Annotated in this window: 59 protein-coding genes (2 of these 59 only partly in view); 26 read left to right on the plus strand and 33 right to left on the minus strand. The window is 71.3% G+C overall.

Translation table 11 applies throughout. The annotated features are described in order from the left end of the window. Nucleotides 1-205, plus strand: the end of a protein-coding gene (locus ACFY8U_RS33310; protein WP_361438282.1) for a TetR family transcriptional regulator. Its footprint begins 443 nt before the window's first position; only the last 205 of its 648 coding nucleotides appear in the window; the start codon falls outside the window, past its left edge; it ends in the stop codon at nt 203-205. 159 nt (nt 206-364) lie between these two features. Here the strand turns inward: ACFY8U_RS33310 and ACFY8U_RS33315 are convergent, their stop codons facing one another. The 3 genes from ACFY8U_RS33315 to ACFY8U_RS33325 form a co-directional block, all read right to left on the minus strand. Then, entirely contained in the window at nt 365-835 is a 471-nt protein-coding gene (locus ACFY8U_RS33315; protein ID WP_389575910.1) for a nitroreductase family deazaflavin-dependent oxidoreductase, read from the minus strand. Then, the gene (locus ACFY8U_RS33320; RefSeq protein WP_389575911.1) at nt 835-2,001 is read right to left on the minus strand and encodes an acyl-CoA dehydrogenase family protein; all 1,167 of its coding nucleotides are present in this window, start codon (nt 1,999-2,001) and stop codon (nt 835-837) included. Before ACFY8U_RS33320 ends, ACFY8U_RS33315 begins: the two co-directional genes overlap by 1 nt. Nucleotides 2,002-2,228: 227 nt before the next feature. Continuing rightward, nucleotides 2,229-2,600, minus strand: a complete 372-nt coding sequence (locus tag ACFY8U_RS33325) for an iron chaperone (protein WP_389575912.1) — start codon at nt 2,598-2,600, stop codon at nt 2,229-2,231. A gap of 33 nt (nt 2,601-2,633) precedes the next feature. Between ACFY8U_RS33325 and ACFY8U_RS33330 the strand changes: the two genes are divergently transcribed. The 5 genes from ACFY8U_RS33330 (at nt 2,634) to ACFY8U_RS33350 (ending at nt 8,579) form a co-directional block, all read left to right on the plus strand. Continuing rightward, a complete protein-coding gene (locus tag ACFY8U_RS33330) occupies nt 2,634-3,809 on the plus strand; it encodes an acetyl-CoA acetyltransferase (RefSeq protein ID WP_361607043.1) in 1,176 nt (391 codons plus the stop codon). A 137-nt stretch (nt 3,810-3,946) separates the two neighbouring features. After that, nucleotides 3,947-5,194: an FAD-dependent monooxygenase gene (locus ACFY8U_RS33335; RefSeq protein WP_389575913.1), complete on the plus strand. Its 1,248-nt coding sequence runs from the start codon at nt 3,947-3,949 to the stop codon at nt 5,192-5,194. 98 nt (nt 5,195-5,292) lie between these two features. After that, entirely contained in the window at nt 5,293-7,581 is a 2,289-nt protein-coding gene (locus tag ACFY8U_RS33340) for an FG-GAP-like repeat-containing protein (protein ID WP_389575914.1), read from the plus strand. 52 nt (nt 7,582-7,633) lie between these two features. Further along, the gene (locus tag ACFY8U_RS33345) at nt 7,634-8,287 is read left to right on the plus strand and encodes a pyridoxal 5'-phosphate synthase (protein ID WP_389575915.1); all 654 of its coding nucleotides are present in this window, start codon (nt 7,634-7,636) and stop codon (nt 8,285-8,287) included. 43 nt (nt 8,288-8,330) lie between these two features. Further along, on the plus strand, nt 8,331-8,579 hold the full coding sequence (locus ACFY8U_RS33350; protein ID WP_389575916.1) for an SCO4226 family nickel-binding protein: 249 nt from the start codon (nt 8,331-8,333) through the stop codon (nt 8,577-8,579). Here ACFY8U_RS33350 and ACFY8U_RS33355 read toward each other — a convergent pair. Further along, on the minus strand, nt 8,569-10,461 hold the full coding sequence (locus ACFY8U_RS33355) for an AMP-dependent synthetase/ligase (RefSeq protein WP_389575917.1): 1,893 nt from the start codon (nt 10,459-10,461) through the stop codon (nt 8,569-8,571). The genes ACFY8U_RS33350 and ACFY8U_RS33355 overlap by 11 nt on opposite strands. A gap of 95 nt (nt 10,462-10,556) precedes the next feature. On the opposite strand from ACFY8U_RS33355, the gene ACFY8U_RS33360 reads away from it, so the two are divergent. Continuing rightward, complete coding sequence (locus tag ACFY8U_RS33360) at nt 10,557-11,438, plus strand: MaoC/PaaZ C-terminal domain-containing protein (RefSeq protein WP_389575918.1); 882 nt, start codon at nt 10,557-10,559, stop codon at nt 11,436-11,438. On the opposite strand, the gene ACFY8U_RS33365 is transcribed toward ACFY8U_RS33360, so the two are convergent. The 4 genes from ACFY8U_RS33365 to ACFY8U_RS33380 all read right to left on the minus strand — a co-directional run bounded on the left by ACFY8U_RS33365 (nt 11,398) and on the right by ACFY8U_RS33380 (nt 14,661). Next, nucleotides 11,398-12,033: a TetR/AcrR family transcriptional regulator gene (locus ACFY8U_RS33365; RefSeq protein WP_389575987.1), complete on the minus strand. Its 636-nt coding sequence runs from the start codon at nt 12,031-12,033 to the stop codon at nt 11,398-11,400. The two genes, ACFY8U_RS33360 and ACFY8U_RS33365, sit on opposite strands and share 41 nt — an antisense overlap. 83 nt (nt 12,034-12,116) lie before the next feature. After that, a complete protein-coding gene (locus ACFY8U_RS33370; RefSeq protein WP_389575919.1) occupies nt 12,117-12,986 on the minus strand; it encodes a hypothetical protein in 870 nt (289 codons plus the stop codon). A gap of 362 nt (nt 12,987-13,348) precedes the next feature. Beyond that, entirely contained in the window at nt 13,349-14,116 is a 768-nt protein-coding gene (locus ACFY8U_RS33375) for a GntR family transcriptional regulator (RefSeq protein ID WP_389575920.1), read from the minus strand. Further along, on the minus strand, nt 14,116-14,661 hold the full coding sequence (locus ACFY8U_RS33380) for a GntR family transcriptional regulator (protein ID WP_389575921.1): 546 nt from the start codon (nt 14,659-14,661) through the stop codon (nt 14,116-14,118). The genes ACFY8U_RS33375 and ACFY8U_RS33380 overlap by 1 nt, the downstream gene beginning before the upstream one ends. Before the next feature lie 253 nt (nt 14,662-14,914). On the opposite strand from ACFY8U_RS33380, the gene ACFY8U_RS33385 reads away from it, so the two are divergent. Continuing rightward, complete coding sequence (locus ACFY8U_RS33385) at nt 14,915-15,157, plus strand: hypothetical protein (RefSeq protein WP_389575922.1); 243 nt, start codon at nt 14,915-14,917, stop codon at nt 15,155-15,157. Nucleotides 15,158-15,196: 39 nt separating this feature from the next. Here ACFY8U_RS33385 and ACFY8U_RS33390 read toward each other — a convergent pair whose 3' ends face one another. From ACFY8U_RS33390 to ACFY8U_RS33410, 5 genes are all read right to left on the minus strand, one after another. Further along, a complete protein-coding gene (locus tag ACFY8U_RS33390) occupies nt 15,197-16,513 on the minus strand; it encodes a dicarboxylate/amino acid:cation symporter (RefSeq protein WP_389575923.1) in 1,317 nt (438 codons plus the stop codon). Between the two features lie 352 nt (nt 16,514-16,865). Next, entirely contained in the window at nt 16,866-17,111 is a 246-nt protein-coding gene (locus ACFY8U_RS33395; RefSeq protein ID WP_389575988.1) for a DUF4229 domain-containing protein, read from the minus strand. 105 nt (nt 17,112-17,216) lie between these two features. Then, entirely contained in the window at nt 17,217-17,741 is a 525-nt protein-coding gene (locus ACFY8U_RS33400) for a GNAT family N-acetyltransferase (protein WP_389575924.1), read from the minus strand. A gap of 4 nt (nt 17,742-17,745) precedes the next feature. Next, a complete protein-coding gene (gene mqnE, locus ACFY8U_RS33405; RefSeq protein WP_352187094.1) occupies nt 17,746-18,909 on the minus strand; it encodes an aminofutalosine synthase MqnE in 1,164 nt (387 codons plus the stop codon). Between the two features lie 48 nt (nt 18,910-18,957). Continuing rightward, a complete protein-coding gene (locus ACFY8U_RS33410) occupies nt 18,958-19,413 on the minus strand; it encodes an Lrp/AsnC family transcriptional regulator (RefSeq protein ID WP_361438252.1) in 456 nt (151 codons plus the stop codon). 114 nt (nt 19,414-19,527) lie between these two features. Between ACFY8U_RS33410 and ACFY8U_RS33415 the strand changes: the two genes are divergently transcribed. Next, the gene (locus ACFY8U_RS33415) at nt 19,528-19,668 is read left to right on the plus strand and encodes a hypothetical protein (protein ID WP_361607080.1); all 141 of its coding nucleotides are present in this window, start codon (nt 19,528-19,530) and stop codon (nt 19,666-19,668) included. Here ACFY8U_RS33415 and ACFY8U_RS33420 read toward each other — a convergent pair. Continuing rightward, nucleotides 19,665-20,345, minus strand: coding sequence for a UbiX family flavin prenyltransferase (locus ACFY8U_RS33420; protein ID WP_361438248.1), 681 nt, complete (start codon nt 20,343-20,345; stop codon nt 19,665-19,667). The two genes, ACFY8U_RS33415 and ACFY8U_RS33420, sit on opposite strands and share 4 nt — an antisense overlap. A 95-nt stretch (nt 20,346-20,440) precedes the next feature. Between ACFY8U_RS33420 and ACFY8U_RS33425 the strand changes: the two genes are divergently transcribed. Further along, nucleotides 20,441-21,046 carry a rhomboid family intramembrane serine protease gene (locus ACFY8U_RS33425; protein ID WP_389575925.1) on the plus strand — a complete coding sequence of 202 codons (606 nt, stop codon included), beginning with the start codon at nt 20,441-20,443 and terminating at the stop codon, nt 21,044-21,046. On the opposite strand, the gene mqnP is transcribed toward ACFY8U_RS33425, so the two are convergent. Both mqnP and ACFY8U_RS33435 read right to left on the minus strand, forming a co-directional pair. Further along, nucleotides 21,036-21,938: a menaquinone biosynthesis prenyltransferase MqnP gene (gene mqnP / locus ACFY8U_RS33430; RefSeq protein WP_361438244.1), complete on the minus strand. Its 903-nt coding sequence runs from the start codon at nt 21,936-21,938 to the stop codon at nt 21,036-21,038. The two genes, ACFY8U_RS33425 and mqnP, sit on opposite strands and share 11 nt — an antisense overlap. Then, complete coding sequence (locus ACFY8U_RS33435) at nt 21,935-23,386, minus strand: menaquinone biosynthesis decarboxylase (RefSeq protein WP_389575926.1); 1,452 nt, start codon at nt 23,384-23,386, stop codon at nt 21,935-21,937. The genes mqnP and ACFY8U_RS33435 overlap by 4 nt, the downstream gene beginning before the upstream one ends. 89 nt (nt 23,387-23,475) lie before the next feature. Between ACFY8U_RS33435 and ACFY8U_RS33440 the strand changes: the two genes are divergently transcribed. Beyond that, nucleotides 23,476-23,886 carry a PLD nuclease N-terminal domain-containing protein gene (locus ACFY8U_RS33440; RefSeq protein ID WP_361607089.1) on the plus strand — a complete coding sequence of 137 codons (411 nt, stop codon included), beginning with the start codon at nt 23,476-23,478 and terminating at the stop codon, nt 23,884-23,886. Then, the gene (locus ACFY8U_RS33445) at nt 23,886-24,773 is read left to right on the plus strand and encodes a LysR family transcriptional regulator (protein ID WP_389575927.1); all 888 of its coding nucleotides are present in this window, start codon (nt 23,886-23,888) and stop codon (nt 24,771-24,773) included. Before ACFY8U_RS33440 ends, ACFY8U_RS33445 begins: the two co-directional genes overlap by 1 nt. On the opposite strand, the gene ACFY8U_RS33450 is transcribed toward ACFY8U_RS33445, so the two are convergent. The 3 genes from ACFY8U_RS33450 to ACFY8U_RS33460 form a co-directional block, all read right to left on the minus strand. Continuing rightward, nucleotides 24,667-25,605 carry a DMT family transporter gene (locus tag ACFY8U_RS33450; RefSeq protein WP_389575928.1) on the minus strand — a complete coding sequence of 313 codons (939 nt, stop codon included), beginning with the start codon at nt 25,603-25,605 and terminating at the stop codon, nt 24,667-24,669. The two genes, ACFY8U_RS33445 and ACFY8U_RS33450, sit on opposite strands and share 107 nt — an antisense overlap. A gap of 96 nt (nt 25,606-25,701) precedes the next feature. Further along, nucleotides 25,702-26,289, minus strand: coding sequence for a hypothetical protein (locus tag ACFY8U_RS33455; RefSeq protein ID WP_389575929.1), 588 nt, complete (start codon nt 26,287-26,289; stop codon nt 25,702-25,704). A 107-nt stretch (nt 26,290-26,396) separates the two neighbouring features. Beyond that, a complete protein-coding gene (locus tag ACFY8U_RS33460; protein WP_389575930.1) occupies nt 26,397-26,975 on the minus strand; it encodes a TetR/AcrR family transcriptional regulator in 579 nt (192 codons plus the stop codon). 91 nt (nt 26,976-27,066) lie between these two features. On the opposite strand from ACFY8U_RS33460, the gene ACFY8U_RS33465 reads away from it, so the two are divergent. After that, nucleotides 27,067-27,513, plus strand: a complete 447-nt coding sequence (locus ACFY8U_RS33465) for an anthrone oxygenase family protein (RefSeq protein WP_389575931.1) — start codon at nt 27,067-27,069, stop codon at nt 27,511-27,513. Between the two features lie 366 nt (nt 27,514-27,879). Here ACFY8U_RS33465 and ACFY8U_RS33470 read toward each other — a convergent pair whose 3' ends face one another. Then, on the minus strand, nt 27,880-28,224 hold the full coding sequence (locus ACFY8U_RS33470; RefSeq protein ID WP_389575932.1) for a hypothetical protein: 345 nt from the start codon (nt 28,222-28,224) through the stop codon (nt 27,880-27,882). 162 nt (nt 28,225-28,386) lie between these two features. On the opposite strand from ACFY8U_RS33470, the gene ACFY8U_RS33475 reads away from it, so the two are divergent. From ACFY8U_RS33475 to ACFY8U_RS33495, 5 genes are all read left to right on the plus strand, one after another. Further along, entirely contained in the window at nt 28,387-28,647 is a 261-nt protein-coding gene (locus ACFY8U_RS33475) for a GntR family transcriptional regulator (protein WP_389575933.1), read from the plus strand. 30 nt (nt 28,648-28,677) lie between these two features. Next, nucleotides 28,678-29,130: a nucleoside deaminase gene (locus ACFY8U_RS33480; protein ID WP_389575934.1), complete on the plus strand. Its 453-nt coding sequence runs from the start codon at nt 28,678-28,680 to the stop codon at nt 29,128-29,130. Further along, the gene (locus ACFY8U_RS33485; protein ID WP_389575935.1) at nt 29,123-30,031 is read left to right on the plus strand and encodes an isopenicillin N synthase family dioxygenase; all 909 of its coding nucleotides are present in this window, start codon (nt 29,123-29,125) and stop codon (nt 30,029-30,031) included. Before ACFY8U_RS33480 ends, ACFY8U_RS33485 begins: the two co-directional genes overlap by 8 nt. 89 nt (nt 30,032-30,120) lie before the next feature. Continuing rightward, a complete protein-coding gene (locus ACFY8U_RS33490; protein WP_389575936.1) occupies nt 30,121-32,178 on the plus strand; it encodes a hypothetical protein in 2,058 nt (685 codons plus the stop codon). A 4-nt stretch (nt 32,179-32,182) separates the two neighbouring features. Beyond that, on the plus strand, nt 32,183-33,721 hold the full coding sequence (locus tag ACFY8U_RS33495) for an ABC transporter substrate-binding protein (protein WP_389575937.1): 1,539 nt from the start codon (nt 32,183-32,185) through the stop codon (nt 33,719-33,721). A 95-nt stretch (nt 33,722-33,816) separates the two neighbouring features. Here ACFY8U_RS33495 and ACFY8U_RS33500 read toward each other — a convergent pair whose 3' ends face one another. After that, complete coding sequence (locus tag ACFY8U_RS33500; RefSeq protein ID WP_361671561.1) at nt 33,817-34,395, minus strand: RICIN domain-containing protein; 579 nt, start codon at nt 34,393-34,395, stop codon at nt 33,817-33,819. A 122-nt stretch (nt 34,396-34,517) separates the two neighbouring features. On the opposite strand from ACFY8U_RS33500, the gene ACFY8U_RS33505 reads away from it, so the two are divergent. Then, nucleotides 34,518-35,645 carry a sensor histidine kinase gene (locus ACFY8U_RS33505; RefSeq protein WP_389575938.1) on the plus strand — a complete coding sequence of 376 codons (1,128 nt, stop codon included), beginning with the start codon at nt 34,518-34,520 and terminating at the stop codon, nt 35,643-35,645. Nucleotides 35,646-35,764: 119 nt separating this feature from the next. Next, nucleotides 35,765-36,397 (plus strand): response regulator, encoded by a 633-nt coding sequence (locus ACFY8U_RS33510; protein WP_389575939.1) that lies wholly within the window; start codon nt 35,765-35,767, stop codon nt 36,395-36,397. Nucleotides 36,398-36,410: 13 nt separating this feature from the next. On the opposite strand, the gene ACFY8U_RS33515 is transcribed toward ACFY8U_RS33510, so the two are convergent. The 8 genes from ACFY8U_RS33515 to hemL form a co-directional block, all read right to left on the minus strand. Then, entirely contained in the window at nt 36,411-36,938 is a 528-nt protein-coding gene (locus ACFY8U_RS33515; protein WP_389575940.1) for an SRPBCC domain-containing protein, read from the minus strand. Between the two features lie 37 nt (nt 36,939-36,975). Further along, entirely contained in the window at nt 36,976-38,058 is a 1,083-nt protein-coding gene (gene ccsB / locus ACFY8U_RS33520; protein WP_361766538.1) for a c-type cytochrome biogenesis protein CcsB, read from the minus strand. 11 nt (nt 38,059-38,069) lie between these two features. Next, complete coding sequence (locus ACFY8U_RS33525; protein WP_389575941.1) at nt 38,070-39,995, minus strand: cytochrome c biogenesis protein ResB; 1,926 nt, start codon at nt 39,993-39,995, stop codon at nt 38,070-38,072. 4 nt (nt 39,996-39,999) lie between these two features. Then, nucleotides 40,000-40,737: a cytochrome c biogenesis CcdA family protein gene (locus ACFY8U_RS33530; protein ID WP_389575942.1), complete on the minus strand. Its 738-nt coding sequence runs from the start codon at nt 40,735-40,737 to the stop codon at nt 40,000-40,002. Between the two features lie 4 nt (nt 40,738-40,741). Then, on the minus strand, nt 40,742-41,347 hold the full coding sequence (locus tag ACFY8U_RS33535) for a TlpA family protein disulfide reductase (protein ID WP_389575943.1): 606 nt from the start codon (nt 41,345-41,347) through the stop codon (nt 40,742-40,744). A gap of 113 nt (nt 41,348-41,460) precedes the next feature. Next, entirely contained in the window at nt 41,461-42,714 is a 1,254-nt protein-coding gene (locus ACFY8U_RS33540; RefSeq protein WP_389575944.1) for a hypothetical protein, read from the minus strand. Between the two features lie 330 nt (nt 42,715-43,044). After that, nucleotides 43,045-43,746, minus strand: a complete 702-nt coding sequence (locus ACFY8U_RS33545) for a histidine phosphatase family protein (RefSeq protein WP_361607152.1) — start codon at nt 43,744-43,746, stop codon at nt 43,045-43,047. Beyond that, nucleotides 43,743-45,050, minus strand: a complete 1,308-nt coding sequence (gene hemL / locus ACFY8U_RS33550; RefSeq protein ID WP_389575945.1) for a glutamate-1-semialdehyde 2,1-aminomutase — start codon at nt 45,048-45,050, stop codon at nt 43,743-43,745. The genes ACFY8U_RS33545 and hemL overlap by 4 nt, the downstream gene beginning before the upstream one ends. Nucleotides 45,051-45,306: 256 nt before the next feature. On the opposite strand from hemL, the gene ACFY8U_RS33555 reads away from it, so the two are divergent. Next, nucleotides 45,307-45,897 (plus strand): hypothetical protein, encoded by a 591-nt coding sequence (locus tag ACFY8U_RS33555; RefSeq protein ID WP_361438199.1) that lies wholly within the window; start codon nt 45,307-45,309, stop codon nt 45,895-45,897. Nucleotides 45,898-46,007: 110 nt separating this feature from the next. Here the strand turns inward: ACFY8U_RS33555 and ACFY8U_RS33560 are convergent, their stop codons facing one another. Further along, nucleotides 46,008-47,975 (minus strand): APC family permease, encoded by a 1,968-nt coding sequence (locus ACFY8U_RS33560; protein WP_389575946.1) that lies wholly within the window; start codon nt 47,973-47,975, stop codon nt 46,008-46,010. A gap of 95 nt (nt 47,976-48,070) precedes the next feature. Here ACFY8U_RS33560 and ACFY8U_RS33565 point away from each other — a divergent pair, with 95 nt between their 5' ends. Next, entirely contained in the window at nt 48,071-48,451 is a 381-nt protein-coding gene (locus ACFY8U_RS33565) for a MerR family transcriptional regulator (RefSeq protein ID WP_389575989.1), read from the plus strand. 12 nt (nt 48,452-48,463) lie between these two features. On the opposite strand, the gene ACFY8U_RS33570 is transcribed toward ACFY8U_RS33565, so the two are convergent. Then, entirely contained in the window at nt 48,464-49,300 is an 837-nt protein-coding gene (locus ACFY8U_RS33570; protein ID WP_389575947.1) for an ABC transporter substrate-binding protein, read from the minus strand. A 294-nt stretch (nt 49,301-49,594) separates the two neighbouring features. Between ACFY8U_RS33570 and ACFY8U_RS33575 the strand changes: the two genes are divergently transcribed. Then, on the plus strand, nt 49,595-49,840 hold the full coding sequence (locus tag ACFY8U_RS33575; RefSeq protein WP_389575948.1) for a hypothetical protein: 246 nt from the start codon (nt 49,595-49,597) through the stop codon (nt 49,838-49,840). Nucleotides 49,841-49,851: 11 nt separating this feature from the next. Here ACFY8U_RS33575 and ACFY8U_RS33580 read toward each other — a convergent pair whose 3' ends face one another. Beyond that, nucleotides 49,852-50,436, minus strand: a complete 585-nt coding sequence (locus ACFY8U_RS33580; protein ID WP_389575949.1) for a TIGR03086 family metal-binding protein — start codon at nt 50,434-50,436, stop codon at nt 49,852-49,854. Nucleotides 50,437-50,515: 79 nt separating this feature from the next. Here ACFY8U_RS33580 and ACFY8U_RS33585 point away from each other — a divergent pair, with 79 nt between their 5' ends. Together ACFY8U_RS33585 and ACFY8U_RS33590 are read left to right on the plus strand one after the other, a co-directional pair. After that, a complete protein-coding gene (locus tag ACFY8U_RS33585) occupies nt 50,516-51,373 on the plus strand; it encodes a DUF6597 domain-containing transcriptional factor (RefSeq protein ID WP_389575950.1) in 858 nt (285 codons plus the stop codon). Nucleotides 51,374-51,387: 14 nt separating this feature from the next. Continuing rightward, nucleotides 51,388-51,972 carry a GNAT family N-acetyltransferase gene (locus tag ACFY8U_RS33590; RefSeq protein WP_389575951.1) on the plus strand — a complete coding sequence of 195 codons (585 nt, stop codon included), beginning with the start codon at nt 51,388-51,390 and terminating at the stop codon, nt 51,970-51,972. On the opposite strand, the gene ACFY8U_RS33595 is transcribed toward ACFY8U_RS33590, so the two are convergent. Continuing rightward, nucleotides 51,969-52,418 (minus strand): GNAT family N-acetyltransferase, encoded by a 450-nt coding sequence (locus tag ACFY8U_RS33595; RefSeq protein ID WP_389575952.1) that lies wholly within the window; start codon nt 52,416-52,418, stop codon nt 51,969-51,971. The two genes, ACFY8U_RS33590 and ACFY8U_RS33595, sit on opposite strands and share 4 nt — an antisense overlap. A 350-nt stretch (nt 52,419-52,768) precedes the next feature. On the opposite strand from ACFY8U_RS33595, the gene ACFY8U_RS33600 reads away from it, so the two are divergent. Further along, nucleotides 52,769-53,374, plus strand: partial view of a Mut7-C RNAse domain-containing protein gene (locus ACFY8U_RS33600; protein WP_389575953.1) — the 5' portion only. Its footprint extends 132 nt past the window's final position; the window shows 606 of its 738 coding nt (coding positions 1-606); it begins with the start codon at nt 52,769-52,771; the stop codon falls past the right edge of the window.

Here is a 53,374-nt window from a genome sequence, read left to right on the forward strand (position 1 = left end):
CAGCGTGAAGGAGCTCCAGGCGAAGGGCAAGGTCGACAAGGACGTCAGCCCCGCGGCGATGGCGGGCTCCCTGGTGGCGATGCTGGCCTCGGTGGCCGGCCACCAGAAGGGCTTCCAGACCTGGGGCGTGAAGCAGGCCGAACTGAAGCCGAATCTGGCGCTGTTGGTGCATCTGGGCATCACCGGCAAGAAGCCGACGAAGTAGCTTCCGCGCCCGCACGCCCGGCACACCCCGCACGCCCGCCCCGCGGGCATGCCCACCGCTCCCGCCCGCCCGTTCCTCGTCCGTCCTGTCGCGCCGGCGGCGGTCCCCTTCGTGAGACCGCCGTCGGCGTTCCTCTGTCCGGCGGCGGTCGCGGTGGGCTCACCGCCTCGTCAGGCGGAAGAGCCTGATCTCCCGCTCCACCCGCCGCTGGTACGTCGCGTACGGCGGCCAGAAGGCGAGCGCCGCGCGCCACGCCTCCGCGCGCTCCTCCCCCGCCAGCAGCTCCGCCCGTACCGGGATCGTCTCGCCGCGCCAACTCACCTCCGCGTCGGGGTGCTTCAGCAGGTTCGCCGTCCAGGCCGGGTGTCCCTCCCGCCCGAAGTTCGACCCGATCAGGAGCCAGGTCCCTGCGGGCTCCGGCATGCACGCGAGCGGGGTGACCCGGGGCTGCCCGGACTTCGCACCCTTCGCCGTCAGGATCACCCCGGGCAGCATCTGAGCGCTCAGCAGCACCTTGCCGCGCGTCAGCCGGTGCACGGCCCGGTCCATCGCCGGGATGAAGTGCGGGGCGACCTTCGCGAACGTCCTCGTGGACGACACCTTCTGCATCAGACGCACTCCCACGGGCATCAGGCCGCCACCTCTCCGAAGAGGCCCGTCATCTGGGCCGCCCGTTCGCGCAGCCGGCGCGCGGGCCCGAAGAGCAGCTCGTCGGCCGTCGCCCGTTTGATGTACAGATGCGCTTCGTGTTCCCAGGTGAAGCCGATGCCGCCGTGCAGCTGGATCGTCTCGCCGGCGACCGTCCGCAGCGCTTCCAGGGCGGCCGCGAGGGCGAGCGCCCCGATGGCCGGTTCGCGGGCCGCGCCGTACGTCAGCGAGCGCGCCGCCTCCACCTGGACATACAGGTCGGCGACCCGGTGCTTGACAGCCTGGAAGGAGCCGACGGGCCGCCCGAACTGTTCGCGGGAGCCGACGTACTCGACCGTGCGGTCCAGGGCTGCCTGCGCCGCGCCGATCGCCTCGGCCGCGAGCGCCGCGGCGGCCGTCCGTCCGGTCGCGGCGAGCGTCCCGAGCACGTCGACCGGCTCTTCGCCGAGCAACTCGGCGTCCACATCGCGCAGTTGGATCGAGGCCTGGGTGCGGGTCGTATCCAGGGTCGGCTGCCGTACGCGGACGAGTCCGGCCGCCTCCCCGCGGACGAGGAAGAGCAGGGTCCGGCTCCGCGCGAAGCCGCCGGCATGGGCGGCGACCACGAGCAGACCGGCGCTGTGCCCGTCGAGGACCTGCGTCACCTCCCCGTACAGCTGCCATCCCTCGTCCGTGGCCCGCGCCTGGACGCCGCCGGCCCGTCCGCCGCCCGCGACCCAGGACTGGTTGTCGCCCGTCAGGCCGAGGGCGAGCGCCAGCGAGGTGCCGGGGACGGCGAGTGCGCAGGTCAGGGAGCCGTCGGCGATGCGTGGCAGCAGGTCGGCGCGCTGCCGCTCGGCGCCGAGGGCGCAGATCGCCGGGGCGGCGAGGAGAGCGGTGGCGAGGAGGGGGGAGGGGGCGAGGGCCCGGCCGGTCTCCTCGCAGGCGAGGGCGAGTTCGGCGGGGCCGCAGCCGACGCCGCCGTACTCCTCGGGCAGGGCGAGTCCGGGCAGTCCGAGGGTGCCGGACATCCGGTTCCACAGGTCGGTGTCGTACCCCTCGGGGGTGGCGACGGCGGCGCGGACCTCGGCGGGTCCGGAGCGTTTGGCGAGCAGTTCGCGCAGGGTGCGGCGGATCTCGTCCTGCTCCGCGGTGAAGGCGGCGTCCATGGAGCTCCCCTCCGTATCTGACGGCCCGTCATGCTAGGGCGGGCGGAGGAAGAAACCCAGAGTCTGGAGGGGCGGATCTCGCAGGAACGCGGGTGGCCGGTGGCGACGCCGCCCGGTGACCGTGCCGCCCGGTGACCGTGCCGCCCGGAGACGACGCCGTCCGGAGACCACGCCACCCAAAGACGACACCGTCCGCCGATGACGCCGGCCGCGGCGCCCCCACCCGCTCAGCAGATGTCGCCCGGCGTTTTCGCGGTGGCGCGCAGCAGATCCCGTACGAGGGTGAAGTCGACGCGCTCCGGGCGCCGGAAGCGCAGACACCCCTTGCCCATGTCCTGGTCGGCGAGCCGCTCCTCGAAGCCCTCCCGGACGTCCGGCCGCATCAGATAGAAGGAGATGTACTGCTTCTGCGAGGCGAAGGCGATCTCCGGCTCGCCGCCCGGACGCCGGTATGTCGGCATCCCGTAGGCCATGGCCTCCTCGAAGCCGTGCAGCTCGGTGCGGCAGAGCTCGCGCAGCCGCACGAGTGCCGTCAGCCGGTCCGGCTCCACGATCTCGGCGAGGTACGAGTCGACGTCTTCGGCCGTGCTTCTCGCCATCCGATTCTCCATATCTGATGTACCGTCAGATTCATGCCCACCACTTCACGGAACCGCGACCGCGCCGGGCGCCGCGTCGCCGTCGTCGGCATATCCCTCTCCGACTGCGGCCGGGTCGACGAGGCCACTCCCTACACTCTGCACGCCCAGGCCGCGCGCCGCGCCCTCGCGGACAGCGGACTCGACCGCTCGGTGATCGACGGGCTCGCCTCGGCGGGACTCGGCACCCTGGCACCCGTCGAGGTCGCCGAGTATCTGGGCCTGCGCCCCCGCTGGGTGGACTCGACCGCCGTCGGCGGCGCCACCTGGGAAGTCATGGCCGCGCACGCGGCCGACGCCATCGCCGCGGGCCACGCCAACGCCGTCCTGCTCGTCTACGGCTCGACCGCCCGCGCCGACATCAAGGCCCGGCGGCGCACCTCGAACCTCTCGTTCGGGGCGCGCGGGCCTCTGCAGTTCGAGGTCCCCTACGGCCACACCCTGATCGCCAAGTACGCGATGGCCGCCCGCCGCCATATGCACCAGTACGGGACGACCCTGGAGCAGCTCGCCGGGGTCGCCGTCCAGGCGCGGGCGAACGCCGCGCTCAACCCGGAGGCGATGTTCCGCGAGCCGATCACGGTCGACGAGGTGCTCGGCGGCCCGATGATCGCCGACCCGTTCACCAAGCTCCACTGCTGCATCCGCAGCGACGGCGGCTGCGCGGTGCTGCTCGCCGCCGAGGAGTACGTACCGGACACGGCGAAGGCGCCGGTGTGGATCCTCGGCACGGGTGAGCACGTCTCGCACACCACGATGTCGGAGTGGGAGGACTTCACGGTCTCCCCGGCGGCGGTCAGCGGCCGGCTCGCGTTCGAGCGGGCGGGGGTGCGGCCGGAGGACATCGACCTCGCGGAGATCTACGACGCCTTCACGTACATGACGCTGGTGACGCTGGAGGACCTGGGCTTCTGCGCGAAGGGCGAGGGCGGGCCGTTCGTCGAGGAGAAGGACCGCCTGCCGGTGAACACGGACGGCGGCGGGCTCTCGGCCTGCCACCCGGGGATGCGGGGGCTGTTCCTGCTGGTGGAGGCGGTACGGCAACTACGCGGGGAGGCGCCGGGACTCCAGGTGCGCCGGCCGGACGGCAGCCTGCCGGAGCTGGCGGTGGCGTCGGGGACGGGGGGCTGGTTCTGCTCCTCGGGAACGGTGGTGCTCGGCCGGGACTGAACCGGTGGCGCTGGGCCGGGGCTGAGCCCTCACCACCGGGATCTATACAGCCGTAATAGACAAGCGTGTAGGACATCCGTATAGTCATGGGCGCGGGGCCGGCGCGGCTCCGCACCCACCCGACGAGGAGTCCCGCCATGACGCACACGCCCGCGAGCAGGACGGTCCTCATCTCCGGCGCCTCGGTCGCCGGACCGGCCCTCGCCCTCCAGCTCCACCGCCACGGCTTCACCCCGACCGTCGTCGAGCGCGCCCCCGGACTCCGCACCGGCGGCTACAAGGTCGATATCCGCGGCACCGCCGTCGAGGTCTGCCGCCGGATGGGGATCCTCGACGAGATCCGCGCCCGGTCCACCGACATGGAGGGCGGCTCGTACGTCGACGCCCGGGGCCGCACGGTCGGCCGGATGCCCGCGGAGATCTTCGGCGGCCGGGCCGAGCAGGACGACGAGATCATGCGCGGCGACCTCGCCCGGATCCTGTACGAGCGGACCCGCGAGGACGTCGAGTACGTCTTCGGTGACTCCGTCACCGCCCTGCACGACGACGGCGACGGCGTCGACGTCACCTTCGAGAGCGGACGGCGCCGGCGCTTCGACCTGGTCGTCGGTGCGGACGGCATGCACTCCTCCACCCGGCGCCTCGCCTTCGGCGACGAGCGGCGCTTCCGGCGGTACCTGGGCGCGTACATCTCGATCTTCACCGGCCCCAACCGCCTGGGCCTCACGCGCTGGGAGACCTACCACGCCCGCCCGGACAAGCTGGTCTCCGTCTACAGCACGGCGGGCGAGCAGGCGCACACGGCGAAGAACTGCTTCGTCTTCGCCGCGCCCGAGGAACTGCCTTACGACCAGCGGGACACGGACGCCCAGAAGCGGCTGCTCGCCGAAGCCTTCGCGGGCGACGACTGGGAGATCCCGCGGCTGATCGCCGACGCGGCCGGCGCCGGCGACTTCTACCTCGACGCGATCGCGCTCATCGAGATGGACCGCTGGTCGAGCGGCCGGGTCGTCCTCGTCGGCGACGCCGCCCACTGCGCCTCCCCCGCCTCGGGCCAGGGCACCGGCCTCGCCCTCACCGGCGCATACGTCCTCGCGGGCGAACTCGCCGCGGCACACGGCGACCACCGCACGGCCTTCGAGGCCTACGAGCGCGTGATGCGGCCGGGCGTGGAGCTGAACCAGCGGTTCGCGGCCGGCTTCGCGAAGGAGATGACGGTCTCCTCCCGCTGGAAGATCGCCCTGCGCATGCTGATGGTGCGCACCCTCCCCCGCACGCCCTGGAAGAAGCTGATCGCGAAGAAGATCCGCGACGAGATCCAGCGCGCGGCGAACGCCGTCCCGCTGAAGGAGTACGGGGACGGCCGACGGAGCGTCACGGCCTGACGGACGGGCAGCGGTGCGCGACGGGAAAGAACCCTCCCCCGACAGGAAGTCGGCCGAAAGTACCCGCTACTGTCCTGCGCTCTAGGGGAGGAAGAATCTTGAAGAACGCGCACAGACACGGCCGCCGCCTGACGGCCCTGGCCGTCACCGCCGTCCTCGCGGCCACCGCGGGGACCCTGGCCGCGCCTTCGGCCGTGGCCGCCGCTCCGGCCACCACCGCCGACACGACGCCGCAGGAGACCGCCGTACGGTTCCCGCTGAACGCGGAGATCGTCAGCGCCGGCACCACCGGCTTCCTGTCGAAGACCAACTCCGCCGCTCCCGAGTACCGCTGGACGCGGTACGCGGACGGCACCTCGGCCGTGCTGCCCGCCGCCGCGTTCGTGACCGGCGGGGTCTCGGACTTCGTGGTGACGGGCGACGAGGCCGACCCGATGGACAACCGGGTCCTGAGGATCCACGACATGGCCGCTCCTTCGGCCGCTCCGGTCGAGGTGGACCTCGACGAACTGGGCGACGGCTACTGGTTCGCAGGCGCGGTCGGCTCGACGCTGATCGTCCTCGTGGATTCCCCGGAGGGGGGCTGGCTCCCGCACCTCATCACCGTGGAGGGCGGCTCCGTCACCGACCGCCCGGTGACCGGCATGCCGCAGGGGGCCTGCGACCTCAACGGGACGGCGTACTCCAAGGACACCGCCGTGTTCGACTGCGGGCTCGGCCTGAACGAGATCCGTGGCAAGGCCGTCGTCGATCTCGCCACGGCCGCCGTCGTGTCCACCCACGTCCAGGCCGGCTCTCCCGCCCGCCTGTGGGAGGCAGCCGTCTCCGGAACGCATGTGGCATGGCACGAGTGGGTGGACGGGGAGCGGGTGATCGGCGCGGCACGGCGCGGCTCGACCGAGACCAGACGGATCCGGACGAAGGGCTACTACGAGGACGACTTCCGGCTGGTGGGCGGTTGGGTGACCCTCGGCGAACCGTCCCGGCTCGACCAGGGCGGAGGCTCGTACCAAGGAGGAACAGCCACGCCGCCACGGCCCCTCACCGCCGAGTCGGCCGAGACCGGTGAGACCGTCGAGCTGCTCACCCACCTCTCCTCCTCCGTCCCCGCCCCGGACGGCTCCCTGATGGTGCGGGGCGGCACCCTTGCCAAGGGCGACGGCCTCTACCGGGTGGCCCTGGGCGCGGACGGGAAGCCGGCCGCCACCCTGGTCGCGCCGACCGGTCAGGCGACCGCCGTGACCCTCCTCGGCAGCACCGTCCCGTCCGTGATCACCGGTGAACAGCTCGCCAAGGGCGTCGACCTGAGCTGGGACCTGTCCCGGAGCGACGCGTACGTGTGGGCGACGCTGGTCCACGTACGGACGGGCCAGCGCCGGCAGTGGCAGCTCGTCCAGACGACGACCTCCACCACGGCACCGCGCAAGGTCAGCCTCCACTGGAACGGCAAGGACCTGTCGTCCCCCGACTCCGCGAGCCCCGCCCTCAACGGTGAGTACACCTGGGAGCTCACCGCGCGGCCGGACGACGGCATCGGCCCGGAGCTGACGGCCACCGGACGGTTCACCGTGACCCGCCCCGTCGCCCCGCACGACCACGACGACAACGGGACGCCCGACGTCTTCGTCCGCGACACGTCGGGGGCCCTCATCCGCGTCGGGACGCACCTGTCCGAGGCGGGCGACAACCTCGTCCACACGGGTGCCTGGAACGTCGGCGGCGGCTGGCAGATCTACGACCGGATGGAGTCCGTCGGCAACGTGGCGGGCACGTCCGTGAGCGACGCGATCGCCCGGGACAGGAGCGGGGCACTCTGGCTCTACCAGGGCACCGGCGCGGGAACGAAGCCGCTCCTCACCCGGACGAAGATCGGCGGCGGCTGGCAGGTCTACGACCAGCTCGCGGGCGGCGGCGACCTGACCAACGACGGCAAGGCCGACCTGGTCGCCACCGACAAGGCGGGCGTCCTCTGGCTCTACCCCGGCACGGGCAACGCCGGCGCCCCGTTCTCCGCGCGGAAGAAGATCGGCACCGGATGGGGGATCTACAACCAGCTCACCGCCACCGGCAACCTCGCCGGCGGCGCCGCCGGCGACCTCGTCGCGCGGGACAAGGACGGTGTCCTCTGGCTGTACCTGGGCAAGGGTGACGGCACCTTCACCGCCCGGACGCGGATCGGCAGCGGCTGGAACACGTACAACGACATCATCGGGATCGGCGACGGCAACGGCGACGGCCGTCCCGACCTGCTCGCGCTGAAGCGGGGGGCCGCCACCGGCGCCGGGTCGTACTTCTACGCGGGCACCGGCGACCGGACCGCGCCCTTCAAGAGCAGGAAGTCCAACGGCGTGCTCCTGGACGACCTCTTCTACGAGGCCGGGTTCTGACGACCTGAGGCCGGGGCGTCGCGGCGCCGACGCTCCGGCCTAAGGTCTCCGCATGAGCGACTTCGACCGCGCCCTCCGTTCCCTGCGGGTCTGGGAGACCGAACTGCCCGTCTTCGATCCCGGGACCGCGCCCGACGAGCCCCTGCCCCTCTTCCACGACTGGTTCGTGTCGGCGGCCGGGGCCGGGCAGGCCGAGCCGCACACCATGTCCCTGGCGACCGTGGACGAGGACGGACGGCCCGACGTCCGTACGGTGATGCTCCACGGCGCCGACGAGCGCGGCTGGCACTTCGCCTCGCACGCCACCAGTGCGAAAGGCCGCCAGCTCGCCGCCCGCCCCGAGGCCGCGCTCGGCTTCTACTGGCCGCGCCAGGGCCGCCAGGTCCGGGTCCGCGGCCGGGTCTCGGCATCGCCGCGGGACGAGGCGTACGCCGACCTGCACGCCCGCACGACCGGGGCGCTGGCCTCGGCGCTCGTGGGCCGGCAGAGCGAGGTGCTGGGGTCGCTGGAGGAGCTGCGCCGGGTGAGCGAGGCGGCCTGGCGGCGGGCGGAGGCGGAGCCGGGCGCCCACGCCGAGAGCTGGACGCTCTACGTCCTGGAACCGGCCGAGGTCGAGTTCTTCCAGGGCGACGAGCGGCGGCGCCACGTCCGCCTGCGCTACCGCCGGGAGACAGGCGGCTGGATCACCGAGCTGCTCTGGCCGTGACGGGCGACCGGGGCGCACCATGAGAGGAGGAGGTGTGAGAACCATGGGTACGTACATGGATGTCCACCGGAACATGGTGGGGATCACCGCCGACCAGCTGCGGGAAGCGCACGCGGCCGACCTCGCGATCGAGAAGGACGAGGGCGTCCACTTCGAGAAGGCCTGGGCCGACCCGGAGTCCGGCACGGTCTACTGCCTCTCCCACGGGCCCTCGCCCGAGGCGGTCCAGCGCATTCACGCCCGCACCGGGCACGCCGCCGACGAGATCCACGAAGTGAGCCTCATGGTGTGACCGCCGCGCCCTCGCCCCCGTACATCTCCTCGATCTCTCGGGCGAAGTCACGCAGCACCGCGCCCCGCCTCAGCTTCAGCGAGGGCGTCAGATGACCGCTGGTCTCGGACCACTCGGCGGTCAGGACGCGGAATGCGCGGACCGCCTCGGCCCGTGACACCAGCCGGTTGGCGTCGTCCACGGCGCGCTGGAGCGCGGCGAGGAGCTCCTCGTCCCGCGCGAGCTCACGGAGCGCGATGTGGTCCTTCTTCCGCATCCGCCGCCAGTGGACGAGTCCTTCGTGGTCCAGGGTGAGCAGCGCGGTGACGTACGGACGGTTGTCGCCGAGGACCATGCACTGGCCGACCAGGGGATGGGCACGGATCCAGTCCTCCAGGGGTGCGGGGGCGACGTTCTTGCCCGCCGAGGTGATGAGGATGTCCTTCGTACGGCCGGTGATCCGCAGATAGCCGTCCTCGTCCAGCGCGCCCAGGTCCCCGGTCGGGAACCAGCCCTCGTCGGTGTAGGGCAGGGCGACCCCCCGCTGGGCGTCCCAGTAGCCGGCGAAGACATGGCCGCCCTTGAGCCAGACCTCACCGTCGTCGGCGATCCGCACCGCCGTGCCGGGCAGCGGCCGGCCGACGGTCCCGGTGCGCGGCAGGCGCGGCGGGGTGACCGTCGCGGCGGCGCAGGTCTCCGTCAGGCCGTACCCCTCGTAGACCTCGATGCCCGCGCCCGAGTAGAACTCCGAGAGCCGCGTCCCCAGCGGCGACCCGCCGCAGATCACGTGCCGGACCCGGCCGCCGAGCGCGTCCCTGATCCGCCGGTAGACCAGCGGGTCGTACAGCGCCCGTGCGGCGCGCAGCCCCAGCGAGGGTTCGTCCTCGTGCCCGTACCGACGGGCGACGCGGGCCGCGCGGTCGAAGGAGCCGGCCCGGCCGCTCCGCTCCGCCGTCGCCCGGGCGGAGTTGTACACCTTCTCCAGGACGTACGGGATGGCCAGCAGGAACGTGGGCCGGAAGCCGGCCAGGTCGGCGAGCAGGTCGCCGTTCTCGATGGACGGCGCGTGCCCGAGCCGTACCCGCGCCCGCACGCAGCCGATCGCGACCATCCGGCCGAAGACGTGCGCGAGGGGCAGGAAGAGCAGGGTCGCCGGGACCTCCTTGCTGACCTCCCGGAAGACGGGGTGGAGGAACGCGATGGCGTTGTCGACCTCGGCGAAGAAGTTGGCGTGGGTCAGGGCGCAGCCCTTGGGGCGGCCGGTGGTGCCCGAGGTGTAGACGAGGGTGGCGATGGTCTCGGGGGTGAGCAGGCCGCGGCGGGCGGTCACGGCCTCGTCGGGGACGTGCGCCCCGGCCTTGCGCAGCTGGTCGACGGCGCCGGCGTCGAGGACCCAGAGGTGGGCGAGGCCGGGCAGCCCGCGGCGCTCGGCGGAGACCATCCGGCCCAGGGCGGTGTCCTCCACGACACAGGCGGTCGCGCCGGAGTCCTGGAGGATCCAGCGGGTCTGGAAGGCGGAGGAGGTGGGGTAGACGGGGACGGTGATCAGCCCGGCGGCCCAGGCGGCGAAGTCGAGAAGGGTCCACTCGTAGGTGGTACGGGCCATCAGGGCGAGCCGGTCCCCGGGGCGCAGGCCCGCGGCGATCAACCCCTTGGCCACGGAGTGGACTTCGGCGGCGAAGGCGGAGGCGGTGACGTCCTCCCAGGTGCCGTCGGTCCCCTTGCGCCCGCCGCCGGACCGCTTGCGCCCGAAGACGACGGCACCCGGCTCGGCTCGGGCGTTGTCGTAGGGGATGTCGGCGAGCGAGCCGCGCCGGACCGGGGGAGCGAGCGGGGGCACGGAGGCCTCGCGCACCCTTCCGGCGACGACGGTGACGTACGGCTGCGGCTCGTTGTCGGGCACGTGCGGCTCCTCGGCCGTCGGGATGGACACCGGCTACTGACGTACGAGTAACCTTACTTTTCAGTAAATCTAAGACCGGGCAGGGAGTTGGGACAATGGCCACGCGTGACGCGCTGACGGACCTCCTCGCCCTGGCCGGCGCCGTGACCCGCGCCCCGTTCACCCGGGCCCGCCCGGACACCCCGCCGCCCCGGACCCGGATCACACGCGGCCCGCTGCGCGTCGACGAGGACCGCCTCGCCGCCTACGCCCGCCTCTGCGGCTTCCCGTACCGCACCGGCGGACCGCTCCCCCTGACCTACCCCCACGTCCTCGGCTTCCCGTCGGCGATGCGGCTGATGAGCCGCCGGGACTTCCCGCTCCCTCTGCTCGGGCTCGTCCACACCTGGATCACGATCACCCGGCACGCCCCGCTCACGGCGGCCGACCGCCCCGAACTCACCGTGTACGCACGGGAGACGAGGCCCCACCGCCGGGGCACCGAGGTCACGATGGTGACGGAGGCACGCCTCGACGGCCGCCTCGTGTGGGAGTCGGCGAGCGGCTACCTGGCGCGCCACGCACGCACGGGGGACACCCGGCCCCCGCAGACCCCGCTCCTGCCCCCGCCCCTGCCCACGACCACGGAGTGGCACCTCCCCCCGGACCTGGGCCGCCGCTACGCCGCCGTCTCCGGCGACCGGAACCCGATCCACCTCCACCCGCTCACCGCCCGGGCCTTCGGCTTCCCGAGGACGGTGGCGCACGGCATGTGGACGTTCGCACGCTGCCTGGCGGAACGGGACGGCGAGGGTGAATTCCCTTACGCACGAGGAGAGTTCAAGGCACCGGTCCTGCTACCGCGCACGGTCCGTCACGGCGCCGACGGCGAGGGCCACTTCCAGCTGAGCTCCGGCGACCGCCTGCACCTGGCGGGCTTCACCGGCTTCAGCGGCTTCAGTGGGGAGTACGAGGAGACCAGCGCTCGCTCTTCATGAGGTTGCCGAGCCCGGCCCAGGAGAAGTTCATCAGCGTCGCCGCCGACTCCCAGGCCGTCATCCCCGGCGTCTCGTTGGCCCAGCAGGCCAGCGACTCCGCCGCGCCGACCAGCGCCTGGGAGAGCCCGGCGACGTCCCGCTCGGCCAGCTCCGGATCCCGGTCCGTCTCGCGGTGCGTCTCCCGCGCGGCGGCCCCGATCAGCGTCCCCACGTACGCCACGATCTCGTCCCGCATCCGCGCCGCCTCGCCCGCGAACGGCTCCCCGTGCGTCCGCGCCTGCCGGCTCAGGACCGCCCACCCGTCGGGGTGCTCGGCGGTGTGCGTGAAGAAGGCCAGCAGCCCGGCCCACAGCTGCTCCTCGGCCGGCAGCCGCGCGTCGACCCCGGCGGCGACGGCGGCGAGCAGTGCCTGCGCCTCCCGCCGGATGCAGGCGGTGAAGAGCTCTTCCTTGGAGTTCAGATACAGATAGACCAGCGGCTTCGAGACACCGGCGAGCTCGGCGATCTCGTCCATGGACGCGGCCTGATACCCCCGCTGCCCGAAGGTCTGCACGGCGGCGTCCATCATCTGCCGCTCCCGCACCGCCCGCGGCATCCGCTTGACCTTCGCGCCAGCCACCTCGGCCACCCTTCCCACCCCACTCGCCTGCACCGGGGAAGAGCCTACGTGCGGTTGCCTCAGGCCGCGGCCCTGCAGTCGCCGCACCGCTCCTCGGGATCGTGGCTGCGGAAGGCGCGTTCACAGCCGTCGCAGGTGGTCAGGGGCGGCGGACCGGGCGGCGGCGCGGGTGCGACGGGGAGTGGCGGCGGCAGCAAGGTCGTGAGGCGGTACTCCAGGAAACGCGCCGGGTGATGGATGGGGACGGGCTCCGGCGGCAGGTTCGCGGTGAGGGTGCGGGCGATCTGGCCGGGGGACACGGAGCGGTCCAGCCAGGTCTCGACGGCGGGAGAGAGCCGCTCGACGTCCCCGGCGGAGAGCAGCAGACGGGGGTCCGAGAGCCGGAGCCGGACGAGGAGATCGGCGGCGGGGCCGCTGGGAGCGGGCCGGACAGGCGTGTGCGCCCGGGGCACCACCGGCCTCGGGCAGGCAGCCTTCGGCGAGGGACCGGGCTTCCGCCCGGCAACACGGTCCGGCTCGGGGTGGGGATCGGGCTCGGGCTCGGGCTCGCGGTCGGGTTCGGGATCCGGCTCGGGAGCGGAGTCCGCCTCGGGTGCGATGCCGGGCTTGTCGTACGAGAGCGTGCGGGTGGCGAACTTGCCGCCGCCGACGGGGAGTCGGGGGCGGGCCAGGTACCCGGTACTCTCCAGCTCGTTGAGCGCCCGGCGGACGGTCCTCTCGCCCTCCCGGAATCGCAGCGCGAGCGCCTTGGCGGTCACGGAGACCCCGTCCGGAAGCGACTGGATGTACACGGCGAGCCCGATCGCGGCGGCGGAGAGCTCCTCGTGCTGGGCGAGGTGGTTGCCGACGACCGTGAAGCGTTCGGTGTGGCGGTGCCGGATGTGGATCACACCGGACCGGGGCGCGCCCTCGGGAATCACGTGGGACACGGGATGCGCGGACACGGCCGCGTTAGACTGCGGTTCAGCCATTGGGAAGGTGTCGACTTCCTGATCGGTAGGCCCTCGGTCAGGATTGCCGTCCTGCCGGGGGCCGAGTTGCATATGCCGTTGTTGCGGCAGACCGTACCGCACCGATCCACGTTCCCGACACTGCGTCACCCGTTCGTGTGACGTGGGCAGTTGGGGGGTCGGGGGGGGCTGGTTGGAAGGGTTCTCTCCCGTTCCTTTTCCTGATGAACCCCGCGCGACCGGAGCGCGTAACGACGCGCCCCGGAGGCCTGGTTGAGATCCGCCACGATGCGGTCCTCGACGGCGGCGGCGAGGACCGGGCCGCACCGGCCGGCCTTCAGCTACTCCACGATCGACCTGTACCGCATCCTGTAGCGATGCGCCGCCTTCGTCATCAGCGTGACCTCGATCGGGCGCCGGTCGTCGGAATAGACCACCCGGAAGGCGAGCAGGACCGGCATGTCCTTCGGCAGCTCCAGCGCGACGACCTCCTCTTCCGTCGGGATCTCCGACGACAGCTCGTCGACGAACTCTCGTGGGGGAAATCCGAGGGAGTCGAGCAGCGCCGGCGTACCGCCACGGATGCGCCTCGTCTCCAGCACTGCCGTGCCCTCGACCAGGCTCAGCGGGTAGTACGACCTCGTGAGTTCCGTCGGCTCCTCGTCCAGGAACAGAACCTGTTTGCGGAGCACGGCTCGCTCGCCGTCCTCCAGCCCCAGGGCCTCGGCCACTTCCTGCGGCGGGACGACGACGTCGACGTCGAGAAGCTGTGACCGGCCGGCCTGTTGCCGTTTCGCGGCCTCGGACATCCACGGGTAGGGCTCGCCCGGGCCCGCCGACTTCATGTAGAGCATCGGCTCGATGGCCTGCTGTACGTGCTGCCGCACATAGACGCCCCGGCCGGCGAGCCCTTCCAGCAGACCCTCCGCCTTCAGCATCTGGAGAGCCTTCTGGACAGTGGTGTTGGCGACGCCGCCGTACTGTTCCATCAGCTCGGCCGTCGATCCCAGCTTGCTGCCCGGAGGGAGTTCTCCGCGGGCGATCTGCCGCCGGATCTCCGCAGCGATCTTCTGGTGCGGAGATCTCGCGTCCTTGAACTCTCTGGCCATCACGCTCCCTGCCTTCCGAGCCGGTACGTGAGGTGCCGGTCGGCCGGCATGGTCATCAGGGAGACCTCCATCGGGGTCCCGTCGGCGGTCCGCGTCAAGCGGAGCAGGTGCATGACGGCGCTCCCCGCGGGCAGGCCCAGGTGCTCGCACTCGTCGGCTGTGGCGAGGGCGGCACTGACGTCCTCCACGACCTCGGCGCCGGTGTACCCCAAGTCTCTGAGCAAGCTGACGGCACCACCGGGTACCTTCCGCTGTTCCGCGAGCGGCGTGCCGCCGGCGATGGCGAGGGGGTAGTAGGAGTCGGCCAACTCCACGGGCTGGTCATCGAGCAGGATCAGCCGGCGCCTGACGATCACATGCTCACCGGCAGCCAACTGCAGTGCGGCTCGGACAGCGTCTGGGGCATGCACTTCGCCCGCCTGGAGCAGCCGCTGACCGCCACGGCGCCCCCGGCGATCGGCCTCATCGGTCCATGCGTCACTCTGGCCAGGTTCGCGCGGGGCCAGGTACGGCGCGGTCTCACTGATCCACGCGTCGCCCGACATGCTCCTACCTCCAACTCGCTGGTGTGGTGCGACCTTACTTGCCCATTGGGTCGCACCAGCCAAGCCTTAAGCGCTTGCCGCTTAAGGCGGCTTACGCTTAAGGTACGGCCATGGAGACATCGGACACCGATGAACAGCAGCCGGGCACTCCTGCAACACTGACGGGCTTGAGCCCGGCCCTCCTTGCTCGCGCCGAGGCCGGATGGCAGAAGTTTCTCGAGCGGTGGCCCGACACCCACGAGGAGCCGGGGCAGTGAACCCGGTGGACGCCGAAGGCCGGGAGGACCACCCTCTCCTTCACCACATGGTCCGCGACATCGCGAGCCGGGGCGAAGGGGAGTTGACGGCCGTCGTCCACGAGATGCACGGCGGCCGACGCATCCGTATCGCCCACATCCAGAACGCGAACGGCATCACCTGGTCGACCGCAGCCGACAACATCGCGCCTGCCCCCGAAAAACAGGCCCCCCAACGCGCGATGCCCACACCCCCGTGACCGGGGGCATGGGCATCAAGCAGGCTGCGCGCCTGAGCGTTACGCGGCGAGGGCAGGCTCGCGGTCCTCGATCGGGGAGGACGACGCGGAGTTGTACGCGTCGACGTCCAGGATCTTCTCGCGGGCCGCGACGACGACCGGGACCAGCGCCTGACCGGCGACGTTCGTCGCCGTCCTGATCATGTCCAGGATCGGGTCGATCGCCATCAGCAGACCCACGCCCTCCAGCGGGAGGCCCAGCGTGGAGAGGGTCAGGGTCAGCATGACCGTCGCGCCGGTGAGGCCCGCGGTGGCCGCGGAGCCGACGACCGAGACGAAGGCGATCAGCAGGTAGTCCTGGATGCCCAGCTGCACGTCGAAGATCTGCGCGATGAAGATCGCGGCGAGCGCCGGGTAGATCGCGGCGCAGCCGTCCATCTTGGTCGTGGCGCCGAACGGGACCGCGAAGGAGGCGTACTCCTTCGGGACGCCGAGGCGCTCGGTGACCTTCTGGGTGACCGGCATCGTGCCGACGGAGGAGCGGGAGACGAAGGCCAGCTGGATGGCCGGCCAGGCGCCCTTGAAGAACTGGATCGGGTTGACCTTGGCGACCGTCGCGAGCAGCAGCGGGTAGACGCCGAAGAGGACCAGGGCGCAGCCGATGTAGACGTCGGCGGTGAAGGTCGCGTACTTGCCGATCAGCTCCCAGCCGTAGTCGGCGATGGCGAAGCCGATGAGGCCGACGGTGCCGATGGGAGCGAGGCGGATGACCCACCACAGGGCCTTCTGGAGCAGCTCCAGGACCGACTCGGAGAGGGCGAGGATCGGCTTGGCGCGGTCACCGAGCTTCAGCGCGGCGATGCCGGCGACGGCGGCCATGAAGACGATCTGGAGGACGTTCAGCTCGGTGAAGGGCGTGATGACGTCGGACGGGATGATCCCGGTCAGGAAGTCGATCCAGGTGCCCTCGCGCTTCGGCAGCTCGCCGTCCTGCGGGGTGAGGCCGGTGCCGGCGCCCGGGTTGGTGATCAGGCCGATCGCGAGGCCGATGCCGACCGCGATCAGCGAGGTGATCATGAACCAGACCAGGGTCTGGGCGGCCAGCCGGGCGGCGTTGTTGACCTTGCGCAGGTTGGTGATCGACACCAGGATCGCGAAGAAGACGAGGGGGGCGACGGCCAGCTTCAGGAGCTGGACGAAGATGTCGCCGACCTGGCCGAGAGTCTCCTTCAGCCAGCTGATGTCCTGGCTGCGGGCGAGCCAGCCGAGCAGGACACCGAGCACGAGACCGGCGACGATCTGGGCCCAGAAGGGGATCTTGGGTATTCGGGAGGAAGTCGGGGACTTCGCCTCGGGCGTGGACGCGGACGCGGACACAGACACACTCCAGCGGTGCGTATCGGGGTAATACGGGGACGGGGGTGCGGTACACACGCGTTCTTGCGGTACCGCCGCATGATGCCGGGGTCAGAGCTCGCGGCAACAGACCGCGGACATACAGCGGCACAGATCGACATGCAGGCGCGCCACGAGCGGGGTGCTCGCGGCATCGGGAAGGCGCAGTGCTGTCGTCATGGCAGGTACGTTAACACTTGAACTTTGAGAACCTCAAAGCCCTTCTTTGAGATGCCGAGAGCGTTCCCTGCCTCCGAAACGCAGAACACCCCGGTCAGGAGCCTTCGAAGCTCCTGACCGGGGTGTTTGTACTGTGATGAAACTTACCCGGACCTTACGCGTCCTCGCGCGACCGGTTCTCCGCCAGACGGTCCTTCGCCCGGTCCACCTTGGCCACGATCTGTTCGGACATCGCGTCCCGCTGCCCCCGCAGCAGCACGAAGCTGAGCGGCGCGGAGATCACGATGGCGAGGAGGAGCACCCAGAGCAGGTTCGAGTCGCCGAGGCCGCGGGGCAGCACGCCGACGTAGACCAGGCCCCAGAGGACGAAGAAGCAGCCGACGAAGACGCCGAGGCGCATGAGGGTGTAGCGGAGGGTCGCAGCACCCGTTCCGTTCGCGGCCACGACGGCCCCTTTCTCTGTCTGTTCGTTTCGCCCCACCAGTGAAGCATGGGACAAACGTGATCAATGCAGGGGGAGCAGCATGAAGATGTCGTCGCGGTCGTCACCCTCGGCCACCCGGATCGCGCCGGGCACCCGCCCGACCTCCTTGTAGCCGCAGGAGCCGTAGAAGCGGTCGACGCCGGTACCGCCGCGGCAGGTGAGCCGGATCGCCTCGATCCCGTCGAAGCCGCGGACCGCGTCCTCGACGGCGGCCATCAGGTCGCGGCCGTACCCCTTGCCCTGGTGGGAGGGGTGGACCATGACCGTGTAGAGCCAGACCCAGTGCGTCATCAGCCGGTGCGTGTTGTACGCGACGAAGGTGGTGGCGGCGACGGTGCCGTCCTCCTCGTACCCGACGACCAGCCGCATCCGGCCCTCGGCCATCGCGGCGAGGTGCTTGACGAGCTCGGGCCGGATCGTGTCCGCGTCGACCGGCGGGACGAAGCCGACGGCCCCGCCCGCGTTGGAGACGTCCGCCCACAGGCGCAGGACGCCGTCACGCAGCGCGGGGGTGACCGGCGGGTCGAGTGCGAAGGTGAGGCTCATGGGGTCAGACCCGCATCGGCTGGGGCGACTCGCGGCGGTCCGCGTCCGGTCCCGGGTACTCGCGGATGATCTCGTACCGGGTGTTGCGCTCCACCGGACGGAAGCCGGCGTCACGGATCAGCTCGAGGAGGTCCTCGCGGCCCAGCTTGTTCGGCGTGCCGTAGTTGTCGGCGTCGTGCGTGATCTTGTACTCGACGACCGAGCCGTCCATGTCGTCGGCGCCGTGCTGGAGCGCGAGCTGGGCGGTCTGGACGCCGTGCATGACCCAGAAGACCTTGACGTGCGGCACGTTGTCGAAGAGGAGGCGGGAGACGGCGAAGGTCTTCAGCGCCTCCGCGCCGGTCGCCATCGTCGTGCGCGCCTGGAGCTTGTTGCGGACCTTGCCGTCCTGCATGTCGACGAAGTCGTGCTGGTAGCGCAGCGGGATGAAGACCTGGAAGCCGCCGGTCTCGTCCTGGAGTTCACGCAGCCGCAGCACGTGGTCGACCCGGTGCCGGGGCTCCTCGATGTGCCCGTACAGCATCGTGCTCGGGGTCTTCAGACCCTTCGAGTGCGCCAGGCGGTGGATCCGGGACCAGTCCTCCCAGTGGGTGCGGTGGTCCACGATGTGCTGGCGGACCTCCCAGTCGAAGATCTCCGCGCCACCGCCGGTGAGGGACTCCAGGCCGGCCTCGATCAGCTCGTCGAGGATGTCGGAGGCCGACATGCCCGAGATGGTCTCGAAGTGGTGGATCTCGGTGGCGGTGAAGGCCTTGAGGGAGACGTTCGGCAGCGCCTTCTTCAGCTCGGAGAGCGAGCGCGGGTAGTAGCGCCAGGGCAGGTTGGGGTGGAGCCCGTTGACGATGTGCAGCTCGGTGAGGTTCTCGTTCTCCATCGCCTTGGCGAGGCGGACGGCCTCCTCGATGCGCATCGTGTACGCGTCCTTCTCGCCCGGCTTGCGCTGGAACGAGCAGTACGCACAGGACGCGGTGCACACGTTCGTCATGTTGAGGTGGCGGTTGACGTTGAAGTGGACGACGTCACCGTTCTTGCGGGTCCGGACCTCGTGGGCCAGGCCGCCGAGCCAGGCCAGGTCGTCGGACTCGTACAGAGCGATGCCGTCCTCGCGGCTCAGCCGCTCTCCGGAACGGACCTTCTGCTCCAGCTCGCGCTTGAGTCCCGCGTCCATGCGGCCGCCTCCCATGTCTGACGATTTCAGGCTCCACCCACCGTACTCTCAGCCCTCCTCGGGCAGATCCCCGACCCGGTTCTCCCACTTGGTGGAGAGCACGATCGTCGTACGGGTACGGGAGACGCCCTTGGTGCCGGAGAGCCGGCGGATGGTCTTCTCCAGCCCGTCGACGTCGCTGACCCGGACCTTGAGCATGTACGAGTCGTCGCCGGCGATGAACCAGCAGTCCTCGATCTCGGCGAGGTCCTTCAGCCGGCGGGCCACGTCCTCGTGGTCGGCGGCGTCGGAGAGCGAGATGCCGATGAGGGCGGTGACGCCGAGGCCGAGCGAGGCCGCGTCGACCGTCGCGCGGTAGCCGGTGATGACTCCGGCCGCCTCCAGACGGTTGATGCGGTCGGTGACGGAGGGGCCGGAGAGCCCGACGAGCCGGCCGAGTTCGGCGTACGAAGCCCTGCCGTTCTCGCGCAGAGCCTGGATGAGCTGCCTGTCCACGGCGTCCATAGGTATGAAGCCTTCCATTGTCCAGCGATACCGCGAGTTTAGGTATAGAATCTAAGGTACACAGGGGTCGACACCCTGTGAATCTTTCAATTGAACAAAGACGATCTTTCAGGAGTGGTGTTCACCGTGTACACGATCGAGATGGCCCATGCCCGTATGCGCGAGCTGCAGGAGATGGCCAACCGCTCGCGTGCCCACCGTCCGTCCGCCTCCGCCCGCCGCGCCGCCAAGAAGCGCGCCGCCGAGAAGCGCTAGCCCTCCCGGGAGGCAGCTCCACCGAGCTCCCCCTCCCAACGGCGGTACAGCCGGTGCGGCACCCCTGCCGCGTCGAGCACCCGCCCGGCGACGAAGTCCACCAGATCCTGGATGTGCGTCGCCCCCGCGTAGAACGCCGGAGAGGCGGGCAGCACCACGGCGCCCGCCTCGTCCAGCGCCACCAGATGCTTGAGCGTCTGCCCGTTCAGCGGGGTCTCCCGCACCGCGACCACCAGCGGCCGCCGCTCCTTGAGCGTCACGCTCGCCGCCCGCTGGAGCAGGTCCTTCGAAAGCCCCAGCGCCACGCCCGCCACCGAGGCGGTGGACGCCGGCACGATCAGCATCCCCTTCACGGGGTACGAGCCGCTGCTCGGCCCGGCGGCCAGGTCCCCGGCCGCCCAGTACCGCACGTCGTCGATGTCGGGCGCGAACGTTCCCGGCTTCCCGTCGGCGCCCCGCGCCAGCCAGGCCACCAGGTCCTCGCGCCAGTGCGCGTCCCGGAAGGCGATCCCCGTCTCGTCGAGCAGCGTCAGCCGCGACGCCCGCGAGACGACCAGGTCGACGCTCTCCCCCGCTGCCAGCAGTCCCCTCAGAACGGCGGCGGCGTACGGGGTTCCTGACGCCCCGGACACCCCGACCACCCAGGGACGACGCTGCTCTTCCTCTACCGGCTCCACGCCGACGAGCCTATCCGGCGGCTCCCGACGAGAACTCCGCACGGGGTCCCGTACGTTCTCTCCTGTACAGGACGGAACACCGCAGGGGGATGGTCATGGCAGAGCTCGAAACACCACGGTGGCGTACGTCCGACCGGGCGAGGACGGCGATACAGCTCATGGCGGGCTGGGTGGCCCTGCTCTGGGCCCTCGAAGTCGTCGACCTCGCCACCGGCCACGCGCTCGACGCGTACGGCATCGTCGCCCGCGACCCGGACAGCCTCGGCGGGATCCTCGCCGCGCCGTTCCTGCACTTCGGCTTCGGGCACGTCGCCTCCAACAGCGTCCCGCTGCTGATCTTCGGCTTCCTCGCCGCCCTCGGCGGCATCCGCCGCTTCCTCGCCGTCTGCGCGCTGATCATCGTCGCCGACGGCGTCGGCGTCTGGCTCATCTCCCCGTCGGACTCGATCACCGCGGGCGCCTCCGGCCTGGTCTTCGGCCTCTTCGGCTACCTGGTGGTCCGCGGCTTCGTGGAGCGCAAGCCCCTCGGCATCGCCGTGGGGGTGACGATCGCCGCGCTCTGGGGCGGCACGATCCTGCTCGGCATCTCCCCCGCCAACACCACGGTCAGCTGGCAGGGCCACCTCGTCGGCCTGGTGGCCGGCGTCGGGGCGGCCTTCCTCTTCCGCCCGCAGCGCCGGCAGGCCGCCCTCACACCGTGAGGCCCCGCATCACCAGGTCGATCAGCGCGCACAGGAACAGCGAGATGCCGATGAAGCCGTTCGTCGTGAAGAACGCCCGGTTCAGGCGGGACAGGTCGTGCGGCTTCACGATCGTGTGCTCGTAGCAGAACGCCGCGATCACGATCACCAGGCCGATCCAGAAGAACAGCCCGGCCTCCGTGGCCAGCGCGTACCAGACCAGCAGCCCCGTCGTCACGACCGCCGAGGCCCGCGCGCCCCAGAGCGCCGCCGGGACGCCGAAGCGGGCGGGCACCGACATGACGCCCTCGGCACGGTCGGCCTGGACGTCCTGGCAGGCGAAGATCAGGTCGAAGCCGCCGATCCAGATCCCGACCGCGAACCCGAGGATCACCGCGTCCCAGGACCACTCCCCGGTCACCGCGAGCCAGGCCCCGATCGGCCCTATGGCCTGCGCGACGCCGAGGATCGCGTGCGGGAAGTTCGTGAACCGCTTGCCGTACGGATAGACCACCATCGGCACCACGGCGAGCGGCGCCAGCGCCAGGCAGAGCGGGTTGAGCAGCGCCGCGGCCCCGAGGAAGACGACGACGGCGATCCCGGCACCGGTCCACGCGGACCGCACCGACACGGCGCCGGTCACCAGCTCACGGCCGGCCGTCCGCGGGTTACGGGCGTCGATCTCGCGGTCGATGATCCGGTTGCAGGCCATCGCGAAGGTCCGCAGCCCGACCATGCAGATGGTGACGAGGAGCAGCTTCCCCCAGTGGATGTTCCGGTCCAGCTGGAACATCGCGGTCAGCGAGGCGATGTAGGCGAAGGGCAGCGCGAAGACCGAGTGCTCGATCATCACGAGGCGCAGGAACGCCTTCGTACGGCCCGGCTCCGCGCCGGGTACGGCCGCGGTGGTCACAGGCCGTACTCCTTCCAGCGGCGGTCCACGAGCGCGGCCGTCGCCGGGTCCGACTCGACCATGTCCGGCCAGCCGCCGTCCCGGGTGTAGCCCTCCTCGGGAAGCTTCTTCGTGGCGTCGATGCCCGCCTTGCCGCCCCAGAACTGCTGGTACGAGGCGTGGTCCAGGTGGTCCACCGGCCCCTCGACGACCGTCAGGTCACGGGAGTAGTCGGTGTTCCCGAGCGCGCGCCAGGACACCTCGTGCAGGTCGTGGACGTCGCAGTCCTTGTCCACCACGATGATCAGCTTGGTCAGCGACATCATGTGCGCGCCCCAGATGGCGTGCATGACCTTCTGCGCGTGCTTCGGGTACTTCTTGTCGATCGAGACGATCGCGCAGTTGTGGAAGCCGCCCGACTCGGGCAGGTGGTAGTCCACGATGTCCGGCACGATGATCTTGAGGAGCGGCAGGAAGAAACGCTCCGTCGCCCGCCCCAGCGGCCCGTCCTCCGTCGGCGGCCGGCCGACCACGATCGACTGGAGCAGCGGACGCTTCCGCATGGTGACGCAGTCGATCTTCAGCGCGGGGAACGGCTCCTGCGGCGTGTAGAAACCGGTGTGGTCGCCGAAGGGACCCTCCGGGAGCATCTCGCCCGGCTCCAGCCAGCCCTCGATGACGACCTCGGCCTGCGCCGGCACCTGGAGCGGCACCGTCTTGCAGTCGACCATCTCGATCCGCTTGCCCTGCACGAACCCCGCGAACAGGTACTCGTCGATGTCGCCCGGCAGCGGCGCCGTCGACGCGTACGTCACGGCGGGCGGGCAGCCGAAGGCGATCGCGACCGGCAGCCGCTCGCCCCGCTCCGCCGCCACCGCGTAGTGGTTCCGGCTGTCCTTGTGGATCTGCCAGTGCATGCCGATGGTGCGCTTGTCGTGGCGTTGGAGGCGGTAGAGGCCGAGGTTCCGGACCCCGGTCTCCGGGTGCTTCGTGTGCGTGAGACCCAGGTTGAAGAAGGACCCGCCGTCCTTCGGCCAGGTGAAGAGCGCGGGCAGCCGGTCCAGGTCGACGTCCTCGCCGGTGAGGACGACCTCCTGGACGGGAGCGTCCTTCACCTTCTTCGGCGGCACGTGGACCATCGAGCCGAGCTTGCCGAACGCCTCGCGCACACCGACGAAGCCCTGCGGCAGCTCGGGCTTGAGCAGCCCGCCGATCTTCTCGCTGATCTCGCCGTACGACTTCAGGCCGAGGGCCTTGAGCAGCCGGCGGTCCGTCCCGAAGACGTTCATCGCGAGCGGCATGGCGGAGCCCTTGACGTTCTCGAAGAGAAGCGCCGGCCCTCCCGCCTTGTTCACCCGGTCGACGATCTCCCCGACCTCCAGGTACGGATCGACTTCGGCCTTGATGCGCTTGAGGTCGCCTTCGCGCTCCAGCGCCCTGAGGAGCGAGCGGAGATCGTCGTAAGCCATGGGGCCCAGTATCGGCCACCGGCTACGCTGGACCTGTCACCGGGGCCGACGAAACGTACCCCGCCACTGGATCCAGGGGGCTGTCCCACATGCTCAGGGCGCTGATGTTCATCCTGCCGCTGGCGCTGACGATCTACGCGTTCATCGACTGTCTCAACACCCCCGAGGACGAGGCGAAGCACCTGCCCAAGGTCGTCTGGGTCATCATCATCCTGCTCTTCTGGATCGTCGGCCCGGTCGTCTGGTTCGCCGCGGGCAAGATGCGCAAGACCCCCGCGGGCGGCCGCACCCCCTCCGAGTGGCACCGCAACCACCGCCAGGAGTGGGTGGCTCCCGACGACAACCCCGACTTCCTGAAGTCCCTCAAGGACGAGAACAAGAAGGACGAGGCCGTCCTCAAGGACTGGGAGGCGGACCTGCGCCGCCGCGAGGAAGAGCTGCGGAAGCGCGAGCAGGGCGGCGAGGCCAGGGACAGCGACGCCAAGGACAGCGACGGCTGATGGAGCTCCGGCTCCTGGTCACCTTCGAGAAGGTCGCCGCCGTCCTCTCCTTCACGCGCGCCGCGACGGAGCTCCGGTACGCCCAGTCCAGCGTCACGGGCCAGGTCCGCGCCCTGGAGTCCTCGCTCGGCGTGGAGCTGTTCGAACGGCTCGGCAGCCGCATCCGGCTCACCGAGGCCGGCGAGCGGCTCCTGCCGTACGCCCGCCGGATCATCGACCTGTCGGAGGAGGCGCGGGCCGCGGTCGTGGAGACCGAGGAGGAGCCCGCCGGGACGATCGCGGTGGGCACGATGGAATCGCTGACGTCCTACCGCCTGCCGCCCCTGCTGGAGCTCTTCCACCACCGCTACCCCAAGGTCCAGCTGTCGCTGCGGCCCACTCTGGGCGACGAGACCCGGCAGGCGCTGCGCCAGGGAACGTACGACATCGGCTTCCTGATGGAGCCGGAGACCGAGCACGCGGGCCTGGAGGCGGAGGTCCTGGCGGAGGAACCCCTGACTCTGGTGGCCTCCCCGCGTCATCCGCTGGCGGGGCGCACGGATCTGACGTCGGCGGACCTGGCGGCGGGACAGCTCGTGGGGACCGAGCCGGGCTGTCCGTACCGCGACCTGTTCGAGCGCGAGCTCCAGGCGTGGACCCCGCCGTTCATGGAGTTCGGCACGCTGGAGGCGACGAAGCGGGGTGTGGCGGGCGGTCTCGGCATCGCCCTGGTGCCCCGGGTCGCCGTCTCCGAGGAGCTGGCGTCCGGGGCGCTGGTGGCGCTGGACTGGCGTCCGCCGTTCACCCTCTACACGCAGATCGCGTGGAGACGGGGGAAGCGGCTTCCGGCGCATGTGCGGCTGTTCGTGGAGCAGGCGCGGCGGCTGGTGTCCGAGCAGCAAGGGTGACCTTCAGGCTCGCCAGGACGATCAGCGGGACACCGAGCGCCTGGACGAGGCCGATGTGGTGCCCGTACACCGCCCAGTCGGCGACCATCGCGACGGCGGGGTAGGTGAAGGCGAGCACGGCGATCTTCGCCGTGGGCAGCTTCTGGTAGGCGGCGTACATGAGCACGTACATGAGCCCGGTGTGGATGAGCCCGAGGCCGACGAGCCAGCCCCAGCCGGCGCCGGCCTCCGCCATGGCGCCGAAGTCGGCGAAGGGCAGCAGCAGCGGAAGCCCGACGAGGACCTGGACGAGGGCGACGAGGTGCGGCCGGACGCCGGTGATCCGCTTGGTGACGATGGTGGACAGCGCGTAGAGCACGGCGGCGGCGAGCGCGAGCCCGAGCCCCTTGAGGGAGGCGGTGTCCCCGGGCCGTATGCCGGACACGAGCACGAGCCCGACGAAGGCCACCCCGAGCCAGCCGAACTTGGCGGCGGTGATCCGCTCCCGGAAGAGGATGGCGCCGAAGACCACGAGGAAGAACGGCTGGGTGTGGTAGACGACGGTGGCGAAGGAGATCGAGGTCGCCTCGTACGCCTCGAACAGGAACACCCAGTTGAAGACGATGAACACCCCGCCGAGCGCGGCGAGCCCGAGCTTCCTCGGCGTGAACCCGTGCCCGGTGAAGTATCCGCGGGCGAGGCTGTACGCGCCGAGAGCGGCGGCCCCGAAGAGGCACCGGAAGAACACCACGTTGAAGGGGGCCGCCCCGGACTCGACGACGAAGATGCCAAGGGTGCCGGAGAGCACCATGGCGAGGGTCAGTTCGACGGTTCCCCTGGTCTCGTTTCTCATGCCGACGACGCTACGGACGGCCCCGGCGGCGGGTCCACGAGCCGGTGGGGCGACCTCCCGATGGGGCCATCGGCGGAGCCGATGGGCACTCAGGCGTCAGCAGTAGGTGAGCGGGCAGCCACGCCGGAGCGAGTGCTGTGCGGCGCGCAGATACAGGGCGACGTAGAAGGCCGCGTCCAGATCGTCGCTCCATGGGCCCGGCCGGGCAGCGGCGAGGTCCTTGGCCGCTCCGTCCAGGAACCACATGGTCAGATCGAGGTTGTCGCACATCTCCGGTGTCTCCGCCGGCAGGTCGATGACCGCCGCCAGACGCTCGGCGATCGCCAGCACCTGAGGCGCGCCGACGACCACGGTCGAGTCCGTGTAGCCGGATTCCACGGGCAGCCGCACCTCCTCGTCGAGCGAGAGCGGCACCATCACCGTCCAGCCGCAGACCGTCTCCACCTCCCCGGGCGACAGGTGCGCCTGGCACAAGGCCACGAACCCGTCCATGGAGGGGATCAGCTTCTCCTCGAAGGCCTGCCCCGAACCGCGGACGAAGTCGCCTCTCTCCGGTACCGACGCGTACGGCGGCAGACCCCGACGCACCAGCTCCTGGTTCAGCGCCGAGGCGACCTCCCCCCACCCGTCCTCTTCATCGTCGAACCAGTCCTCCGCGCCGACACCGACCAGATATACGCCCATGGCCACAACGTACGGCGCACCTCTGACACCTCATGGGCGGAACGGAAGCGGTCGTGGCGGCAGGGGCACCGGCAGGTGTGAGGTGCCCGCCCCGCCGGGGCGGTGTGTCAGACCATGGCGAGCCGGTCCACCAACAGCCGCACCCTCGGCTCAGCGTCCTCGGGCAGCAGGCGGCCCGCTCGGGTCAGGGTCGCCAGGCCGTGCAGGGCCGCCCAGAACACCTCGGTGAACATCCCCGGGTGGACGCCGTCGCCGGCGACCTCGGCGAGGCACTCGAGCAGGGCGGCGAAGGCGTCCTTCAGCGGCTCGGGGGTGTCCTCCTGCGCGTACGCCAGGCCGCCGTCGAGCTGGAACAAGGCGTCGTAGACCGCCGGATTGCGCTCGGCGAAGTCGAGATAGGCGCGGGCGAGGGCGGCGACCCGCTCGCGCGGGCCGTCCGCCGCGGAGATCGCGGCACGCACCGCCGCGGCCAGTTCGGCGGCGCCCTCCAGGGCGACGGCGCCGATGATCTCGCGCTTGCCGCGGAAGTGGCTGTAGAGGACGGGCTGGCTGTACTCGATGCGCTCGGCGAGCCGGCGGGTGGTGACCGCGTCCCAGCCCTGCTGCTCGGCGAGTTCGCGGGCCGTCGCCACGATGAGGCGCTCGCGCTCTGCCCGCTCCCGCTCCTTGCGTTCCTTTACCGACATAGCTCGATCCTAGCATCGCTAGACAACCGAGCGGCAGCAGTACTAGCGTTGCCTCATCAGCTAGCAACGCTAGATACGAGGAGGGGTCATCATGCTCGACGCGCTCGAGGTCGTCACCACCGTGGTCGTCGGTCTGATGGTGGGGGTGGAGTTCTCCGTCGCCTTCATCATGAACCGGATCCTGGACGCGCTTCCCGAGGACAGCAGCCAGGCCGGGCACGCCCACGGCGGCCGGATGCTCGGCACCCTGATGCCGTTCTGGTACATCGGCTCGCTCGTCCTCAGCGCGATCTGGGCCGTCGCCGGATGGCACCACCACGGCACCGGACTCGTCGTCACCGCCGCCGGACTGCTCATCGTCAGCGTGGTCATGTCGATCCTGCTGCTCGTCCCGATCAACAACCGGAACAGGACCTGGACCCCCGAGAACCGGCCCGCCGACTGGAAGCAGCAGTTGCAGCGCTGGAATCGCTACCACTACATCCGCGTCGGCGTCATCATCGCCGCGTTCACCCTGCTGGTCGCCGCCCTCGGCTGATACCACCGCCGGGGGCCGCCCCGTCGGCCACCCCCGGCCATCCAACCCGAGCCGCGCCCTAGCCGGTCGGAGCGTGACAGGGGCACCCGCACACGAGGTGGCGGACTCCCTGTACGCCCGACTCGCGGAGGACCCCGTCCCGGCAGCGGTCGTGCCGGCCGACGACGCACCGCGGCGACCGGAACTCCGTCTCGGGATCCGGCACGCTCACCGCACCGGCGCTCCCCGGCGTCACCCACCAGCCGTCGCCCGCACGGTCGCGGTGCGGACCGCCGTGCCCGGCGTCGAGGACACAGACCGCCCCGGCCCACACCGGCCGCACGACCTCCGCGACCGCGAACACGGACCGCCTCGCCCCGCAGCGGTTCATCGGGCACCCCCGGCATGGATGTTCCGCTGGTCGACGTCCACCCCGACGGTCGCCAGCCACAGCGCGCGTCGGCGCCTGCGCTGCACACGAGCGGCAGCCGTCAGGTAGGGGCGCTCCAGGGGCGATCCTGCGCCGTCGAGGAGCATCGCCTGCTCCCGGGCGTACGGAGACCGCCGGGGCGCGGGGGTCGGCGACACCGGCCGTCGGTGCCGGTGGTGCCGGTGCCGGGGGGTGACCGGGCGGGTGCGGTGCCTGCCGGTGGGCGGCAGGGTCAGCATCAGCAGCCAGAGGAGGACGGGGATCCAGGCCCGGCCCCACGTGCGCGCGATAGGGTTCCGCACGTCATCAACTCCCTTGATAGTTGGTGGCCATGCCCCGGGACCGTTCCAGCGGTCGCCGGGGTTTTACGTCCGGCCCAACGTAGTGCGTGATGCACCGTGATGCATCACTCTGTAGATAGAGCCACCCCAACGTGTCTTTGTATGACTATCTACTGTTGGGCCATGAGTCTTGATCCGCAGTCGGCGCGCCCGCTGTACATGCAGCTGGCGGACGTGATCGCAGCGAAGATCGCCTCGGGGGAGTTCGCCCCTGACCGGATGATCCCCACCCCCGGCCGCCTCTCCGAGGAGTACGGCATCGCCGTACTGACCGCCCGCCGGGCCATGCGTGAACTTCGCGAGCGCGGGCTGATCGTCACCGTGCCCGGCAAGGGCTCCTACGTCCTGCCCGCCACCGGAGAGAGCGCTGCCCCCGACGCGTGATCCCCTGCCCCGCCGGGGAAGTGTCCCCCCGTGGACATCGAACAGGCACGGCGGTGGCTCGGCACCGCCCTCGACGAGGCGCGGGCCGGGCGGGACGAGGGTGGCGTCCCGATCGGGGCCGCCCTCTACGCGGCCGACGGGGCGCTGCTCGGGCGGGGGCGCAATCGGCGGGTGCAGGACGGGGACCCGTCGGCGCACGGGGAGACCGCCGCCTTCCGGGCGGCCGGCCGGCAGCGCTCGTACCGGGGCACGACGATGGTGACGACCCTCTCCCCCTGCTGGTACTGCTCCGGCCTCGTGCGGCAGTTCGGGATCTCGCGGGTGGTCGTCGGGGAGGCGAAGACCTTCCACGGCGGGCACGACTGGCTGGCCGAGCACGGGGTCGAGGTGATCGTGCTCGACGATCCCGCATGCGTCGACCTCATGCGGGAGTTCATCGCGAAGCACCCCGCCCTGTGGAACGAGGACATCGGTCATGAGTGAGGCCTCCCTTCCGACCATCGATCTGGCCCGCGACCCCGCCCCGCAGCTCCCCGCCGTCGACCGCGCCCTGCGCGAGGCCGGGTTCCTGCTGGTCACCGGGCACGGGGTGGACGCGGAGCTGCGGGCGGACATCCGGGACGTCGCCCGGCGGTTCTTCCACCTCCCGGCCGCCGTCAAGGAGCGGTACGCCGTGCGGGTCGGCGGGCGGGGCTGGCTCGGGCCGGGCGCGGAGGCGAACGGGTACGCGGAGGGCACGGTCACCCCGCCCGACCTGAAGGAGTCGCTCTCCTTCGCCGCCGACGAGCCGACCGGCGTCCCGGCCGTGGACGCCGAGTGGTTCCTGCCGAACACCTGGCCCGCCGAGGTGCCCGAGCTGAAGCCCCTCGTCCAGACGTACCTCGCGCAGATGCGGGCCCTGTCGGACCGGGTTCTCGATCTGCTCGGCGTCGCCCTCGGCGAGGAGCGGGACTTCTTCACCCGGCACACCGGCCACCCCACGTTCGGCTTCAACATCAACTGGTACCCGGGGCGGGAACGGACGGGCGAGCCGGAGCCCGGCCAGTTCCGGATCGGTCCGCACACCGACTTCGGCACGGTCACCGTCCTGGACCGGCAGGCCGGCAAGGGCGGACTCCAGGTGTTCACCGACGCCGGGGGCTGGCAGGACGCGCCGTTCGACCCCGCCGCGTTCACCGTCAACATCGGCGACGTGATGGCCGGCTGGACCGGGGGACGCTGGCGTTCCGGGCGCCACCGGGTGCTCCCGCCGCCCGCCGACGCGCCCGCCGAGGAGCTGATGTCGCTCGTGTACTTCTACGAGTGCGACCCCGGGACCACCCTCCACGGGATCGACTCCCACGCCTACCTCCGGGCGCAACTCGACGCGATCGCCACGGAGTGAGAACGTCCGCGCAACAGAGTCGAAAAGCCTGCCGCTTTCCCAACACACCGTCGATATCCTGGAGTTGACTGTGACGGGGGTGACGGGGCGTGGACAGAGAGCTGTACGGCCGCGAGGCGGTCTTCCAGGATTCCGGACTCGCCGCGCGACTCGTGGGGCTGTCCCCGTACCGCTACGCCCGCACCGCGTACGAACACGGCGACGACCCGCCCGTCACCGTCTTCACCGGCGGCCGGGGCATGGGCAAGACCGCGCTGCTCAAACAGATCCGCAACGCCTACAAGGCCGCCACCCCGCTCGCCCTCCTCGACTGCGCGCACATCGAGCCGCCCGCCGACCACGGCCCCGGCTGGAACCCGCTCACCGGGGCGCTCGCCGAACTCGCCGTACAGCTGGCGCCGCGGGTGCTCGCCGCCAAGCCCGTACAGTTCCCGCGGCTCTCGCTCGGGCTGGTCGCCGTCGCGTCCATCAGCTGGTCACAGGAGGACGACGAGCGGGCCCGGCGCGACCTCCAGCGCCTCGGACCGGTCCTCGCGACCGTGGACGCGGCCAAGGGCGCCGCGGCGAACTGGGTCACCAAGGTCCTCACCAAGCTCGCCGCCAAGTTCGCCGAGGCCACTGCGCCGATGGCCGGGCTGCTCGCCGAGGCGACCGTCGAGACGGTCCTGGAGGAGGTCTTCGGCCGCTTCCAGCAGAAGGCCGAGGGCTGGTACGGGAGTTATCGCAACGCGGGCGGCCGAGGCAAGGCCGGGCTGCAGCAGCTCGCGATGGACTTCGAGCAGGGCGGCCGGCGGCGGCGCGAGGCCGAGGACTTCCTCGTCGGCGCGCTCGTCGAGGACCTGGTCCGCGCCTTCACCGGCCTCGCCAACCGCGGCGCCCGCCGCGGCCGGCCCGTCCTCCTCCTCGACAACGCCCACGAGCAGCTCGGCCGGCGCCTGATCGAGCCGATCCTGCGGGCCCGCGCCGACGGCCGCCGCGACCGGGTCGTCGTCATCGCCGCCTCCCGCGTCCGCGACCACGACGGCATCCGCCACGCGGCCCGGCTGCGGCTGCCGGAGACCGCGCACCGCGCGCCCTGCCCACGCGGCCCGGACGTCACCTCCGGCATCCTCGCCGTCGAACTGCCCCCGCTGTCCCCCGCCCAGACCCAGAGCGCCTTCGACCGCTTCGACCCTGCGGGCCGGACCCCGGCCGAACTGGCCCGGGCCGTCCACCGGCTGACCGGCGGGCGACCGCTCGGCGTGGTCCTGCTCGGCCGGGCGGCGGGCGAGGTGCCCGCCGCCCGGAAGCCCTCGCTGACCCCGGGCGCCCTGCTCGACCTCACGGTCGAGCTCCGCGAGGACAGCGCCCCGGTACCGGTCGCCCCCACCCTCCTCGAAGAGCTCCTGCCGCGTCTGCGGCACGGGCCCTTCGCCGTGCTCGCCGCCGCCCACGACGAGGAGTCGGCCCGGCTGCTCGCCCGGACCCGGCTGCGCGGCGAGTCCCTCGAAGGCGACACGGCCCTGCGCGTACGGGACCTGCTGCGCGCCGAGGACTGGCCGGAGGGCCCCGAGCACTTCGTCGCCGACCCGCTGCTGCGCGCCCTGCTCCTGCACCGGCTGCGCTTCGAGGACGGCGAGGGGTACGCGACCTGGCGGGCGGTCCACGAGACCCTGCACCGGCACTACGCCTCCGGGCCCGTGCCGTACCGGCTGCACCAGGAGCTGGCGCTCGGCCGCACCGACGACGCGGTCACCCACCTGCGCCTCACCTTCCCCGACGCGGACGTCCTCGGCTGGCTCGGCCGGCTGCGGTTCATCGCCTCGGCGCCGTATCCGCGCGACAGGGGCCGCACCGGCCCCGACGCGCGGCGGGCGATCGCCCTCGGCCAGGAGCCCGGCGACCCGCCGCCCACCGCGTTCGACGACGACACCGTCGAACTCCACCTGAGTCTGCGGCGGTTGCTGCACGCCGTATGGCTGCTCACCGATCCGCTCGCGCTGCCCGACGAGGACGTGACCGACAAGCTGGCGCACGAGCTGCGCCAGCTCTCCGGCCGCCATCGGACGGGGAACAGTCCGCTGTGGGACGCGGCCACCCACTGGCCGAGGGACATCCGCGCCTGGCGGGGGCTCTCGCTCCCGCCGGGTACGGAGAACGGAGTCTGAGGCCATGGTCAGCCCGCTGCGCTACCGCCTCTGGTACACCACCCGTCAGAAGATCCTCACGTCCGCGGTCGCCCTCGCCGTCGTCGGCTCCCTGGCCGGGTACGCGATCGACCACGCCACCACCCCGGAGGACCGTTCCTGCGCGGTGGGTGTGGAGCGGCCCCCGGGCAGCGGCGAGTGCGTCGGCGTCAACGGTGACGGCTTCGACTTCGGCGTACCGGAGCTGACCGAGATCGCCGGGCGGATCCGCGACGAGAACCGCGCGCTGAAGCCCGACGAGTACGCGACGGTCGCCCTGCTCCTGCCCCTGACCTCGACGGACAACGGCTTACGGGTGAAGGTGCTGCACGAGGTCGTGGGCGCCTACGCCCGGCAGTACCGCGCCAACCACCAGTCCAACAACGAGACCCCGAAGATCCGGCTCGTCCTCGCCAACACCGGCAAGGGCAACGCCCATTGGCGTGCGACCGTCGACCGGCTGAAGACGATGACGGGCGGCCCCGACCGGCTGCGGGCGGTCAGCGGCGTCGCCACCTCGTCGACCGAGATACGGGAGGCGGTGACGGATCTGACGGGCGCGGGCATCGCCGTCGTCGGCACGACCATCACCGCCGACGACATCGCCAACGGGCCCGGCGCCGGCAACAACCGCTACCCCGGCCTCGCCCGGGTCTCCCCCACCAACGGCGACGAGGCCAAGGCCCTGGCCCACTTCGGGAAGGTCGAGGGCTCGAAGGCGCTGCTCGTCCAGGACACCCGGACCGGCGACCACTACACGGACACGCTGAAGGCGGCCTTCTCGTCCTCCCTCAAGGGCGCCCCGTACGAACCGCAGCTCTTCACCTCGCCGGCGGACCCGACGGAGGAGGGCACCACCGCGAACACCTTCCGCCAGATCACCCATCTGATCTGCGACACAAGGGCGGAGACCGTCTTCTTCGCGGGCCGTCACACGCAGTTGCGGCAGTTCATCAACGCCCTCGGCGCGCGGGGCTGCGCCGAGCGGCCGTTCACGATCCTGACCGGCGACGAGGGGTCCTACCTGGGCGGGGACCGCAAACTCAACCGCGGCGCCCTGAAGGCGAAGCTGACCGTGCGCTACGCCTCGCTCGCACACCCCGACGCCTGGAAGCCGGCGCCGGGCCGCCCGGTCCCGAGCACGGGCGGCTCGACGGCGGCGTACGAGACGTTCCTCGCCGACGTCACGAAGGCCACGAAGAAGCCGGTCCCGCTCGCGGACGGCCAGGCGATCGTGGCGTACGACGCGATGGCGACGGCGGTCCACGCGATCCGCCAGGCGACCCCGCAGGGCGCCCAGTACCCGGATGCGGCGGACGTGGTCACCCAGTGGCCGCAGGTGAAGGGCTCGCTGCGGGTCGACGGCGCGAGCGGCTGGATCTGCCTGGACAACTTCGGCAACCCGTTCAACAAGGCGGTCCCGATCGTGGAACTGGCCCAGGACGGCTCGCAGAAGTTCGTCCAGATCGCCTGGCCGGAGGGCAGGGCGCCCGCGAAGGACTGCCTTCCTCCCCGCCGGGGTTGAGCCCCGCGGCCCGAGGCGGGCCTGACGCCTGCCTCGGGCCGGCCTGAGGCCGAGCGGTCGCCGGGCACCGACCGGTACCCGGCGACCGCCCCCGGCTAGAAGCCGCCCGGGTAGTTGAAGTAGCGGTCGAACCTCGGGGTCCACAGGGACGGCCAGGGCTCGCCGACGCCTCCGCAGGCACCGAGCACCACCTGGCTGCGCCGTCCGGTGTCGAGCAGACACTGGCCGGTGCCCACCTCCACCATCTCCCAGTGGTTGGAGCCGCGGTCCTGCCAGCGCAGGGTCAGACAGTTGCCGCCCGTGGCCTGGATGACGCCGGTCCCCGGGGCCTTGCTCGCGTTCGGGGTGCCCAGGCACATCGCGCCGCCGTAGGTGCCGACGGCGAAGTTCTCCCCGCCCATCGGGTAGAAGACGAAGCGCTGGTGGTGCTGACCCTTGCAGTCGAACCTCTGGATGACCGCGCCGACGCTGGTCGACTCACCACGGATGTCCAGGCACTGCCAGCTGTAGGACGCCCGGATCTCGTGGATGGCCGCGTTGTACGGCGAGCTTGTGTAGCGCACGTTCGGGTTGATGTCGGCGTGTGCCGCGGTCGGGATCAGCAGGGTGAAGAGCGCGACCAACGAGGCCACGAATCCATGCCTGCCGAGCCGTCGGAACGTCCTTCGAGCCACGTTTTCCTCCTGGCTGGGGATTGCCTTGACGCCAAGGAAGCTAGCGAGATCCACTGAGCCCCCGGTACCCGTCTTTTCAGGGGGGTTTGGTGGGGTCAGGGCTGCAACGGGCGCAGCGATTCATGCTTCTTGCCACCGGTCTGTACCGGGCCAGTCATCTGACTGCAGGCATCACCGCCCTCGTACACGCCCCCGCCGCCGGGGTCGCCGTCCGGGCGCTCCTCGGGGTGGCCCTGGGCACCAGCCTGCTGCTGTACGGGGCGGGGTACGCGCAAGGAGGCTTCGGCCCGCGTCTCGTCTGGGCCGATGTGCTGCTGACGGGCTGCCTGCTGCCGCACGCGGTGCTGTGGGCGAGCGGCGGGCACGTGCCGGACCCGGGGTTCTGGGCGCTGCTGCTCGGCGGGTCGGCCGCCGCGGCGGCGGCGGCCGGGCTGCGTCCACGGCAGGCGGGCTGCGCGGTGGTGCTGATCCTCGCCGCCCATGTGGCCGCCCAAGTGCAGACGGACACGGCACGGCCGTTCGGGCACCTCATGTCGGTGCTCTCCTCCGCCGTGATGGCCCGCGTCTTCTGGTGGTACCTGCACCGCCAGGGCACCCTGCTCGACGAGGCGCGCGAGCAGGCGGTACGGGCCGAGGCAGAGCGGGCCCGGCAGGCCGAGCGGATGGCCCACCACCGGGCCCTGCACGACACGGTCCTGGCCACGCTGACCACGATCGCCTCCGGCCGGGTGGACGCCAACACGCCGGGGGTGCGGGAGCGGTGCGCCCGGGAGGCGGCCTACCTCCGACGGCTGGTCCAGCGGTCGGAGCAGGTGGAGGCGGAGCACGGAAAGCAGGGCCCCGAGGTGCCCGCGGGCGAAGCCCTGGAGGACGTGGTGGCGGCCGCGGAGTGCCTCGGCCTCACCGTCACCGCCCAGTACCACGAACTGCCCCCGCTCCCGGGCCCCGTGGCGGCGGCGCTGACCGCCGCGGCGACGGAGGCGCTGAACAACGTACGGCGCCATGCCGGGACCTCGGCCGCGTACCTCACCGCGATCGGGCGGGACGGCGGCATCACGGTCACCGTCGTGGACCGCGGCCGGGGCTTCGACGCAGAGGCGGCCCTGACGGGGGGCCGTGGGACGGCGACCGCGACCGGGACCGGGCTGCGGAGGTCGGTGCGCGCGCGGATGCGGGAGATCGGGGGCGCCGCCGAGGTGGACAGCGCCCCGGGCGAGGGCACCCGGGTCGAGCTGCGGTGGCCGGCATGACGGGCGCGTCGGGCCCGGCGGACGACTCGGGCGGGTCGGGCGGGTCGGGGAGGTTGGGTGGGACCTGCGCACCCGACGCACCGGACGGGTCCCGCCCACCCGGCGCACCGGGCGGGCCTGTGATCGGGGTCGCGGCGGTCGACGACGACCGGATGCTCCTCGACGGGCTGCGCTCCTGGCTGGAGCAGGTGGCGCAGTTACGGATGCTCGGCTGCGCGGCCACCGTGGACGAGCTGCTGGCCGGCCCCGGCCGCCACGCCGACGTGGTCCTGCTCGACCTGGTGCTCCGGGACGGCTCCGTGGCCGAGGAGAACGTGCGGAAGCTGCGGGCGGCGGGACCGCGGGTCCTCGTCATCAGCACGGTCGCCGACCGGTCCCGTATCGTCGCCGCGTTCTCCGCCGGGGCGGACGGCTACCTGACCAAGGACCACGCCCTGGACTCCCTGGTCACCGCCATCGGGGAGGTCGCCTCCGAGGGCCGTGTCCACTCCGCCGAGCTGGCCTTCGCACTGGCCCACGACACGCGCCCCGAGCGCCCCCGGCTGGCCCCGCGGGAGCTGCAGATACTGCTCGACTACGCCTCTGGCCTGACGCTCAAGGCGACGGCCCGCCGCGCGCGGATCAGCCCCAACACCGCGAAGTACTACCTCGATCAGGTCAAGGAGAAGTACCAGCGCGCGGGCCGTCCCGCCCACACCAAGATCGACCTGGCGGTACGGGTCCGCGAGGACGGCCTCGACGCCCTGCCGTGACCCGCGGGGGCGCTCACGGCTCCCACTTGGGCCAGGGGGCGTCGTCCCGTACGTACAGCTCGCGCAGGTGCTGCCAGCGGTCGGGCGACCACGCACGCCAGTCCGTGGGCCGGCCCTCCAGCGCCGCCGCCAGCCGCTCGAAGTGGTCGTGCCACCCCGCCATCACGTCCAGCTTCTCCTCGTGCGTCCCACGGAACTCGTTGGTGAAACGCAGAACGGTCGCCCCGCCGCCCCCGGCCGGTTCCAGATGGAACCGGATCCGGCCGTGCGACGGGCCGACCGTGTACTCGGCCACGTACTCCGGGTCCCAGGCCGTCACCTGCCCCGAGACCTCCGTGTCGCCGTTCAGCCAGCGCAGCGTCACCGCCCCGCCGAGCCTCGGCTCCAGCGGATCCGCCGCGCAGAGCCACTGCGGCAGCCCCTCCGGCGTCGCGACGGCCGACCAGACCCGCGCCGTCGGATGGGGCAGATCGATCACGTACCGCAGGTGGTGCAGGTTGCCGTCGTGGGTGTCGCACCTGCCCCGGGGGATCTCGCTCATACCTCAAGCGTCACGCCGGGGCGGGCGCCGTGCCAGCTCAGACGCCTGCGTACGAGTGCTTGCTGCTCACGAAGATGTTGACGCCGTAGTAGTTGAAGAGGAAGCAACCGAAGGCGATGAGCGCGATGTACGCGGCCTTGCGGCCCTTCCAGCCGGCCGTCGCCCGCGCGTGCAGATACGCCGCGTAACCGACCCACGTGATGAAGGACCAGACCTCCTTGGCGTCCCAGCCCCAGTAGCGGCCCCACGCGTCGCCCGCCCAGATCGCGCCGGCGATGATCGTGAAGGTCCACAGCGGGAAGATCGCCGCGTTGACCCGGTAGGAGAACTTGTCCAGGGAGGCCGCCGACGGCAGCCGCTCGAGGACGGAGCGGGCGAAGGAACCCGGATTGCCGCCGGTGGCGAGCTTGTTCTCGTACGAGTCGCGGAAGAGGTACAGCAGGGTGGCGACCGCGCCGAGGTAGAAGACCGCGCCGCAGAAGATCGCGGTGGAGACGTGGATCCACAGCCAGTACGAGTCGAGCGCGGGGACCAGCTGGTCGCTGGGGGTCTTCAGCCAGGTCGTGGCCAGGCCCAGGTCGAGCAGGACGGTGGTGACCAGCGGCAGACCGATCCAGCGGACGTTCTTCCGGGCGACGAGGAAGCCGAGGTACGCGCCGACCGCCACGGTGGAGAAGGTGGTGGAGAACTCGTACATGTTGCCCCAGGGGGCCCGCTGCACGGCGAACGCCCGGGCGATCACGCCCGACGCCTCGATGAGGAACGCGAGCGCGGTCAGCGAGACGGCGATACGGCCGTACAGATCGCCCTTGACCGTGCCGCCGGCCGCGCCGGGGCCGTCGGGGACGTCGCGGACGCCCGCGCCGGACCGGGTGACGACCGTCGGCTTGTCGAGTACGGCGGTGGTGCCGCCGGCCGTCTTGACCTGGACGGTGACGGCGGGCGCCGGGGCCTGCCGCGTGGTCAGCGCGGCGGCCGTACGGCCGACCTTGCTCCGGCTGCCCAGCACCCACTCGGCGATGTGCGCGAAAAAGGCCAGGGTGTAGACGGCCATCGACGAGTAGATGAGCATGTCGCTCATCCGCGCCAGGCTCTCGTTGGTCTCGGCGGCGAGACTCACGGCGGCGAGATTCACTTCTCAGCCCCTTCGGCTTCAGCTTCGGCAGGTTCTGCTGCTGCGGGTTCTGCGTCTGCGGGGTCCGCGGTCGCGGATCGCGCGGCCCCGGACGGCTCGTCTGTGGACGGCGCGACTGTGGACGGAGTGTCCGCGGCGTCCGCGGGTTCCGCCGATTCCGCTGTCGCGGACTCCGCGTCCGCTTCCGCTTCCGGCGCGGTCGGCGCCTGGGCGTGGAGCGTGGCCGCGAGTTCGGCCAGTTCCTCGGGGAGCTTGGCGGACTCGCTCCGGCCAAGACCCGCCATCTCGACGACGGTCACGCCGTCCTTCCCCCGTACGGCCCGCACCCAGACCCGGCGCCGCTGGATGAAGAGCGAGCCGGTGAGGCCCGCGATCGCCGCGATCGCGCCCGCGAGGGCGAGGCCGTTGCCCGGCTGCTGGGAGATCTGGAAGCTCGCCCACTCCTTGATGTCCTTCTCGAAGGTGATCGAGCCGGCACCGTCGGGCAGGGTCATGGTCTCGCCGGGCAGCATCCGCTGGGCGACACCCGTACCCGTGTGGACCTTGAACTGCTTCATCTTGGACGTGTCGAGCTGGTACACGTTCTGCGGCAGCCCCGAGTCGACGCGCAGGTCGCCGTGGTAGCCGGTGAGCGCCATGACGGGGAAGTCGAGCGCGGGGAACTGCGAGAACATGTTCCCCTTGCCGGCGCCCGCGAAGGTCGGCACGAAGAAGGCCTGGAAGCCCAGCTGCTCCTTCTTGCCGTTCTTGTCGCGGTAGCCGTCCATCACCTTGATCGCACCGGTGGACGTGATGTTGTTGTCGAACGGCAGCAGCGGGACGGCGCCGTGGAAGACGACCTTGCCGCGGCCGTCCTTGACGGTGACGACGGGCGCGTACCCGTGGGCGATCAGATAGACCTTGGAGTCGCCGACCCTCAGCGGCTCGTTGACCCGGACGACCGCCTTCTTGTCCTTGCCGCCCGCCTCGGAGTACGTGACGGCGGCCTCGAAGGTGCGCGGGGTGCCGCGCTGCGGGCCGCTCTTCTCGTACGTGCCGGTGAAGCTGTCCAGCTGGAAGCCGAACGGGGCGAGGTCGTCCGTGCTGTAGAGCGAGCCGGACTTGAAGTCGTCGTACTGCGTGAGGGTGTTGGAGAAGCCGTCACCCTCGATGATCAGCTTGCCGCCCTCGGACTTGAAGAGCTGCCCCCAGGCGAAGGCGACCAGCATCACGATCAGGGCGATGTGGAAGGCCAGGTTCCCCGCCTCGCGGAGGTAGCCCTTCTCGGCGGAGACGGCGTCCTTGACGGTGTGCGCGCGGAACCGGCGGCCCTTGAGCAGGGCGAGCGCGGCCTCGCGGACCTGCTCGGGCCCGGCCTCCGTACGCCACGTCGTGTACACGGGCAGACGGGTCAGGCGGCCGGGCGCGGCGGGCGGCAGGCCGCGGAGCTGGCCGACGAACTGCCAGCTGCGGGGCACGATGCAGCCGATGAGGGAGACGAACAGCAGTATGTAGATCGCGGAGAACCACACCGAGCTGTAGACGTCGAAGAGCTGGAGCTTCTCGTAGATCGGCGTGAGCGCCGGGTGGGCCTTCTGGAAGGTCTGCACCTTGAGCTCGTCCGCGCTGGACTGCGGGATGAGCGAGCCCGGGATCGCGCCGAGGGAGAGCAGGAAGAGCAGGATCAGCGCCACCCGCATGGAGGTGAGCTGGCGCCAGAACCAGCGGATCCAGCCGACGACCCCGAGGGCGGGGCCGCCGATGGCGCTCTCCTCGCGGGGGGCGGTGGAGAGCTGCGAGCCGGCGGCGCTGAGGTCCGCGCGCTCCTCGGCCTCGCTCGCGTCCGTACGGCTGCCGTGCGGATCGCTCGCGTCCGTACGGCTGTCGCTCGGGTCGGTGCGGCTGTCGCTCGCGCTGGTTCCGCTCGGGCTGGTGTGGGTCATTGGGTCAGATCCCCGGGGTGAAGCCGGCAGTCCAGACCTGCATCTCGGACACGATGCGATCCCAGGCTCCGGTGACGAGCAGCAGGCCGGTTGCGATCAGCATGATGCCGCCGATGCGCATGACCCAGACATAATGCCGCTTCACCCACCCGAAGGCGCCGAGCGCCCGTCGGAAGGCGATCGCGGTGAGGATGAAGGGCAGGCCGAGGCCCAGACAGTAGGCGACGGTGAGTACGGCGCCGCGGCCGGCGCTGGCCTCGTTGGAGGCGAGCGCCAGGACGGCTGCGAGGGTCGGGCCGATGCAGGGAACCCAGCCGACGCCGAACAGCACACCCAGCATGGGCGCGCCGAGCAGTCCCGTCACAGGCCGCTTGTGGAAGCGGAACTCCCTGCGCGTGATCCACGGCATCGCGCCCATGAAGAAGGCGCCGAGCACGATGGTCAGGGCGCCGAGCACCTTGGAGATGACCTCGCGGTGTTCCTGCAGGGTGTTGCCGAAGCCTCCGAAGAGCGCGCCGCCGGAGACGAAGACGACGGTGAAGCCCAGGACGAAGAGCGCGGCCCCGCCCGCCATCCGGCCGCGCCTGGCCTCGGCCAGGTCGGTGCCGGTGACGCCGGTCACGTAGCTCAGGTAGCCGGGGACGAGGGGCAGGACGCACGGGGAGAAGAAGGAGACCAGACCGCCGAGCACGGCGATGGGCAGGGCGAGCAGGAGAGCCCCGCTGAAGACCGTCTCGTTCACCGGATCACTTCTCCGCGAGAAGCGGCTCGATCATCGAGCGGAGCTTCTTCTCGTCGAGTGCCATCAGGGCGCGAGCGGCGATCTTCCCGTCCTTGTCGAGCACGACGGTGGACGGAATGGCCTGCAGATTGAGCGTGCCCTTGGGGAATCCGCTGAGGATCAGCTTCCCGGCGGGGTCGTACAGGCTGGGATAGGGGACCTCGTAGTCCTCCTCGAAGGTCACCGCCTGCTGCTTGTTGAAATCGCGGGTGTTCAGTCCGACGAATTCCACGCCCTCGGCCTTGAGGTCGGTTGCGACCTTGGCGAAGTGCGGCGCCTCGGCGCGGCAGGGGCCGCACCAGGAGCCCCAGGCGTTCAGGACGACGACCTTGCCCTTGAGGTCGGCGATGTCGAGCTTCTCGCCGTCGACGGTCTCGCCCGCGATCTTCGTGGGCGCCGTGCGCTCGCCCTTGGCGACGGTGGAGATACCGCCCGTGTTGGTCACGAAGTTGGTTCCGCCGCCGCCGCCCGACTTGCCGTTGGAGTCCGAGCCGCAGGCCGACAGAGCGAGGGCGGCCGACAGGGTTCCGACGGCGAGCAGGGTGCGTCGAGGGGCACGGCTAAGGCTCATGTGAAAAGTTTCGCATGGGCGTTTGGGGGATCTTGGGCGCCCCCCTGACTGCCCGTAAAGCCCCTTGTCAAGGGGGCTTAAGGGACGTACGAGGGCTTAAGCGACCCCGATCGCTACGCGGTGGCCTTGAGGAAGGTGTTCCAGCCGCCCGCCGGGGCCTGTCCGACCTCGAGCGTACGGAGCTTGGCGAGGATCTCGGGGTCCTGCACGTCCAGCCAGTCCACGAACTGCCGGAACGACACCAGCCGGACGTCCTTCTTGCCCGCCATGGCCTTGAGGGATTCCTCGACGGCGTCCATGTAGATGCCGCCGTTCCACTGCTCGAAGTGGTTGCCGATGAAGAACGGCGCCCTGTTGGACTCGTACGCGCGCTCGAACCCGTTGAGGTACGCCTCGGTGGCCTGCTTGCGCCAGCCCGGGTAGCGCGAGGGCATGCCCTTGGTGGTGTTCTTCGACTGGTTGGCGAGGATGTTGTAGTCCATGGAGAGGACCTCGAAGGAGTGGCCGGGGAAGGGCACGGCCTGCAGCGGGAGGTCCCAGATCCCCTGGCGCTTGACCGGCCACATCTGGCGGCCGCCGGGAGAGCTGGCGTCGTAGCGCCAGCCGAGGCGCTTCGCGGTGGGCAGCAGGTTGTCCTGGCCGAGGAGGCAGGGGGTCCGGCCGCCTATCAGCTCCTTGCGGTAGTCGAAGGGCAGCGGGTCGAGGTCGGTCCAGCCGCTGTTGGTCTTCCACTCGGTGACGAACTTCACGGCCTGGTCGACCTCGCTCTGCCACTGGGCCGGGGTCCAGTTGCCGACCGAGCCGGAGCCGGCGCAGAAGTGGCCGTTGAAGTGCGTGCCGATCTCATGCCCGTCGAGCCAGGCCTGACGGACGTTCTTGAGCGTGTCCTTGATGTGGTCGTCGGTGAGGTAGCCGATGTCGGAGGCGCCGACGCGGTTGTTCGGCGGTCGGTAGAGGTCCTTCTTCGACTCGGGCAGGAGGTAGATCCCGGAGAGGAAGAAGGTCATCGCCGCGTCGTGGTTCTTCGCGAGTTCGAGGAAGCGCGGGAAGAGCCCGTTGCCGACCTCGCCGGCGCCGTCCCAGGAGAAGATCACGAACTGGGGCGGGGTCTGACCCGGTTCGAGCGGGACGGGGGCGTCGGGCTGGTGGGGCTGCTTTCCGGTGTCGGAGGTGGAACCGTCGCCGATGAGGCGGCCCTCTTCCTTGGTGGGCGCGGGCGTACTCGGGGATCCCGAGGGGGCACCGCCCTTACCCGCTCCCGAATTGCCCGATTTGCCGGACCCGTTGCCGCTGCACCCTGCGATCCCGATCGCGGCGGCGGCACCAACGCTCGCCCCGAGAAGTCCCCTTCGAGTGATCCCGCGCATGACGTCCCCATTCGCACTCACGTATGACCGGACGGTCATCCAAACCGACAATGAGTGAGATGCCGGGAGGAACGGGGAGGTTCCGGGAATTAGCACAAAAATTTCAGGGCGACCAGATGACTTCACGTCATCCGATCGCCCTGAGGGTGTACCCGTGGAACTGGCGTCCGAACGGTGGGGCGTTCTGCCGTCACAGAACCTCTACGTGGCGCCGTACCGGGACGGGGCGCACGGACTGCGAGAAGGGGCGCGGGGAACTGCGCGACCGGCCCCCACCGGCCCGCGGCCGACCCACCCCGCGGCTCGGTTACGGCTCTCCCGGCGGAGCGCTCACGCGCCGAAGGCCTTCGACTTCCCCTTGACCGGCTTCGCGCCCGCGAGCAGATGCGCGGGAACGAGGTCACGCGCCGGCTCGCTGTACCCGACCGAGACGATCCGGTCGCCCTGGTACGTGAACGAGGTCAGCGAGGCCAGCGTGCACTGACGACGCCGCGGGTCGTGCCACAGCCGGCGCTTCTCCACGAAGCTCCGCACGATCCAGATCGGCAGCTGGTGGCTGACGCAGACCGCCTCGTGACCCCGGGCCGCGTCCTTCGCCGCGTCGAGCGCGCCCATCATCCGTACGACCTGCTCGACGTACGGCTCGCCCCACGACGGCCTGAACGGGTTGGTGAGGTGCTTCCAGTTGCCCGGCTTGCGCAGCGCGCCGTCGCCGACACCGAAGGTCTTGCCCTCGAAGACGTTCCCCGCCTCGATCAGCCGCCCGTCGGTGGCCAGGTCCAGGCCGTGGCTCTTGGCGACCGGCTGAGCCGTCTCCTGCGCACGCTCCAGCGGGGACGACACGACGTACGTGATGTCCCGGTCGGCCAGGTGCTCGGCGACGCGGTCGGCCATCTGCCGGCCCAGCTCGGAGAGGTGGTAGCCGGAGCGGCGGCCGTAGAGGATCCCGTCGGGGTTCTCGACCTCGCCGTGGCGCACCAGATGGACGACGGTGATGTCGCCGTTCCCCCGCTCGTTCCCGGAGGCGCTCATGCGGTGGCCTCCGCGGCGGCGCGGGCGGCGGCGGGCAGCGCGGCGGCGATCCGCTCGACGGCGCGCTCGTCGTGGGCCGTGGAGACGAACCAGGACTCGAAGGCGGACGGCGGCAGGTAGACCCCGTCGGCGAGCATCGAGTGGAAGAAGGCGTTGAAGCGGAACGCCTCCTGCGTCTTCGCTTCGTCGTAGTTCCGGACCTCGTCGGCCGCGAAGAAGACGGAGAACATGTTGGAGGCGGTCTGCAGCCGGTGCGCGACACCCTCCTTGGTGAGCGCGCCGGTGACGAGCCCCTGGATCTCCTTCGACACGGCGTCGACCGTGGCGTACGCGGCGTCGTCGAGCAGGCGCAGCTGCGCGAGGCCGGCAGCGGTGGCGATCGGGTTACCGGAGAGGGTGCCCGCCTGGTAGACCGGGCCGGCCGGGGCGAGGTGCCCCATGACGTCGGCGCGGCCGCCGAAGGCCGCGGCCGGGAAGCCGCCGCCCATGACCTTGCCGAAGGTCATCAGGTCGGGCTTCACCCCGTCGACGCCGTACCAGCCGGCGCGGGAGGTCCGGAAGCCGGTCATGACCTCGTCGGAGATGTACAGCGCGCCGTTGTCGGAGCAGAGCTGCTTCAGGCCCGCGTTGAAGCCGTCGAGCGGCGGGACGACGCCCATGTTGCCGGGCGAGGCCTCGGTGATCACACAGGCGATCTCGCCGGGGTGCGCGGCGAACGCGGCCCGGACCGCCTCCAGGTCGTTGTACGGCAGGACGATGGTGTCCCCCGCCTGAGCGCCGGTCACGCCGGGCGTGTCGGGCAGGCCGAGGGTGGCCACGCCGGAGCCTGCGGCGGCCAGCAGCGCGTCCACGTGCCCGTGGTAGCAGCCGGCGAACTTCACGACCTTCGCCCGGCCGGTGAAGCCCCGGGCGAGCCGGATCGCGGACATCGTGGCTTCCGTACCGGAGGAAACCAGCCGAACCTGCTCGACGGGCTCGATCCGGGCGACGATCTCCTCGGCGAGGGCGACCTCACCCTCCCCGGGCGTACCGAACGAGGTGCCACGGGCCACGGCGGCCTGCACGGCGGCGACCACCTCAGGGTGGGCATGGCCGAGAATCATCGGCCCCCACGAGCAGACGAGGTCGACATACTCCCGGCCGTCCGCGTCGGTGAGGTACGGGCCGGTACCGGACACCATGAACCGGGGCGTTCCGCCCACGGCCCGGAAGGCGCGCACCGGTGAGTTCACGCCGCCGGGCGTCACGAGGGACGCGCGGTCGAAAAGCGTCTGTGAGACTGGGGCTTCGTATGAATACGGCACTGTGGTCCTGACCTGCGAGTACGGCTGCGAGTACGGAAGGAGGGCGTGAGCACCCCGCAAATTACGCCGGGGCGTCGATCCTCCGCGTCTGCGAAACTGGGGCGTCATAGGGATGGCTCACGGAATCCATGGTGTCAGAGGGCCGGACGTTCTTGCGGACAGGTGTTTCACCGCGAGAGCGTGGGGGAGGTCACTGTCACGATGATCGGGTTGCGCGGCGGGGGTCGTGTTGCCTAAAAAGCAGTCGGGTGGAGATATGCATCGCGGTGGCGGACTGGGCGAGGGGACCGACGACCTGGGTCCCGAGCCTGCCCGGCGGGGGAAGCACCGGCGACGGCGTACGGAAGAGCCCACGCAATCAACAGGACCCACGGGGTCCTCGGAACCCACGACGGGGGGCGGCGGCCGGTTGGGGGTGACCTACAAGTACTTCGGCGCGCCCGACGGCGCGACGGCGGCACGCGTCCCGATCTCGATGCGCCCTGAGGAGCTGGGCGGCGACGAGCTCGGCATGGGTGGCATGTTCAGCAAGATCAAGCCCGAGACGATAGCCGCGATGGTCCTCACGGGCATCCAGGGCATGCCCCTGCACAAGGTGCCCCCGCTGGAACTGGTGGTCCTCCACCCCGACTACGCCGTGGTGAAGCTGCCCATGACCGTGGTCGACCCGCTGCGCGGCATCGGCGAGGAGTCGGTCGGCGCGGCGGCCTTCATCTGGTCCACGGTCCCGGACCGCGGCGGCCCACGCGACGCGTTCAACGTCTACCAGCTGCTCCACGAGTGGCAGGACTTCTCGCACCGGCTGCACGAGGCGGGACACCAGCCGTACTGCCTGGTCTGGCCGTAGGGTCCCCTCCCGCAGGGTCCCCTTCCGCAGGGTCGGCCTGCGGCCCCGCGGATCTCCGGCTCGCGGGCGGCGGGTCTCCGGCTCCCGGGCGGCGGCCCGGAGGGACGGGCTCAGTTCTCCCGGTCCTCGGCCGCGGCAGCCGCCTTCGCGCGCTCGGCGGCCAGCTCACGGGCGGAGGCGAGCCGGTACGGAACGTCGATGACGACGACGTTCTTCATGAACAGCAGCCGCGCCTTGAGCCGTAGCGCACTCTGGTTGTGCAGGGGCTGCTCCCACCAGTGCCCCACCACGTACTCGGGGATGACCACCGACACCACCGAGTCCTCGGTCCGCTCGGGCGCCTCCCGGATGTGCCGCAGGATCGGCTGGACGACGGAGCGGTACGGAGAGCTCAGCACCCGCAGAGGCACGTCGATGCCGTGGGCGTCCCAGGTCGCCCGCATCACCTCCGCCTCCGCCGGGTCCTCCGCGACGGTGACCGCGATCAGTGAGGCGGGGCGCAGCGTCTGCGCGTACGACAGGGCCCGCAGGCTCGGCGCGTTGAGCGAGGACACGAGGACCATGACGTGGTTCTCGGCGAGCGTGCGGGGCCGGTCGCCGGGCGCGACGGCGACCTCGGCGGCCACGGTCTCGTAGTGCCGGCGCACGCCCTTCATCCCGGCGAAGAGCACGGGCATGGCGATGACGACGATCCAGGCGCCGTGCGTGAACTTGGTGATCAGCACGATGACGAGGACGACCGCCGTCAGGCAGGCGCCGAAGGCGTTGATGGCCATCCGGCGCAGGATGGCGCCGCGCTCGCCGGACCCCGCCGGGGTGGCGAGTTCTCGCCGCCAGTGCTTGACCATGCCGGCCTGGGACAGGGTGAAGGAGACGAAGACGCCCAGGATGTAGAGCTGGATGAGCCGGGTGAGGTTGGCGTCGAAGGCGACGATCAGGGCGATGGCGGCCAGGGAGAGCAGGACGATGCCGTTGGAGTAGACGAGCCGGTCGCCGCGGTGGAAGAGCTGGCGCGGCGCGTAGCGGTCCCGGCCGAGGACGGAGGCCAGCATCGGGAAGCCGTTGAAGGCGGTGTTGGCGGCCATGATCAGGACGGCAGCGGTGACGGCCTGGAGCAGATAGAAGAGGAAGTGCCAGCTGCCGAAGGTGGCGCGGCCGATCTGGGCGAGCGCGGTCGGCATGGCGGTGCCGGGGGCGAGCCCGAGTTCGGTCGGGTCCTCGGCGACGTGTACCTCGTAGACCATGGCCAGGGTGGTGATCCCGAAGAACATGGTGACCGCGAGAGCGCCCATGATCGCGAGGGTGGTGGCGGCGTTGCGGCTCTTGGGCTTCTCGAAGGCGGGCACGCCGTTGCTGATGGCCTCGACACCGGTCAGCGCCGTACAGCCGGAGGCGAAGGCCCGCATGGCGAGCAGCACGAGCGCCAGGCCGGTGTAGCTGGAGACGGCCTGGATCGGCAGGTCGGACGACTCGGCGCGGATCGTGGTCCCGGTCGCCATCCGCACGGCCGCGACGGCGAACATCAGATAGATGGTGGCGATGAAGGCGTACGTCGGAATGGCGAAGTAGCGCCCCGACTCGCGGACACCCCGCAGATTGAGCCAGGCCAGGACCACCACGCACGCGACCGAGATACCCACCGCGTACCCGTCGAGGGCGGGCGCGGCCGAGGTGAGGGCCGCGACGCCCGAGACGATCGAGACGGCGACGGTCATCACGTAGTCGATGAGCAGCGCGCTGGCGGCGGTGAGCGCGGCGGTCTGGCCCAGGTTCTCGGCGGAGACCACATACGCCCCGCCGCCTCCCGGATAGGCGTGGCAGGTCTGCCGGTAGGAGGCGACGACGACCACCAGCAGGATGACGATCGCGATCGCCGCGTACCAGGCCAGATGGAGCACGGCGAGGCCGCCGAGCGCGAGGATGAGCAGGATCTCCTCGGTGGCGTACGCGACGGAGGAGAGCGGGTCGCTGCAGAAGATCGGCAGGGCGAGCCGCTTGGGCAGCAGGGTCTCGCCGAGCCGGCCGCTGTCCAAAGGCCGCCCCACCAGCAGGCGTTTCGCCGCACTTCCAGCTCTCATAAGTGCTGAAGTTAGGACAAACGCCTATGTAGTGCGCGGAAGCCGCGCGGGAAGGACGGGGCACCGTGACCAGAGTGCGCATCGCCGGCGAACCCATGCAGATCGGCGAGGTCGCCGCCCGGACGGAGATGTCCCTCCGGACCATCCGCCAGTACGAGGACAGCGGTCTCGTCGTCCCCTCCGCGTCGTCCCAGGGCGGCTTCCCGCTCTACACGGACGCCGACGTCGACCGGCTGATGGTGATCCGCCGGATGAAGCCGCTGGGCTTCACGATCGACGAGACCCGCGACCTCCTCGCCGCGACGGACCGCCTCGCGGACCCCCGTCTCTCCCCCGCCGAACGCTCGACCCTGGTCGCCCGGGTGCGCCGCTACGAGCAGGCGGCCACCGCACGCGTCGCCGAACTGCGCTCCCAGCTGACGTGCGTGGAGGAGTTCGCGCACTCCCTGAGGGCGAAGCTGGGCGAGGGGAGCTGAGCGCGACCCGGCCTACCCCGGAAGGGCCGCCGCGATGCCCTCGAAGAAGCGGGCGTACGCCGCCGGGCTCGGCGGCGTCTCCGGGTTCCACGGCGCCACGCGCGCGTGGCCGACGGGCGGGAACGCCCCGGGGCCCACAGCGTTGGCACGGCTGTCGAAGAGCACGAGGTCGGGACGCAGCGCCGCCGCGTGCTCCCAGTCGGCCGTGAGCCAGTTCGCACCGGGGCCGGGGCCGGGATCGACCACCCGCACGCCCAGCTCCTGGAGCCGGGCCAGCTCGGGCCAGGCGTGCGGCCGCGCCAGATGGACCTGGTCGGCACCGGTACCCGAGAGGGCGAGCACGGTCACGTCCACCCGGGCGGCGGCCTCACGCAGGCCCGCCTCGGCGGGGGCGACAGGATCGGCGACCCCGCCGCCGGGCACGCCGAGGGCCGCCGCCAGCTCACGGAAGCGCCCCATGATCGCCGCCAGAGGCAGCTCGCTGCCCACGGAGAGCGCGGCCAGCGGCACCCCGAGCCGTTCGGCGACGCCCTCGTCCAGCGCGTAGGAGCTCTTCCCGTCGTACGTGACGTCGACGATCAGCTCGGGGCCGAGACCCCGCAGCCGCGCCTCGTCCACCACCCGCCCCGGCCCCAGATACGGCACCCCGGCCGCCTCCAGCTCCCCCGCCTTGACCGGATCGAGGCCCTCGCCGTCATGCCCCGAGCCGTACACCGCGACGGGCGTCACCCCCAGATCGAGCAGGGCAGCCCCGGCCCGCACATAGGCCACGACCCTCCCCGGCACGCGCACGGCCCCCAGCGCCGTACCCCTGTCGTCGGTGAACCCCCACACCTTCATGTCCGACATGCGGCTGCTCCCTCCCCGGCCGAAACCTGCCTCCCCCGCCACCTTGAAGCGCATCCCCCACCCACACAAGAGGGCGTCCCCCCGCCCGCGACAGGTGCGCACGACCACGCCCGGCGAGGACGACGCCTGCCGCGGGCGGCCGGGACTTTGGTCCCGGACCCCCCTGCCGAAAGGCCCCCATCCTGGTGTTAACTGAACAGGTCGGGAGGAAGCAGTAGGAATCGTCAGTGCCGTGCGCACGCGCCCCCTGCCGGGGCGCTCCCCCGTACCGGCCCTCGCTCCCCGGAGTCAGCCATGTCGTCCTTGCCCGGCCAGTTCTCGGACCCCCGTGTGATCACCCTCGTCGGACTCCTCGCCGTCTCCACCGTGGTGTGGGTGGCGCTGGGCCTGCGTGCCCGTGCCCGCCGCGCGCGGGCCGACGCGCCGCTGGACCGGGTCTGGCACCCCCAGGAGAGCGTCACGCTCACCCCCGCCGAGGAGCAGGCTTTCGGTCAGGTCGTCTCGCGTCTCTCGGTCGGGTCCCCGGGCCGCCTGCGGTAGGCGCGGCGGCCTCAGGCCGCCGCCCTGTCGCGCGGGTTCCGTCCCGTCGCGGCGAGGAGCGCCTCGAAGGCGGAGGCGCCCTCCGGGGCCTCGACCGCATCACCGAAGACGTTCATCTTCCGGGCCGTCGGAGCCATCTGCTCCACCAGTTCCGCCAGGGTCTCCACGACGGCCGGGTCCGGCTCGAAGGACCGGCCGGTGGCCTGGGCGAGGTCCCAGACGTGCACGGTCAGATCGAGCAGGACCATCGCTCCGACGGTACGGGCCGGCAGCCCCATCCCTCCCGAGGTCCCTTCCTCCGCACCGGGCGCCGCCCAGGCCTCGACGAGCTTCGCCGTCTCGGCCTCGAAGCGGGCGCGCCAGTCGGGGTCGCTCAGGTGGTCGGGGTTCGTGGAGAAGCCGGCGGGCTGCTTGGCGGCCAGCGCCTGGAAGTTCACGACGACCTGGAAGAGGTGGTTGAGCAGCGCCCGCACGTCGTACTCGGAGCACGGCGTGGGCGCGGCGAGACTGTCGTCGGCGATGCCGCGCACCACGGGGGCGGCGTGGGCGGCGGCGGTACCGAGCAGCTCACCGAGGGGTTGCGTACGGTTCGTCATGGGGTGACGCTAAGTGATCCTTCCCGCGGGAGTCTTGAAGAAACACGACACCGACAGGCCGGCACCTAGGCTGAAAGACATGACGTCCTCCGGCCCGCGTCGCGACACCCGCGGAATCGTCGACGCGGCCGAACTCCTCACCCGCGTCCGGTTCCGTCGACACCAGCCGGTGCCGGAGCTGCGCCCGTACCTGGAGCACTACTGGTTCATCGACTGGGACCTGTCCGAGCCGTACGCGAGCCATGTCGTCCCGCATCCGTCCGTGAACGTCGTCTTCCAGCGGTACGGCGACGGTGGCGGGGACATGGGTGAGGGCGGCGCGTCGTTCGCCGAGGTCGCCGGGATCGGGCTGGAACTCTTCACCAAGAAGCTCACGGGCGTCGGCCGGGTCTGCGGGGTGCAGTTCCGTCCGGGCGGCTTCCGGCCGTTCGCCCCCGCGTGGCCGGTGTCGGAGTGGACGGGCCGCCGCGTCCCGCTCGACGAGGTCTTCGGGGACGCCGGCGCCGCCGCCGTGGATGCCGTGCTCACCCCGGAGCCCGAGCACGCCCGCGTGGCGGCGCTCGACGCCTTCCTGCTCGCCCATGGCCCCGCGCCCGATCCGCAGGCCGCGCAGGCCATGGCGCTGGTGGATCAGGTCCGTACGGACCGGGCGATCCGCCGCGTCTCCGAACTGGCCCGCCTGGCGGGGCTGTCGAGCCGGTCGCTCCAGCGGCTGTTCGCGCACCACGTGGGCGTCGGCCCGAAGTGGGTCATCCTGCGGTACCGCATCCATGAGGCCCTGGAGCGCGCCGAGGCGACGGAGGCCGGGAGCTCCCCGGACTGGGCAGCCCTGGCGGCGGAGCTCGGCTACAGCGATCAGGCCCATCTCGTACGGGACTTCACGGCGACGGTCGGGGTGCCGCCCACCGCGTACTCCCGCCAGGTGTCGGACCCCTGACCTACAGTGCGGGCATGGACGCCTCCCCGCCCTCCTCGCCCTCCTCGCCCTCCTCGCCCTCCTCGCCCGATTCGTCCTTGCCGTCCGCCTCCCCCGTGCGTCTGGAGCCCTGGTCCGAGGGCGACTTCGGGCTGCTGCGCGCCATGAACGCACCCGAGCTGATGGAGCATCTCGGCGGCCCTGAGACCGAGGAGGCGCTGGTCAAGCGACACCGGCGCTATGTGGATCTGAGCGCCGAGCGCACGAGCACGGGCCGGATGTTCCGGATCGTGCTGCTCCCCGAGGAGGTCGCGGTCGGCAGCATCGGCTACTGGCAGCAGACCTTGGACGAGGAGCCGGTCTACGAGACGGGCTGGACGGTCCTCCCCGGGTTCCAGGGGCGGGGCGTCGCGACCGCGGCCACGCGCGCGGTCGCCGAGCTGATGCGCGCCGAGCGCACGCACCGCTTCCTGCACGCCTTCCCCTCGACGGACAACGCGCCGTCGAACGCGGTGTGCCGCAAGGCGGGCTTCGAGCTGCTCGGCGCGCGTGACTTCGAGTACCCGCCCGGCCATCCGCTGCGCTGCAACCACTGGCGCCTGGACCTGGAGGCGCTCTAGCTCTCCGGGCTGTCGGCGTTCAATTCCTTGGTGAAGTGGAAGGCCACGATGTCGAGGCGCTCGCGCAGGTAGAAGCGGTGGGCTCCGGTGCGGTGGGTGCCGGAGTCGAGGTTGAGCTCGTGACAGCCGGTGTCCCGTGCGCGCTGCTCCAGGTAGGTCAGGAGCGCGTGACCGACACCGGTGGAGCGCGCGGTGGCGGCGGTGACGAGGTCGTCGACGTAGAGCTTGCGGATCGAGCTGGTGTTGTCGATGATCCGCCAGCCGGCGGCGCCCACACAGACACCGTCCTCGGTGTACGCGGCGCTGAAGCGCAGCCCCTGGGGGTGGCCGTTGCGGTGGACGTCGCGGAAGAGCTCCGGCGTGAGGTGCGGGCGGAGTTCGCGCAGAACAGGGAGCAGGTCGGTTTCCAGGCGCGGGTCACCGGGCTCGAGGTCGACGATCTTCATGGCCGGACGGTATCCCAGGAGCCGCAGGCTCCCTGCCGGGGGCCTCGGACGGGACCGCGCTCTAGGGAGTCGACTCCGTTTTCCTGTACACCGAGCCGTCGCACCTCGGCACCTTCGTCGCACAGGCCCGGACCGCCGGCGCCCAGCACATCGCCCCGCTCTCCTCCAGCTCCGTCCTCGCCCCCGACGCCGCGGAGCTGACCGGACACCCTGCGCGACCGTTCGCCGAGTGGGCCACCGGGCACGCGGACGCCTTCCGCCCGTAAGACGCGGGGCGCGACGGTTCGGCAGGAGCGCCACCGGGCCGAATTCCCTGGCCGCTCGGTGGGCCGCGGTGACATCCTGTCCCCGTGAACGGACCGGAGATCCAGATCAGCTTCGCCCCCGGCCTGCGCCTCTTCGTCGCGGCGGAACGGCGCTCGGGGCGCACGGCCGTGGCCACCGACGGCGCCTCGACGCTCGGCCATGTCGTGGAGTCGCTCGGCGTGCCGCTGACCGAGGCCGGCCGACTGCTGGTGGACGGGCGTCCGGTGGAGGTGTCCCACGTCCCCGAGGCGGGCGAGACGATCGAGGTCGAGGGCGTCGAGCGGCCCCAGCCTGTACCCGGTGCCCCGCTCCGGTTCCTCCTCGACGTGCATCTGGGCACGCTCGCGCGGCGGTTGCGCCTCCTCGGGGTCGACGCGGCGTACGAGAGCGAGGACATCGGCGACCCCGCGCTCGCGGCGCTCTCCGCGAAGGAGCGACGCGTGATGCTCTCCCGGGACCGGGGGCTGCTGCGCCGCCGGGAGCTGTGGGCAGGCGCCTATGTGTACAGCGACCAGCCCGACGACCAGCTCCGTGACGTACTGGAGCGGTTCGCGCCGCCCCTGATGCCATGGACCCGCTGCACCGCCTGCAACGGGCAGCTGACCGACGCCGACAAGGACTCGGTGCGCGAGCGGCTGGAGCAGGGCACG

It is taken from the genome of Streptomyces sp. NPDC012508, assembly GCF_042902595.1.
Lineage (GTDB): Bacteria > Actinomycetota > Actinomycetes > Streptomycetales > Streptomycetaceae > Streptomyces.

Bases quoted from the DNA above. Each gene is read 5' to 3' on its own strand.
- ACFY8U_RS33315 (WP_389575910.1), bottom strand. From the start codon at position 835: ATGCCCGTGGGAGTGCGTCTGATGCAGAAGGTGTCGTCCACGAGGACG.
- ACFY8U_RS33320 (WP_389575911.1), bottom strand. From the start codon at position 2,001: ATGGACGCCGCCTTCACCGCGGAGCAGGACGAGATCCGCCGCACCCTG.
- ACFY8U_RS33325 (WP_389575912.1), bottom strand. From the start codon at position 2,600: ATGGCGAGAAGCACGGCCGAAGACGTCGACTCGTACCTCGCCGAGATC.
- ACFY8U_RS33330 (WP_361607043.1), top strand. From the start codon at position 2,634: ATGCCCACCACTTCACGGAACCGCGACCGCGCCGGGCGCCGCGTCGCC.
- ACFY8U_RS33335 (WP_389575913.1), top strand. From the start codon at position 3,947: ATGACGCACACGCCCGCGAGCAGGACGGTCCTCATCTCCGGCGCCTCG.
- ACFY8U_RS33345 (WP_389575915.1), top strand. From the start codon at position 7,634: ATGAGCGACTTCGACCGCGCCCTCCGTTCCCTGCGGGTCTGGGAGACC.
- ACFY8U_RS33350 (WP_389575916.1), top strand. From the start codon at position 8,331: ATGGGTACGTACATGGATGTCCACCGGAACATGGTGGGGATCACCGCC.
- ACFY8U_RS33360 (WP_389575918.1), top strand. From the start codon at position 10,557: ATGGCCACGCGTGACGCGCTGACGGACCTCCTCGCCCTGGCCGGCGCC.
- ACFY8U_RS33365 (WP_389575987.1), bottom strand. From the start codon at position 12,033: ATGCCGCGGGCGGTGCGGGAGCGGCAGATGATGGACGCCGCCGTGCAG.
- ACFY8U_RS33375 (WP_389575920.1), bottom strand. From the start codon at position 14,116: ATGGCCAGAGAGTTCAAGGACGCGAGATCTCCGCACCAGAAGATCGCT.
- ACFY8U_RS33380 (WP_389575921.1), bottom strand. From the start codon at position 14,661: ATGTCGGGCGACGCGTGGATCAGTGAGACCGCGCCGTACCTGGCCCCG.
- ACFY8U_RS33395 (WP_389575988.1), bottom strand. From the start codon at position 17,111: ATGCGCCTCGGCGTCTTCGTCGGCTGCTTCTTCGTCCTCTGGGGCCTG.
- ACFY8U_RS33400 (WP_389575924.1), bottom strand. From the start codon at position 17,741: ATGAGCCTCACCTTCGCACTCGACCCGCCGGTCACCCCCGCGCTGCGT.
- mqnE (WP_352187094.1), bottom strand. From the start codon at position 18,909: ATGGACGCGGGACTCAAGCGCGAGCTGGAGCAGAAGGTCCGTTCCGGA.
- ACFY8U_RS33410 (WP_361438252.1), bottom strand. From the start codon at position 19,413: ATGGACGCCGTGGACAGGCAGCTCATCCAGGCTCTGCGCGAGAACGGC.
- ACFY8U_RS33425 (WP_389575925.1), top strand. From the start codon at position 20,441: ATGGCAGAGCTCGAAACACCACGGTGGCGTACGTCCGACCGGGCGAGG.
- ACFY8U_RS33435 (WP_389575926.1), bottom strand. From the start codon at position 23,386: ATGGCTTACGACGATCTCCGCTCGCTCCTCAGGGCGCTGGAGCGCGAA.
- ACFY8U_RS33440 (WP_361607089.1), top strand. From the start codon at position 23,476: ATGCTCAGGGCGCTGATGTTCATCCTGCCGCTGGCGCTGACGATCTAC.
- ACFY8U_RS33445 (WP_389575927.1), top strand. From the start codon at position 23,886: ATGGAGCTCCGGCTCCTGGTCACCTTCGAGAAGGTCGCCGCCGTCCTC.
- ACFY8U_RS33450 (WP_389575928.1), bottom strand. From the start codon at position 25,605: ATGAGAAACGAGACCAGGGGAACCGTCGAACTGACCCTCGCCATGGTG.
- ACFY8U_RS33455 (WP_389575929.1), bottom strand. From the start codon at position 26,289: ATGGGCGTATATCTGGTCGGTGTCGGCGCGGAGGACTGGTTCGACGAT.
- ACFY8U_RS33460 (WP_389575930.1), bottom strand. From the start codon at position 26,975: ATGTCGGTAAAGGAACGCAAGGAGCGGGAGCGGGCAGAGCGCGAGCGC.
- ACFY8U_RS33465 (WP_389575931.1), top strand. From the start codon at position 27,067: ATGCTCGACGCGCTCGAGGTCGTCACCACCGTGGTCGTCGGTCTGATG.
- ACFY8U_RS33475 (WP_389575933.1), top strand. From the start codon at position 28,387: ATGAGTCTTGATCCGCAGTCGGCGCGCCCGCTGTACATGCAGCTGGCG.
- ACFY8U_RS33485 (WP_389575935.1), top strand. From the start codon at position 29,123: ATGAGTGAGGCCTCCCTTCCGACCATCGATCTGGCCCGCGACCCCGCC.
- ACFY8U_RS33495 (WP_389575937.1), top strand. From the start codon at position 32,183: ATGGTCAGCCCGCTGCGCTACCGCCTCTGGTACACCACCCGTCAGAAG.
- ACFY8U_RS33505 (WP_389575938.1), top strand. From the start codon at position 34,518: ATGCTTCTTGCCACCGGTCTGTACCGGGCCAGTCATCTGACTGCAGGC.
- ACFY8U_RS33515 (WP_389575940.1), bottom strand. From the start codon at position 36,938: ATGAGCGAGATCCCCCGGGGCAGGTGCGACACCCACGACGGCAACCTG.
- ACFY8U_RS33525 (WP_389575941.1), bottom strand. From the start codon at position 39,995: ATGACCCACACCAGCCCGAGCGGAACCAGCGCGAGCGACAGCCGCACC.
- ACFY8U_RS33535 (WP_389575943.1), bottom strand. From the start codon at position 41,347: ATGAGCCTTAGCCGTGCCCCTCGACGCACCCTGCTCGCCGTCGGAACC.
- ACFY8U_RS33540 (WP_389575944.1), bottom strand. From the start codon at position 42,714: ATGCGCGGGATCACTCGAAGGGGACTTCTCGGGGCGAGCGTTGGTGCC.
- ACFY8U_RS33545 (WP_361607152.1), bottom strand. From the start codon at position 43,746: ATGAGCGCCTCCGGGAACGAGCGGGGGAACGGCGACATCACCGTCGTC.
- ACFY8U_RS33555 (WP_361438199.1), top strand. From the start codon at position 45,307: ATGCATCGCGGTGGCGGACTGGGCGAGGGGACCGACGACCTGGGTCCC.
- ACFY8U_RS33560 (WP_389575946.1), bottom strand. From the start codon at position 47,975: ATGAGAGCTGGAAGTGCGGCGAAACGCCTGCTGGTGGGGCGGCCTTTG.
- ACFY8U_RS33565 (WP_389575989.1), top strand. From the start codon at position 48,071: ATGCAGATCGGCGAGGTCGCCGCCCGGACGGAGATGTCCCTCCGGACC.
- ACFY8U_RS33570 (WP_389575947.1), bottom strand. From the start codon at position 49,300: ATGTCGGACATGAAGGTGTGGGGGTTCACCGACGACAGGGGTACGGCG.
- ACFY8U_RS33575 (WP_389575948.1), top strand. From the start codon at position 49,595: ATGTCGTCCTTGCCCGGCCAGTTCTCGGACCCCCGTGTGATCACCCTC.
- ACFY8U_RS33580 (WP_389575949.1), bottom strand. From the start codon at position 50,436: ATGACGAACCGTACGCAACCCCTCGGTGAGCTGCTCGGTACCGCCGCC.
- ACFY8U_RS33585 (WP_389575950.1), top strand. From the start codon at position 50,516: ATGACGTCCTCCGGCCCGCGTCGCGACACCCGCGGAATCGTCGACGCG.
- ACFY8U_RS33590 (WP_389575951.1), top strand. From the start codon at position 51,388: ATGGACGCCTCCCCGCCCTCCTCGCCCTCCTCGCCCTCCTCGCCCTCC.
- ACFY8U_RS33595 (WP_389575952.1), bottom strand. From the start codon at position 52,418: ATGAAGATCGTCGACCTCGAGCCCGGTGACCCGCGCCTGGAAACCGAC.